Origin of the sequence: Actinomadura montaniterrae (assembly GCF_008923365.1) — a bacterium.
Classification (GTDB): Bacteria; Actinomycetota; Actinomycetes; order Streptosporangiales; family Streptosporangiaceae; genus Spirillospora; species Spirillospora montaniterrae.
Genome location: NZ_WBMR01000046.1, coordinates 1 through 53,903 on the forward strand (window position 1 = coordinate 1; position 53,903 = coordinate 53,903).

The 53,903-nt window shown below is 72.0% G+C and carries 38 protein-coding genes, 1 other RNA gene and 1 pseudogene; 12 read left to right on the top strand and 28 right to left on the bottom strand.

The window, feature by feature from the left end:
• Nucleotides 1-99 precede the first annotated feature (99 nt).
• From F9B16_RS18020 to F9B16_RS18050, 8 genes are all read right to left on the bottom strand, one after another.
• A complete protein-coding gene (locus F9B16_RS18020; protein WP_225991722.1) occupies nucleotides 100-1,407 on the bottom strand; it encodes a glycosyltransferase family 4 protein in 1,308 nt (435 codons plus the stop codon).
• Nucleotides 1,408-1,430: 23 nt separating this feature from the next.
• The gene (locus tag F9B16_RS18025) at nucleotides 1,431-2,255 is read right to left on the bottom strand and encodes a glycosyltransferase (protein ID WP_151541248.1); all 825 of its coding nucleotides are present in this window, start codon (nucleotides 2,253-2,255) and stop codon (nucleotides 1,431-1,433) included.
• A 13-nt stretch (nucleotides 2,256-2,268) separates the two neighbouring features.
• The gene (locus F9B16_RS53620) at nucleotides 2,269-2,400 is read right to left on the bottom strand and encodes a hypothetical protein (RefSeq protein ID WP_264159724.1); all 132 of its coding nucleotides are present in this window, start codon (nucleotides 2,398-2,400) and stop codon (nucleotides 2,269-2,271) included.
• Complete coding sequence (locus F9B16_RS18030; RefSeq protein ID WP_192808847.1) at nucleotides 2,400-4,103, bottom strand: hypothetical protein; 1,704 nt, start codon at nucleotides 4,101-4,103, stop codon at nucleotides 2,400-2,402. The genes F9B16_RS53620 and F9B16_RS18030 overlap by 1 nt, the downstream gene beginning before the upstream one ends.
• 81 nt (nucleotides 4,104-4,184) lie before the next feature.
• Entirely contained in the window at nucleotides 4,185-6,335 is a 2,151-nt protein-coding gene (locus F9B16_RS18035) for an acyl-CoA dehydrogenase (protein ID WP_151541249.1), read from the bottom strand.
• Nucleotides 6,336-6,400: 65 nt separating this feature from the next.
• The gene (locus F9B16_RS18040) at nucleotides 6,401-7,909 is read right to left on the bottom strand and encodes a hypothetical protein (RefSeq protein WP_151541250.1); all 1,509 of its coding nucleotides are present in this window, start codon (nucleotides 7,907-7,909) and stop codon (nucleotides 6,401-6,403) included.
• Between the two features lie 74 nt (nucleotides 7,910-7,983).
• Nucleotides 7,984-8,904, bottom strand: coding sequence for an EI24 domain-containing protein (locus F9B16_RS18045; RefSeq protein ID WP_318839246.1), 921 nt, complete (start codon nucleotides 8,902-8,904; stop codon nucleotides 7,984-7,986).
• Nucleotides 8,905-8,976: 72 nt separating this feature from the next.
• Nucleotides 8,977-9,846 (bottom strand): SDR family NAD(P)-dependent oxidoreductase, encoded by an 870-nt coding sequence (locus tag F9B16_RS18050; RefSeq protein WP_151541251.1) that lies wholly within the window; start codon nucleotides 9,844-9,846, stop codon nucleotides 8,977-8,979.
• Between the two features lie 148 nt (nucleotides 9,847-9,994).
• Between F9B16_RS18050 and F9B16_RS18055 the strand changes: the two genes are divergently transcribed.
• Together F9B16_RS18055 and F9B16_RS18060 are read left to right on the top strand one after the other, a co-directional pair.
• A complete protein-coding gene (locus F9B16_RS18055) occupies nucleotides 9,995-10,870 on the top strand; it encodes a TIGR03619 family F420-dependent LLM class oxidoreductase (RefSeq protein ID WP_151541252.1) in 876 nt (291 codons plus the stop codon).
• Between the two features lie 31 nt (nucleotides 10,871-10,901).
• Nucleotides 10,902-11,345 carry a nuclear transport factor 2 family protein gene (locus F9B16_RS18060; RefSeq protein WP_151541253.1) on the top strand — a complete coding sequence of 148 codons (444 nt, stop codon included), beginning with the start codon at nucleotides 10,902-10,904 and terminating at the stop codon, nucleotides 11,343-11,345.
• A 2-nt stretch (nucleotides 11,346-11,347) separates the two neighbouring features.
• Here F9B16_RS18060 and F9B16_RS18065 read toward each other — a convergent pair whose 3' ends face one another.
• Nucleotides 11,348-12,355, bottom strand: a complete 1,008-nt coding sequence (locus tag F9B16_RS18065) for an effector-associated domain 2-containing protein (protein WP_151541254.1) — start codon at nucleotides 12,353-12,355, stop codon at nucleotides 11,348-11,350.
• Between the two features lie 237 nt (nucleotides 12,356-12,592).
• Here F9B16_RS18065 and F9B16_RS18070 point away from each other — a divergent pair, with 237 nt between their 5' ends.
• Together F9B16_RS18070 and F9B16_RS18075 are read left to right on the top strand one after the other, a co-directional pair.
• Nucleotides 12,593-12,817 (top strand): hypothetical protein, encoded by a 225-nt coding sequence (locus F9B16_RS18070; RefSeq protein ID WP_151541255.1) that lies wholly within the window; start codon nucleotides 12,593-12,595, stop codon nucleotides 12,815-12,817.
• A gap of 149 nt (nucleotides 12,818-12,966) precedes the next feature.
• Nucleotides 12,967-14,193, top strand: a complete 1,227-nt coding sequence (locus tag F9B16_RS18075; RefSeq protein ID WP_151541256.1) for an FxsB family cyclophane-forming radical SAM/SPASM peptide maturase — start codon at nucleotides 12,967-12,969, stop codon at nucleotides 14,191-14,193.
• 33 nt (nucleotides 14,194-14,226) lie between these two features.
• On the opposite strand, the gene fxsT (F9B16_RS18080) is transcribed toward F9B16_RS18075, so the two are convergent.
• The 6 genes from fxsT (F9B16_RS18080) to F9B16_RS18105 form a co-directional block, all read right to left on the bottom strand.
• Complete coding sequence (gene fxsT / locus F9B16_RS18080) at nucleotides 14,227-18,375, bottom strand: FxSxx-COOH system tetratricopeptide repeat protein (RefSeq protein WP_151541257.1); 4,149 nt, start codon at nucleotides 18,373-18,375, stop codon at nucleotides 14,227-14,229.
• Nucleotides 18,372-19,391: an AAA family ATPase gene (locus tag F9B16_RS18085; protein ID WP_151541258.1), complete on the bottom strand. Its 1,020-nt coding sequence runs from the start codon at nucleotides 19,389-19,391 to the stop codon at nucleotides 18,372-18,374. The genes fxsT (F9B16_RS18080) and F9B16_RS18085 overlap by 4 nt, the downstream gene beginning before the upstream one ends.
• Nucleotides 19,392-19,406: 15 nt before the next feature.
• Nucleotides 19,407-20,879, bottom strand: coding sequence for a VMAP-C domain-containing protein (locus F9B16_RS18090; RefSeq protein WP_151541259.1), 1,473 nt, complete (start codon nucleotides 20,877-20,879; stop codon nucleotides 19,407-19,409).
• 179 nt (nucleotides 20,880-21,058) lie between these two features.
• Nucleotides 21,059-22,630, bottom strand: coding sequence for an MFS transporter (locus tag F9B16_RS18095; protein WP_151541260.1), 1,572 nt, complete (start codon nucleotides 22,628-22,630; stop codon nucleotides 21,059-21,061).
• Nucleotides 22,631-23,031: 401 nt separating this feature from the next.
• Nucleotides 23,032-24,687 (bottom strand): nSTAND1 domain-containing NTPase, encoded by a 1,656-nt coding sequence (locus F9B16_RS18100; RefSeq protein ID WP_151541261.1) that lies wholly within the window; start codon nucleotides 24,685-24,687, stop codon nucleotides 23,032-23,034.
• A gap of 175 nt (nucleotides 24,688-24,862) precedes the next feature.
• Nucleotides 24,863-25,117 carry a hypothetical protein gene (locus F9B16_RS18105; RefSeq protein ID WP_151541262.1) on the bottom strand — a complete coding sequence of 85 codons (255 nt, stop codon included), beginning with the start codon at nucleotides 25,115-25,117 and terminating at the stop codon, nucleotides 24,863-24,865.
• Between the two features lie 281 nt (nucleotides 25,118-25,398).
• Here F9B16_RS18105 and fxsT (F9B16_RS18110) point away from each other — a divergent pair, with 281 nt between their 5' ends.
• Nucleotides 25,399-27,948: an FxSxx-COOH system tetratricopeptide repeat protein gene (gene fxsT, locus F9B16_RS18110; protein WP_225991723.1), complete on the top strand. Its 2,550-nt coding sequence runs from the start codon at nucleotides 25,399-25,401 to the stop codon at nucleotides 27,946-27,948.
• Nucleotides 27,949-27,970: 22 nt separating this feature from the next.
• Here fxsT (F9B16_RS18110) and F9B16_RS18115 read toward each other — a convergent pair whose 3' ends face one another.
• The 3 genes from F9B16_RS18115 to F9B16_RS18125 all read right to left on the bottom strand — a co-directional run bounded on the left by F9B16_RS18115 (nucleotide 27,971) and on the right by F9B16_RS18125 (nucleotide 31,608).
• On the bottom strand, nucleotides 27,971-29,212 hold the full coding sequence (locus F9B16_RS18115; protein WP_225991724.1) for an FxsB family cyclophane-forming radical SAM/SPASM peptide maturase: 1,242 nt from the start codon (nucleotides 29,210-29,212) through the stop codon (nucleotides 27,971-27,973).
• 89 nt (nucleotides 29,213-29,301) lie between these two features.
• Nucleotides 29,302-29,826, bottom strand: coding sequence for a GNAT family N-acetyltransferase (locus tag F9B16_RS18120; protein WP_225991725.1), 525 nt, complete (start codon nucleotides 29,824-29,826; stop codon nucleotides 29,302-29,304).
• A 153-nt stretch (nucleotides 29,827-29,979) separates the two neighbouring features.
• Nucleotides 29,980-31,608, bottom strand: coding sequence for a flavin monoamine oxidase family protein (locus F9B16_RS18125; RefSeq protein ID WP_225991726.1), 1,629 nt, complete (start codon nucleotides 31,606-31,608; stop codon nucleotides 29,980-29,982).
• 160 nt (nucleotides 31,609-31,768) lie between these two features.
• On the opposite strand from F9B16_RS18125, the gene F9B16_RS18130 reads away from it, so the two are divergent.
• Genes F9B16_RS18130 through F9B16_RS18140 form a run of 3 tightly spaced genes read left to right on the top strand, consistent with a single transcriptional unit; the run spans nucleotide 31,769 to nucleotide 35,288 of the window.
• A complete protein-coding gene (locus F9B16_RS18130) occupies nucleotides 31,769-32,668 on the top strand; it encodes a DUF4231 domain-containing protein (RefSeq protein ID WP_151541263.1) in 900 nt (299 codons plus the stop codon).
• Between the two features lie 42 nt (nucleotides 32,669-32,710).
• The gene (locus F9B16_RS18135) at nucleotides 32,711-33,244 is read left to right on the top strand and encodes a hypothetical protein (RefSeq protein WP_151541264.1); all 534 of its coding nucleotides are present in this window, start codon (nucleotides 32,711-32,713) and stop codon (nucleotides 33,242-33,244) included.
• Between the two features lie 43 nt (nucleotides 33,245-33,287).
• Complete coding sequence (locus F9B16_RS18140) at nucleotides 33,288-35,288, top strand: class I SAM-dependent methyltransferase (RefSeq protein WP_151541265.1); 2,001 nt, start codon at nucleotides 33,288-33,290, stop codon at nucleotides 35,286-35,288.
• Here F9B16_RS18140 and F9B16_RS18145 read toward each other — a convergent pair.
• The 7 genes from F9B16_RS18145 to ftsE form a co-directional block, all read right to left on the bottom strand.
• A complete protein-coding gene (locus F9B16_RS18145; protein WP_151541266.1) occupies nucleotides 35,252-36,478 on the bottom strand; it encodes a M20 metallopeptidase family protein in 1,227 nt (408 codons plus the stop codon). The genes F9B16_RS18140 and F9B16_RS18145 overlap by 37 nt on opposite strands.
• Before the next feature lie 141 nt (nucleotides 36,479-36,619).
• Nucleotides 36,620-36,992: a transfer-messenger RNA gene (ssrA, locus tag F9B16_RS18150) on the bottom strand.
• Nucleotides 36,993-37,319: 327 nt separating this feature from the next.
• Nucleotides 37,320-39,254, bottom strand: a complete 1,935-nt coding sequence (locus tag F9B16_RS18155; protein ID WP_225991727.1) for a penicillin-binding transpeptidase domain-containing protein — start codon at nucleotides 39,252-39,254, stop codon at nucleotides 37,320-37,322.
• Nucleotides 39,255-39,322: 68 nt separating this feature from the next.
• Nucleotides 39,323-39,796: an SsrA-binding protein SmpB gene (smpB, locus tag F9B16_RS18160; RefSeq protein WP_151541267.1), complete on the bottom strand. Its 474-nt coding sequence runs from the start codon at nucleotides 39,794-39,796 to the stop codon at nucleotides 39,323-39,325.
• 5 nt (nucleotides 39,797-39,801) lie between these two features.
• Complete coding sequence (locus tag F9B16_RS18165) at nucleotides 39,802-40,971, bottom strand: S41 family peptidase (protein WP_151541268.1); 1,170 nt, start codon at nucleotides 40,969-40,971, stop codon at nucleotides 39,802-39,804.
• Between the two features lie 76 nt (nucleotides 40,972-41,047).
• On the bottom strand, nucleotides 41,048-41,953 hold the full coding sequence (ftsX, locus tag F9B16_RS18170) for a permease-like cell division protein FtsX (protein WP_151541269.1): 906 nt from the start codon (nucleotides 41,951-41,953) through the stop codon (nucleotides 41,048-41,050).
• Between the two features lie 202 nt (nucleotides 41,954-42,155).
• Nucleotides 42,156-42,845, bottom strand: a complete 690-nt coding sequence (gene ftsE / locus F9B16_RS18175) for a cell division ATP-binding protein FtsE (RefSeq protein ID WP_151541270.1) — start codon at nucleotides 42,843-42,845, stop codon at nucleotides 42,156-42,158.
• Between the two features lie 445 nt (nucleotides 42,846-43,290).
• Between ftsE and F9B16_RS18180 the strand changes: the two genes are divergently transcribed.
• The gene (locus F9B16_RS18180; RefSeq protein ID WP_151541271.1) at nucleotides 43,291-43,476 is read left to right on the top strand and encodes a hypothetical protein; all 186 of its coding nucleotides are present in this window, start codon (nucleotides 43,291-43,293) and stop codon (nucleotides 43,474-43,476) included.
• A gap of 79 nt (nucleotides 43,477-43,555) precedes the next feature.
• On the opposite strand, the gene F9B16_RS18185 is transcribed toward F9B16_RS18180, so the two are convergent.
• Nucleotides 43,556-44,596, bottom strand: a complete 1,041-nt coding sequence (locus F9B16_RS18185; RefSeq protein ID WP_225991728.1) for a hypothetical protein — start codon at nucleotides 44,594-44,596, stop codon at nucleotides 43,556-43,558.
• Between the two features lie 147 nt (nucleotides 44,597-44,743).
• Between F9B16_RS18185 and prfB the strand changes: the two genes are divergently transcribed.
• From prfB to F9B16_RS18200, 3 genes are all read left to right on the top strand, one after another.
• Nucleotides 44,744-45,856: a peptide chain release factor 2 gene (gene prfB, locus F9B16_RS18190; protein WP_151541273.1), complete on the top strand. Its 1,113-nt coding sequence runs from the start codon at nucleotides 44,744-44,746 to the stop codon at nucleotides 45,854-45,856.
• Nucleotides 45,857-46,075: 219 nt separating this feature from the next.
• On the top strand, nucleotides 46,076-47,053 hold the full coding sequence (locus tag F9B16_RS18195) for a hypothetical protein (RefSeq protein ID WP_151541274.1): 978 nt from the start codon (nucleotides 46,076-46,078) through the stop codon (nucleotides 47,051-47,053).
• Nucleotides 47,054-47,248: 195 nt separating this feature from the next.
• Nucleotides 47,249-48,139: a hypothetical protein gene (locus tag F9B16_RS18200; RefSeq protein WP_151541275.1), complete on the top strand. Its 891-nt coding sequence runs from the start codon at nucleotides 47,249-47,251 to the stop codon at nucleotides 48,137-48,139.
• Between the two features lie 59 nt (nucleotides 48,140-48,198).
• Here F9B16_RS18200 and F9B16_RS18205 read toward each other — a convergent pair whose 3' ends face one another.
• Together F9B16_RS18205 and F9B16_RS50925 are read right to left on the bottom strand one after the other, a co-directional pair.
• Nucleotides 48,199-53,079, bottom strand: coding sequence for an NAD-glutamate dehydrogenase (locus F9B16_RS18205; RefSeq protein WP_151541276.1), 4,881 nt, complete (start codon nucleotides 53,077-53,079; stop codon nucleotides 48,199-48,201).
• A 382-nt stretch (nucleotides 53,080-53,461) separates the two neighbouring features.
• A pseudogene (locus tag F9B16_RS50925) lies at nucleotides 53,462-53,903 on the bottom strand (hypothetical protein); the annotation flags it as partial.

Sequence of the window (53,903 nt, forward strand, 5' to 3'; positions counted from 1 at the left end):
CGGGCGGGCGCGGCGCGCCGGCGCGCGGCGGGCTCGCCTCTCCGACTGCCATGCTCGCCCCTTCTGCTGCCACCCCTCCGACGACGTTCCCGGCGCGGCCTACTCGAGGTCGCCGCGGGCGGCCTCGCCGGTGGAGCGGGGCCGGCCGAGCAGCCGCTCGACGGTGGTCGCCTCGCGGACCTCGCGGACCTCGCCGGGCCCGGCGAGCAGCTCGTCGCGCACCGGCCCCTCGACCACGCGCAGGTGGACGTCACCGTACCGGTGGACGACCTGTGCCCGGTCATCGGCGGTGGATGACGACCCGGCCCGCACGGCCGCCTCGACCAGATCCGCCATCCGGGCGGCGGTCCGCGCCCAGTCGAACTCGGCCGCCCACGCCCGGCAGCGCGCGGCGATCTCGTCGCGGCGGCCGGGCTCGGCCAGCTCCTTGAGCGCGCGTTCCACCACCTCGGCGGGCTCGTCGTCCGGGCCGACGAGCCAGCCGGTGACGCGGTCGCGGACGGCGTCGCGCAGCCCGTCCACGTCGAACGCGACGGACGGGACGCCGAGCGCGGCGGCCTCGATCACGCTGAGCCCCCAGCCCTCGCCCTGCGACGTGCTCACGTGCAGGTCCGACGCGGCGACTAGGGCGGCCTTGACGTGCTCGGTCACGTAGCCGTGCGCGACCGCGACACCGTGCAGGCCGCGCTCCTCGATCCCGGCGGCGAGCGCGTCCGCCTCCGGGCCCGACCCGATGATGTGGAGGCGGAGGCCCGGGTGCCGGTCGGCGAGGCCGCGGGCGAGGTCGAGGAGCAGGCCGAGCCGTTTGTGCGGGACGAGCCGGGTCACGCAGGCCAGCTGCGGGTGCCCGGTCGCGACGGCGCCGTGGACGTCCGGCGGTTCGTCGGAGCCGTTCGGCACGACGTACACCGGGCCCTTCCAGGCCAGGCGTTCCCGTACCGCGCGCAGCGTGGACGGCGACACGACCACGTACGCGTGCCGCCGGTACGTCCAGCGGCTCACGGGCCCTTCGAGCATCCGCCCGATCCACGCCATCCACGGCGGGAAGTGGACGCCGAACTGGGCGTCGTGCACGTGGTGGATCACGCAGAACACCGGGACGCGGCGCGGCAGCGCCCAAGGCGTGAAGAACGGGATGCCGTTCTGGCAGTCGATCACCGCGTCGAAGCGGCCGCCGCGCCGGAACCGCCGCCGCAGCAGCCACAGCAGGACGAGCGGGTACACGGTGAACCGCCCGCCGAGCCGGACGAAGTCGACGCCGTCGACCCGGTCGCGGCGGGGCTGCCCGGGCGCCCGGGACGTCACGTAGTACACGCGGACGCCGCGTTCCGCCGTCCGCCGGGCGATCTCCCACGCGTACCGCTCCGCGCCCCCGGCGGCCGGATGCCAGGGATCGCGCCAGTTCACGACCGCCAGCCTCAACGGTCCGCTCATCCTTGCCCGGCGCTCGACGCGGACGGCAGGCCCCGGTCCGGCAGGGCGGGCAGCGGGCCGAGGACGGGCTCGGACGCCGGCGCCGGGGCGGGGACCAGCGGGCCGGAGACGCGCGCGCGGATCCGGGCGAGGTCGATCAGGCACTGCAGCGAATGCCGGCGCACCGAGAACGTCGACCCGGGGCGGTCGCGCCACACGACCGGGATCGCGGTGACGGGCGCGCCGCGCCGCACGCAGTGCGCGAGCAGCTCGACGTCGAACGAGAACCCGGTGGTGCGCAGGTCGCGCGCGGCGGCGCGGCCGAGCGGCCCGGCGAAGAACTTGAACCCGCACTGGGTGTCCTGGATGCCGCCGACCAGGTCGCGGACGATCCGGTTGAACGTGATCGCGCCGAGCCGCCGGACCGGCAGCGCGTACCCCTCGACGACGGACGCCTCGTGCCGCCGCGACCCGACCACCACGGTCCGGCCCTCGCGGAGCAGGACGAGCGCGTCGTCCAGCGCGGCGAGGTCGGTGGCCATGTCGGCGTCCATGAACCCGATGTAGGGGGCGCGGGTGGCGAGCAGGCCGGTGCGGACGGCGGCGCCCTTGCCGGGCCGGTCGCAGGTCAGCAGCCGCACCGGGACGGGCCCGCGCCAGGAGCGGACGATCTCCGCCGTCGCGTCCGTGCTGGCGTTGTCGACCACGATCACCTCGGCGCGCGCCGGCAGCGCGGCGAGCCTGCCGCTCAGCAGGTCCAGCCCGGCGGGCAGCCGGCCGGCCTCGTTGCGGGCGGGCACGACGACCTCGAGCAGGGCGGGACCGGGACGCCGGTTCCCCATCAGGTCACGCGGGTCAGGGGGCGCCGTAGTTGTACATCGGCTTGATGACCGGGTCCTTCTGCGAGGAGTTCGCGAGCTGCACGACGCCGAACGAGGCTCCGGCGGCGAGGAGGACGCCGACGAGTGCGGCGATGGCGATGCGCATCAGGGGGCCCTTCGACTGTGGTGAGGGAGGCGGTCGGGGCTGCGGCTACGGATACTCCCGAGTAACGGAAGCCCCAGAGTAGTGCCTGAGGCCAGGAATGACCAGAAAACCACCACACTCGCCGCGATCCAGGCAACGATCACCGGCGCCGCCGGGACGCGGTCCTCGCGCGGCGCCGCGGCGCCGTCGATCCGGTAAACGGCCAGGTCAGCACCGGTGAGTACGGGTACCGCACCGCTGGGCCGGTATTTGCCGGTCTCCGAGTCGACGACGACGTACCGGACGCCCCGGTCACGGAGCGTGGCCGCGTCGGGGTGCGCGGCGGCCGGGGCGAGGGCGAGCGCCCGCGGGTCCTCGGCGGCGATGGTCGTCCGGCCGACGATCAGCGCGTCGTTCACCACGACCCGCCGGTTCAGGTAGCGGGGCAGCGGGTCGAGGACGCGCCGTCCGTGGTTCCAGGGGTAGCTGCGGTACAGCGCCCACGGCAGCACGAGCACGTCCCCGGGCGCCGAGTCCGCGGCGATGATCTTCCGCGCGCGCGCCCAGTCCGCCGGGTAGTGGACGGCGCGCAGGTCGCCCGCCGCGCCCCACGCCAGCGTCGGCAGCAGCAGGACGGGCGCCGCGACCGCGCCGACCGCGGCCATCGCGTACCGCGCGGTGATCGCCCGGTCGGCGGCGACGCCGAGGCCCACCGCGACCACGACGGCCAGCGGCGCGACGTACTGCTGGCCGTCCCGCAGCACGGCGAACCCGGACCACAGCCCGACCGCGCCCCGCAGCACCGGCGCGGCCACCGCCCCGAGCGCCGCCAGGACGAACCCGGCGGCCGCGGCGACGGCGGCGCCGCGGCGCCACTCCGGCTCCCGGCACCAGCGCCCGTACGCGAAGAGGGAGCCGAGCACCACGGCCAGCCAGAACGCGGCGAGAACCGGCGTCCCGTAGCCGCGCGGCACCGTCTCGCCGTTCCAGATGCCGCCGAGCGTCAGGAGGCTGCCGAGCACGCCGAACGGGGTGTCGGCCCGCGCCGCGAAGACGTCGACGGCCGTCCCGTTCCCCGGCACCCCCGCCGGGCGAAGCGCCCCCGGCACCAGCCACGGCAGGCTCAACGCCGCCACGACCCCGGCGACCCGCACCGCGCCGCGCAGCTGCGCCGACACCAGCGCGACGGCCAGCGCCGCCAGCCCCGACACGGTCAGCGCCGCGAACCCGCCGATCGCCGCGGGCACCAGCGCGCGGACGAGACGCCGCGTCCCGCCCTTCTCGGTCGTCCGGGCCGCCGACGCGACCACCCATGGCAGCGCCGCGTACCCGAGCAGCAGCGCCCACTGGCCGAGCAGCAGCCGCTCGGCGACGAACGGGTTCCAGGCGTAGCAGACCCCGGCGGCCAGCCGCGGCAGCAGCCGCGGCGTCGGCACCAGCGACGCCGCCGACATGCACGCCATCACGAAGATCGCGAGCAGGAGCAGCTTCTGCACCGCGTCGGCCGGGATCACCGTGGCGAGCGCCGTCACGAACGCGTCGCTCGGCACCTGCCGCGGGACCGTCCCGGTCAGCCCGAACGTCATCGGCGTGAACGCCGGATCGGGCGTGAACACCATGTCGTAGGACAGCACGAACCCGGGCGCGAGCCCCGGCCCGAGTGCCGCGAGCCCGAGCCCCAGCCCGGTCAAGGCGGCCACCACCTGCCGCGTCCGCTCCCCCATCGGCCTGGACGCTACCCGAACTCCGTTCACTCGCGGCGGGTCGTCGTCATGGACGCCGCCATGACGACGGCCCGCCGCGGCTCAGCGAGCGGAGGCGGTGGGGTCGGGGTCGCGGGGGAGGCCGAGGATGCGCTCGCCGATGACGTTGAGGTTGACCTCGGTGGTGCCGCCGCCGATCGACATCGCGCGGGACGCCAGCAGGTAGCGGGTCCAGCGCGGGCGCAGGCCGTCCTTCCAGCCGCCGGTCAGCGCGCCCTCCTCGCCGAGCAGCGTGAACCCGAACTCGGTCACCTGCTGCCCGTGCTCCATCGCGACCAGCTTCCGGACGTTCGCCGTCGCGCCCGGGTCCGTGCCCGACAGCTGCTTGAGCGTGGCCCGCAGGCCGAGCAGGTTGAACGCGTGCTCGTCGCAGGCGAGCCGGCCGATGCCGTCGCGGACGACCGGGTCGCCGTCCAGGCCCAGCTCGGCGGCGAGGCTCAGCAGCTTCGGCACGTCCCCGCCGAGCTGGAACGAGCTGGTCAGCCCGACGCGCTCGTTGGCGAGGGTGTTGCGGGCGACGCGCCAGCCCTCGTTGACCGGGCCGACGACCCGGTCGTCCGGGACGAACACGCCGTCCAGGAACACCTCGTTGAACACCGCGTCGCCGGTGCACTCGCGCAGCGGCCGGACGTCGATGCCGTCGGACGCCATGTCCACGATGAAGTAGGTGATGCCGTCGTGCTTGGGCCGGTCCGGGTCGGTACGGGCGACGCAGACGCCCCACTGCGCGTCGCGGGCCAGGGACGTCCAGATCTTCTGCCCGCTGATCCGCCAGCCGCCCTCGACCCGCTCCGCGCGGGTGCGCAGCCCGGCGAGGTCGGAGCCCGCGCCCGGCTCGGAGAACAGCTGGCACCAGATGATCTCGCCGCGCAGCGTCGGCGGCAGGAACCGCTCCTGCTGCTCCGGCGTGCCGTACTGGACCAGCGACGGGACGACCCACGCCGCGATCATCAGCGGCACCGGCCGGACCTTCGCGGCCTTCAGCTCCTGCTGGACGACGATCTGCTCCAGCGGCCCGGCGTCGCGGCCCCACGGCTTCGGCAGGTGCGGCGTCACCCAGCCGCCCTCAGCCATCGCGGCGCGCTGCGCGAGCGGGTCCATCGCGGCCATCTCGGCGACGCGGCCGCGGATCTCCTCGCGCAGCGGCGCGGCGTCCTCGCCGAGCTCGATGCTCATGGGGCGGCGGACGCCGCCGACCGCCAGCGCCGCCACGTCCGCGCGGTGCCCGCTCGCCCTTCCGAGGAGCGCGCGCAGGGTGAGGGCGCGCCGGTAGTAGAGGTGCGCGTCGTGCTCGTAGGTGTAGCCGATCCCGCCGTGGACCTGGATGTTGCCCTCGGCGCACAGGACGGCGGCGTCGGCGGCGAGCGCTCCCGCCACGCCGACCGCGTAGGCGCGCTGTTCGGGCTCGTCGCCGAACGACCGCGCCGCGTCCCAGACGGCCGCCCGCGCGCGCTCTAGCGCGATGAGCATCCGGGAGCACTTGTGCTTGATGCCCTGGAACTGGCCGATGGGGCGCCCGAACTGCTCGCGGAGCTTGGCGTAGGAGACGGCGTCGTCGAGCGCGCGGCCCGCGACGCCGCACGCCTCGGCCCCGAGTAGGACGACGGCGAGGGCGCGAGCGTCGGGCGCGTCGAGGAAACGGTCGTCCGGGACGTCCAGGCCGTCCACCGTCACCGAGCCGACCGGCCGGGTGATGTCGAGCGACTCCAGGTCCCCGACCGTGACCTCGTCCCGTGCGGCGATCACCCAGCGGTCGCCGACGGGCAGCAGGAACACGTCGGCGAGCGGCGCGCCCAGCACCGGCTGGACCGTCCCGGAGACCGTGTTCCCGTCGACGTCCAGGCCGCCGGAAAGACCGACCGCCGCCTTGCGCGAACCGTCCGCGAGACCGGCGAGCAGGTCGGCGCCGGCGCCCGCGGCGTGCAGGATCGCCGAGGCCAGGACGGTCGGGACGTACGCGCCGGGCGCGAGGGCCCGGCCGAGCTCCTCCAGCGCGACGGCCTGCTCCAGCAGCCCGTACCCCTGGCCGCCGGCCTCCTCGGGCAGGTGCAGCCCGAGCAGGCCCTGCGCCGCGAGCGCGGGCCAGAACCCGGTATCGGCCTTGCGCGCCGTCTCCGGCGGGACGTTCCGCTCGGCGAACCCGCGCACCGACGCCGCGAGCGCCTCGTGCTCCTCCGTCAGCCCGATCGCCATGACTGCACCTCTCCGTCGGGGATCGGAGCCAGCCTATTAGAACGGCATTCGGTACTTAAGGGGGGTCAGGCCGCGACCTTCAGCTGCGCGAGGAACTCGTTGAGGTCCGGCCACATCTTCCGGTGCGTGTTCGGCAGCGACGCGAACACCGCCGCCGGCGTCTTGCGCCCCGTGTCGATCACCGCGGTCGCGACGATCTCCCCGGTCGCCCGCACCCCGGCCCGCTTGTAGGTCAGGTACGAGGCGATCAGCCAGCCCTTGTGCCCGTCCACGTTTAGCGGCTGCGACGCCAGCGGCGCCGACTTGTGCGGGAACGCGTAGTACTGCGACTCGTAGCCCTGCTCCGCCAGCGCCGTCGTCTTCTTGACGCTCCCCGGCCCCTTGTAGGCGCCCAGCAGCGTCGGCGGCAGCACGCCCGTGAGCAGCTGGCCGTACCAGAGCTGCTGCCCGTGCCGCTCGGTGACCACGATCTGCTGCCCCGACCAGCCCGGCGTGCTCAGCTTGTTCTTCTTCGTCGGCAGCTGCCACGGCGGGGCGAGGCGCGGGTACGACAGCCCGGACGCCGCGTCCGTCAGCCGCCCGAGGACCTTGCTCGCCTTGCCCGGGAACCGCTTCAGCGCCTTGTCCGCGGGGACCGTCACCTGCGGCTCGTCCGGCTCCGCGGCGGCGCCCTTCGGGGCCGTCTTGACCGGCGTGTCCGCGGACGCGTCGTCGGTCCGGTGCGTCATGTAGTAGACGCCGCCGGCCGCGAGGAGCGCGACCACCAGCAGGCCCACGCCGCCGATCAGCACCAGCCGGGACCGGCCGCCGCCCTCGTCGAACGCGTCGCCGGACGACCCGGGCGAACCGCCGAGCTTGGCGTCCGCGGCGGCCTCGTCGGCCATCCAGTCCGGCATCTGCCAGTTGCCGCTGCTCGGCTTGCCGGCCTTCGCCGGGCCCGCGAGCCCGACCTGCACCGCGGGCGTCTCGTCCGCGGGGGCCCCGCCGGGACCGTCCTCGAACAGCGAGCCCTCCCAGCCGGGCGGCTCCTGCCCCTCCGCGGGGACGGGCGCGACCCGCACGTCGTCGGCGTCCGGCAGGGCGCCGGGCTCGCGCTCGGCGGCCGGCTCCTCCCAGGCGGCGGGCTGCTCCTCGGCCTCCGGCCGTCCCCACGGGCCGGGCCGCTCCTCGCGGGCCGGCTCCTCCCAGGTCGCGGGCCCCTGCCCGGCCGCGCCCTCCTGCTCGTACGCGGCCTCCCGCTCGTACGCGGCCTCCTGCGTGGAAGCGGCCTCGCGCGCGGACGCGGGCTCCTGCGTGGAAGCGGCCTCCCGCTCCTGCGCGGCTTCGCCCTCCGGCGCGCCCGCGCCGGGCCGGCCCTCGACCTTGCCCCAGATGTCGTGCGCCTGCTCGTCACCGCCATCGGAGAAATCCGTGCGGCCGTGCGGCGCGGGCATGAAGACCTCCGGCACCTTCGGCTCGGAGGAGACCACCTGCGGGCCGGTCGAGCGCCCCGCGTCGGGCGCCGGCGGCCGGCCGGCCTCGTCGCTCTCGCTCATGTCGGTCCAGCGCACACCGCGCTCCCCCTGATCGGACATGCGGAACACGGTACGCGAAGATCATTCATTTCGTTCCGCGGGTCATCACGCTGAGGACACATCTTCCTATCGCCTCAGTTCCGGCCCGCGACGCCGGGATCACCGCCGGTGACCGCCGGACCGTCCGCGAGCCGCTCCCTGGCCAGCAGGGTCGCGCCCGCCACGGCGCCCGGCATCGCGAACACCGCGCCGAGCGGGATGAGAAAGACCACAAAGGTCGCGGCGCCGAACCCGACGGCCAGCGCCCGGTTCGCCTTCAGCCGCGCGAACCGCTCCTTGCGCAGCAGCCCGCGGCGCTCCAGCGCGATCGACGTCAGCTCCCCCGCCAGGTAGTACCCGGACACCAGGGCCGCGATCACCGGCACCACCGTCTGCCCCACCACCGGCAGGAACCCGGCGGCGAAGAACACCACCGCGAACAGCAGCGCCACCAGCCCGAGGATCAGCGCGTCCTTCAGCGCCCGCCCGATCTGCACCAGCAGCGGGACGTCCGGCTCCGGCGGCGCGCCGCCCTGCGACTCCTCGACCCGCACCGCGATCGCCTCGTAGAAGGGGTCGCCGACCAGCAGCGTCACGGCCGTGAACGTCAGGACGGCGAGGAACACCGCCGCGCCGTAGATCGCGATGCCGGCGACGACGCGCGCCGTCGCCCGCGCCGCCTCGGACCAGCCGTCCGCGAACGGCGTCACCCAGCCCGCGAGGCCGTCCAGGTAGAAGGCCAGCGTCACCAGCCCCGCCGCGTAGGCGGCCAGCACGATCAGCGCCGGGATCAGGCCGAACAGCCACTGCGCGGGGTTGCGCGCCGTCCAGCCGATGCCGCGCAGCAGGTACCCGACCCCGTTGAACAGGTCCTTGAACGCCGACGGCTTGGCGGCGGCCGGGCCCGGCGCGGGCGCGGCGGGCGGCTGCGGCTGTCCGGGCGCGGGCGGGCCGGGCGGTCCGGGTGGGCCCGGCTGCGGCTTCCACGGCGCGGGCTGATTCGGGGGGTGGCTCACGCGCTCAGAGCCTAGAGCCTCGCCCCGGAGCGCCCAAGCGTCGCGGCGGAGCACGCCCTGCACAGCGCGGTCTCAGCGGACCGGCAGCCCGACGAGCCGGGCCGACTTGTCCCACACCGCGCGGCGGAGCACCTCGTCCTTCAGCGGGCCCGCCTCCGGGATCAGCCCCGCGCCCGGCGTCGAGCTGTAGAAGCCGCCGGTGCGCCCCTCGTACTCCTCGTCCAGCGCGAGCTTCAGCGCCATCCGCGCGCCCTGCGCCGGAGTCCGCATCACGGGCGTGTGCGACAGCAGCCCGCCGATCCGCGTGCTGCCCGGCAGGTCGCGGGCGAGGGACGTCGCGACGAACCCCGGGCACATCGCGTTCACCGTCACGCCGGTGCCGTCGAGCCGCCGCGCCAGCTCCTGCGCGAACAGGATGTTCATCAGCTTCGACCGCCCGTACACCCGCAGGGACCCGGCCGCCCGGTAGTTGCCCGGCTCCGCCATCCGGTCGACGTCCAGCCGGCCGGCGAACCGGTGCGCCTCGGACGCGACCACGACGATCCGCGACGGCGCGCCCTTCTTCAGCGGCCCGAGCAGCAGGTTCGTCAGCAGGAACGGGCCCAGGTGGTTCGTCGCGACCATCCGGTCGAACCCGTCGGCGCTCTCCTTCGCCCGCATCAGGTGCGCGCCCGCGTTGTTGACGAGCACGTCCAGCCGGTCGAACCGCTCCACGAGGGACGCCGCGACGCGCCGCACGTCCTGCTGCGCGGACAGGTCGGCGAAGAACGTCTCGATCCGGGCGCCCGGCACGGCCCGGGCCAGCTCGTCCACCGCCGCCTCCGCCCGCATCTCGCTGCGGGCCACGATCCCGACGAGGAACCCGGCGCGCGCCAGCCCGCGCGCGATCTCCTTACCGATCCCGGACGTCCCCCCGGTCACGATCGCGATCTCGTCCCTCATCCCCCCACCGAACCACCGCGCCGGACGCGCGAGCAAGGGGGGAATGTGATTTCTTGCACAAGCCGTGATGCGGGGCCGCCGCGCGGCCGGCCCGCCCACCGGGACGCCCCCTGGCCTCGAACTGAAACCGGTTCTACTATCGGTCGGCATGAGGTTCACCTACGCCGAGGCGATGACCGACCCGTCGTTCTACCTGCCGCTGGCCCGGGCCGCCGAGGCCGCCGGCTACACGAGCATGTCGGTCGCCGACTCGCTCGCCTACCCGCGCGAGTCCGACTCGACCTACCCCTACACCGCCGACGGGAACCGCGAGTTCCTCGAGGACAAGGCCTTCATCGAGACGTTCACGCTGATCGCGGCGATGGGCGCGGTGACGAGCACCCTGCGGTTCACCCCGTTCGTCCTGAAGCTGCCCGTCCGGCCGCCGGTGCTCGTCGCCAAGCAGGCCACCTCGATCGCCTGCCTCACCGGCGGGCGCCTCGGCCTCGGCGTCGGCGTCAGCCCGTGGCGCGAGGACTTCCAGGTCATGGGCGTGCCGTGGGAGCGGCGCGGCAAGCGCATGGACGAGGCCATCGACATCGTCCGCGGCCTCGCCGGCGGCGGCTACTTCGAGTTCCACGGCGAGTTCTTCGACATCCCGGCGATCAAGATGACGCCGGCGCCGGCCGAGCCGATCCCGATCCTGGTCGGCGGGCACAGCGAGCCCGCGCTGCGGCGCGCCGCCGTCCGCGGCGACGGCTGGATGCACGGCGGCGGACCCGACGACCTCGACGACCTCCTCGCCCGGCTGAACCGGATCCGCGAGGCCGAGGGCAAGGCCGGCGACCCGTTCGAGATCCACGTCATCTCCCCCGACGCCTACACCCCCGACGGCGTGAAGCGGCTGGAGGACAAGGGCGTCACCGACGTGATCGTCGGCTTCCGGATGCCCTACGCCAAGGGCCCCGACACCCAGCCGCTGGACAAGAAGATCGCGGCCCTCGAGCGGTTCGCCGAGACCGTCATCGCGAAGGCGAACGGCTGACCGCAAAACGAGAACACGTTACAGTTCGGTCATGGACGCCCTCATCTGGCACGCCCCCGACGCCGACCACCCCGCCCGCCGGGCCGCCCGCGCCTCCATGACCGCGGTCGGCGCCGGCCGCCGGGACGAGTGGCTGGCCCTGTTCGCCCCCGGCGCCCTCGTCGAGGACCCCGTCGGCCCGTCCTTCCTCGACCCCGCCGGCGAGGGCCACCGCGGCCCCGACGGCATCGCCGCCTTCTGGGACTCCTTCATCGCCACCATCAGCGGGTTCCGCTTCGAGATCAAGGACTCGTTCGCCAACGGCCCCTGCTGCGCCAACGTCGCCACCATCACCACCACCATGGGCGACGGCTCCACCATGACCATCGACTGCGTCCTCATCTACACCGTCGACGACGCGGGCCTCATCACCTCGCTGCGCGCCCACTGGGAACCCGACCGCGCCATGGCCACCGTCACCAGGCCCGGGACCTGACCTCAGTCCCCCGGCGGCAGCAGCAGCCGCGCGGTCGTCCGCTCCAGCCGCCGCACCGCCATCGACTCGCCCACGAACCCCCGGACGGCCTGCAGGAACTGCTGCAGGCCGCCCGGGTAGTCCAGGCACGTCTGCAGGATCGCGAACAGGTCCGCCTTCGCCTCCGGCGCCCGCGGGATGACGCCCGCGATGGCCGGCGACAGCGCCCCGACCAGCCGCTCGCGCCCCCGCTCGTTCCGCATCTGCGGGATGTCCATCAGGTCGTCCACCATCTGGAACAGCACCGGCACCGGAACCTCCGCGGGCGGCACGAACACCCGGTCGTCACCCGGGTCGTCCTCTTCCCTGTCGCTCAGGCCGTCCTCGCGCAGCGCGAGCGGCCCCGTGCTCGCCGCCGGGACGGGCCGCACCCCCGGCACCATGATCCAGGCCCCGCCCTCGGTCTCCTTCACCTCGACCTCGACCGGGTAGTAGTCCCCCGGATCGACGAGCCCCCGGCCATGCCGCACCACGTCCTCGTACACCCGCCGCGACACGATCACCGCGATCGCCGTCTCCGCGGCGGCCACCGCCTCCTTCAGCGGCGCGGCGTCCAGCAACCGGAACGCGTGCGTCAGCTCCGTGCCCACCACCCCGTGCCCGTCCGCCACGGCCTCCCCCACGTTGACGGCCACCCGCAACCGCATCTGCGCGGACTCGCTCGCCGCCCGGTTGTGGTGCCGCACCTCCGCGCGCAGCCGGTCGACCACCGTCGTCAGCAGCCGCTCCGTCCCGACCTCCGCCGGAAGGACGACCATCACCCCGTCGCCGCGGTCCTCGTGGTAGCAGTCGTCCAGCCGCACCCCGGCCCCGTCCGCCAGGCTCCGGTCGAGGCCCTCGTACATCGCCTTCCGCACCCGCACCCGCACCGGATCGTCCCGCTCCGCGGAGCTGAACCCGGCGATGTCGCACACCAGGAACGAGCACAACCCCCCGGGCCGCCATCCACCCGTCCGCGCCGCATCCCCCACGCGCCCTCCCTTCCACCCCCCTCAGCGTCCTCGACCACCGCCGCGAACGGCAAGAGCGCGGGCGAGGTTCCCGGCGCCATCCGTCCCGGTGCCCGTCCTCCCGGCGTGTCTTCCTCGGTACCGCCGTCAGGCACCGGGGCGAATCCCTATGATCGTCACGTCGCGGCTAGGCTGTTGCTCCTGAGACAAGGGAACCGCGACGCTTTCTGATTTCCGGGATAAGAGGGGGAGACGGCTGTGCCGAACACTCATGGCAGCGCATCAGCGTCCGTCGGGCGCACGGTCCCCTTCCTCTGGTCCAAGCCCAGCTTCACCGAGCTGGACCGGCTCGCGTCGAGCGCGAACGAGATCCTGCGCGCCAGCGCCGCGTACTCCAGCGCGCAGCGCCGCGCCCCCGGCCGCGTCGTTGCCCACTTCGACAACAACCTGACCGAGGACGACTTCCCCGGGACCAACGGGTAACACAGCCGAGGAACGGGCTGGAGTCCGCAGGCACGATCTGCGGTTCGGGCGGGGTCATCACGGACGCGCATTACCGTGCCCGCCACCGAACGGCACCGCATCCGGGCGGAAGGGCCGCTGCGTTTCTCGGCCGAGGGAGGAAGGCCGCCATGCCGGGCACCCCCGAAAGCGCGCACGAATGGCCGTCCGCCGGCCTCGATGTCGCGGGCCTGGTCGAGGACGGGTGGCGTCCCGTCCCCTTCTCCGAGGTCGTGCTCAAGCTCCACGGCCGCTGCAACCTGGCCTGCGACTACTGCTACGTCTACGAGAGCACGGACCAGACGTGGCGGACGCGCCCGCGCGCGATGCCCCCGGAAGTGGTCGCGGCCACCGCCGAGCGGCTGGGCGAGCATGTCCGCGCCCACGCACTGTCGAACGTGACGCTCGTCCTCCACGGAGGCGAGCCGCTGCTCGCGGGCCGGTCCGCGATCGCCGCAGCCGTCGACCGGTTCCGTGCCGCGCTGCCGGCGTCGTGCGACCTCGAAGTGACCATGCAGACGAACGGCGTGCTCCTCACCGAGGAGACGCTCACGATGCTCGACGGCAACGACGTCGGCGTGGCCGTCAGCCTCGACGGCGACCGCGAGGGGCACGACCGGCACCGGCGCCGCGCCGACGGGCGGGGAAGCCACGCCGACGTGATGCGCGGGCTGAACCGGCTCGCCGGCTCGTACCGGCGGCTCTACCGGGGGCTGCTCTGCACGGTCGACCTCGACAACGATCCGATCCGGACGTACGAAGCCCTCATCGAGACGCGTCCGCCGCGCATCGACTTCCTCCTTCCGCACGGAAACTGGAGCGCTCCGCCGCCGCGCCGTCCCGCCGGCGGCGAGGCCGCCCCCTACGCGGACTGGCTCATCGCGATCTTCGACCGCTGGTACCACGCGCCGCGCAAGGAGACGGGGGTCCGGCTGTTCGAGGAGATCCTCAACCTGCTGCTCGGCGCGCACAGCCGTAGCGAGAACATCGGCCTCTCCCCCGTCGCGATGCTCGTCGTCGACACGGACGGGACGCTCCAGCAGGTCGACACGTTGAAGACCTCGTACCCCGGGGCGCCGGAGACCGGCCTCACGGTCTTCGGCAGCGGCTTTGACGAGGCGCTGTCGCATCCGGGCGTGGTCGCCCGCCAGATCGGCATAGCGGCGCTGTCGCGGACGTGCAGGACGTGCGCGGTGCGGGACATCTGCGGCGGCGGCGCGTACGCGCACCGGTACCGGGAGGGCGACGGCTACCTCAACCCGTCGGTCTACTGCCCCGACCTGATGGCTCTGATCAGCCACATCGGCCGCACCGTCCAGCACGATCTGGCCCTCGCCACGGCCGCACCGGGCCGCTGACCGGCCGCTTCCAGGCGGGAGGGACGGGCGGGCTCACAGGGCGGTGGGTTCGATATCGCATTCGAGCGGCTCGTTCCGCTCGGCCGCGGACACCTCGGGGTGGTCCGCGCCCAGCGCCTGCCTGAGCGCGGACAGCGCCGGATCGGAGACCTCGTCGGCCTCGCCCATGGCGGCGCGGGCGCGCGCCAGGTTCAACTCGAGGGCGAGCGCGTGGGGATGCCGCTCGCCGAGGCAGGCGATCACCTTCTCCCGGACGCCCGACAGCAGCCGGGCCGCGGCCTCCAGCTCACCGAGCAGGTAGTAGTCGTTCGCCAGGCCGACCGTGGCGCAGAGCGCGTAGTAGTGGTCCGGGCCGAGGACCCCGGCTTCGAGGTCCGCCAGGGCCGCCCGGTCGGTCTCCTGGGCAGCGTAGACCTCCGCCAGCCGCCGGAGCACCACACCGCGGTCGATGGCGCAGACCTGGACGAAGGGATGCCCGTCCCCCATCACCCTGCGGTAGCCGTCCAGCGCCCGGTCGATCAGCGGCAGCGCCTCCTGCGGGCGTCCGATCGCACTGGTGGCGAGCGCCAGGCAGACCCGGCTCGCGAGCGTGTTCGGATGGTCCTCGCCGAACCGGCGGACATGGGCGGCGAACGTCTCGGTGGCCAGCCGGTGCGCCTCCTCGGTCCGGCCGAGCTTCCGCAGCGTCCCCGCATGGCTCATCTTCGCCTGCAGGACCAGCGCGTGGCCGGGCGCGAGGACGGGCCGCAGGTTGTCCAGGCTCTCCGCCTGGATCCGATGCGCCTCGGCGTACCTTCCGAGCGCGTGCAGGTCCCGCGCGAGGTTGTGGGTGGCGCGGAAGCGCTGCCGGTAGGCCTGGTCCTCGCCGGCCCAGACGTTCCGGTCGAGGTCGTACGCCTGCTGGAACTCGCCCAGGATCCGAAGGTCGATGGCGAGGTTGCTGGCCGCGCGCCGGGTGTCGGTGTCGGCGTCCCCGTGGATCCGGCGCAGGCGCCGCCACGCATCGAGGTCGATCTCGTGCGCCCTGCGGAACTCTCCGAGGAACCGCAGGTCCGCACCGAAGCCGTTCGCGGCGAACAGGGTCTGCAGATTGTCGGCGCCGAACTTGCGGCGCGTACGGGCGAGGTTGTCCTCGCTGAGGTCGGCGGCCGCCCGGTTGTCGCCGAGGCCGCGCAGGGCGTTCGCCAGGACGCGGGAGATGTCCAGGACGTCGTCGTCGTCGGGGCCGTACCGGTCCCGCCACCGGTCCAGCGCGATCTCCGCCAGCCGCCGGCTGCCCTCGTACTCACCGGACTGGTAGAGGAACTTGGCCTGGTCGATGCCCACGGCGCGGATCCGCTGGTCGTCCGCCTCGAACACCCCCGACGGGATGACGTGCGGGGTGATCTCGGAGCGGCGCTCCCAGGTCGACTCCACCTCGGGCTGCTCGGCCGGGGTCGCCTCCCTGAGGATCCCGTGGACGCGGGCCCGGACGCGGCGCCGGCCGTCGCCGCCGAGCCGGTCGTCGAGGATCGCCCGGACGAGCCGGTGGACCTGGAGGCTGCCCGGTTCCTCGTCGAAACGGGCGAGGGAGAACCGGGAGATGTCGCGCATCGCGCCGCGCAGCCGGGCTTCGTCGGCGAGCAGCGCGGCCAGGTCGGCGGGGAGGTCCGCGGAGCGTCCGGCGGTCAGCAGCCCGCAGGGCACCGGCTCCGGGTCGAAGACGGCCCACAGCTCCAGCAGCCCGCCCGCGACCGGGTTCTCCTCGCGCAGCAGGTCGAGGTTGAGGCTCACGCCCGCGGCCAGCGGACCGGGCAGCTCCTCGGCCCTGTCCCCCGCGGTGAACTCGGTGAGGCGGCGGTCGAAGAGCCGGAGGTACTCCTCGACGGTGCCGCCGGTGACGACCTGCCAGGCGGCCGCCTGGCCGACCGCCAGCGGGAGGTCCCCGACGCGTTCCGACAGCAGGTCGGCCTCGGCCTCCGACAGGCGCGGGACCCGGCGGCGGAGCAGGGCGATGCTCTCGCTCCGTTCGAAGACGCCGACGTCGACGACCGACGCGTGCCGTTCCCAGGCGCGGTCGCGGGACGTCACCAGGACGTGGCGCCCGGGCCCCAGGCCGGAGCCGCCGGCGTCGACGGAGAGCGGGGTCAGCGGGACGACCTGGTCCGGATCCTGCGCGTTGTCGTAGATGAGCAGCCAGCGGCCGTAGGGCCGGCCGTCGCGGAGCGCCCGCAGGACGCCGTCCACGGTGTCCTTGATGTCGTCGCTCATCGGCATGCCGAGCTGGCGCGCGAGCAGGGCGAGGGCGGCGCGGGCGGACGTCGTCTGCTCGGCCGGGACCCACCACACCAGGTCGTAGTCGCCGGCGTGGCGGTAGGCGTACTCGACCGCGAGGTTGGACTTGCCCTCCCCGCCCATGCCGAACTCCGACTCCGGCAGGAGCGCCGCCATCCCGTCGCGCAGCGCCGCCCGTACCGCGGTGAGGAGCCGGTCCCGTCCGGTGAAGTCGGGATTGCGGGCCGGGAGCCCGCTGCGGAGCACCGGCGCGGGCGCGTGGCCTTCCGGGCTCCCGGTGGCCCGGATCACGTCCACCAGGTCGTCGCCGGACGCACCGGACGCGTCGGGCGCGCTGGCCACCGAACCGGTCGCCAGCTGCCTCGCCACCTCGCGGTACTGCCCGCCGAGACCGGCCAGCGCCTGCGCCGCGACCTGCGCGAACGGCAGGTCGGGCGGGAGCCGCACATCGCCGCGGCCGACCGCCGCCAGCAGCGCCGGGAAGTCGAGCGACGAGCCGATCCGCTCCCGGACGACGTCCCACACGGCCCGCAGCACCTGCTGCACTTCGCGCCTGCGCATCCCCTGCAGCAGGATCTCCCGGACGCCGTCGTGGAACTCGTAGGCGATCTCCTCCTCGCCGCCGTCTGCAGGGCGGCCGACCATCCGCAGCAGCCCGCTGAGGAACACCTCGGCGAGCACGGAGGACGAGGACGACGGGAGCATCGCCTGCTGGACGAGGCGCATGACGGGCAGCCGCAGCGGCGCCGCCGCGAGGTAGGTGGCGAGCTTGAACGCCGCCGGTGACGACGACGCCCGGAACTGCTTGACGCGCATCTCCGCCGACATCGCCTCGTCGTCGGCGGGCGGCGCGTCGGCCACCGGACGGCCGGTGAACAGCGCCGCGCCCATGATGTCCCGGCCGCCGTGCGCGACCATGTTCGCCCACGACCGCAGCCACCGCTCGTTCAGCTCGACGACCGGGATCGGGACGCCGAGCGGGCGGCCGTCCGGCGGCTGGAGCGGTGCTCGGGTCACGGTGAGCCGCTCGTTCGGCAGCGCAGGTCCGGACGCCCCGAACCGCACCGGCTCGATGGCCGCAGGGGTCCGCCACCAGAGCCGCTGCGGCAGCGGCTGGGCGATCGCGACGGTCCCCGTCCGGCCCCAGCGGCCGAGCATCGCGGCGGCCCGGCCGTCCCGCCACGCGGCGCCGATGCAGTCGCTGACGACGAGGATGACGCGGCGGCGCGTCGGGTCGACCAGCTCGTCCGGGTTGCGGTCGGCGCCGACGCCGAACGCGGATCCGGTGCGCAGCGAGAGCCGCTCGCCGCCGGTGTCGAGGTACCAGGTCCGCAGGTCGCGGAACGCGCCGAGTTGCTGCAGCAGCGCGCGCAGTTCCTCGATGGTCTGCCGCCACACGACCATGGACGGCCCGACGTCCGCGACGAGGGCGAGGTCGTGCCGGCGGTCCCGGGCCGGGACCATGACGGGCTCGCACACGCCCGTCTCGGCGATCCGCTGCGCGGTCGCGGTCTCGTCGAGGATCTCGCGGGTCAGCGACGGGACCGTCGCGCGCAGCGGGCGCAGCGCCCGCGCCAGCGGCAATGTCCGGGAGATGGCGGGCATCGCGGGCATCCGGACGGGGAACGACGCGGCCGGCACCTCCTGCCCCGCCATGTACAGGCCCGCCTCCGCAGGGCGTGGCGGTGGAGGTTCCGGTCCGGGCGGCGCGGACGGCTCGGCCGGACGCGGCGACGGCGGCGGATCGGCGGGCCGGCCGTCCGGTCCGGTGGCACCGGCCGGGACGTGATGGGCGGCCGGGCCCTCGTGCGTCCTGAACCAGTCGGCGAGCCACAGCGCGTCCGCGATCTCCTCCGCCGTCGGCTGCGGGTCGAGCCCCTGCAGCGCCTCGACGAGCCGGCGGATCATCCCGCGCCGGGCATCTCGATCGGGCGGAGCACCGCGTCGAGGATCTCGTCCAGCTTGCCGTCCGGCGGCCTGCTGCCCGACGTCGCGAGGTAGACGGCGTTCAGGAGCTGGTCGGTGGCGAGGGCGCCGTCGGCGCGGCGGGCGAGGAACTTCTCGATGAGCTCCTCGCTGCCCGCCCGGGCCTCCGGGCCGAGATGCGCCTCGATGATCTCGGCGAGCCGGTCCCGGCCGGGCGGGTCGATCACCAGCCGGACGCACCGGCGCAGGAACGCGGGCGGGAACTCGCGCTCCCCGTTGCTCGTGATGATCACGATCGGGAAGCTGGTGCACCGCACCTCGCCGTGCTCGACCGGCACGCGCTGGCCGCCGTCCTCGGTCATCACGTGGATCCGCGCCTGCTCCTCGGGCAGCCGCTGCAGCTCCGGGATCGTGAACCTGCCCTCCTCGAACACGTTGAGCAGGTCGTTCGGCAGGTCGATGTTGCTCTTGTCGAGCTCGTCGATGAGCAGGACGCGGGGCCGGTCGCCGGGCAGCAGCGCCGTGCCGAGCGGGCCGAGCCGGATGTACCGGCCGATGTCGGGCGGCTCGGCGGTGTCCGCCCGCCCGCCCACGCCGCGCAGGCTCGTCTCGTGGAGGCGGCCGATCGCGTCATAGTGGTAGAGGCCGGTCTCCAACGTGGTGTTGCTGGTGATCGACCAGTACAGGACCGAGCCGAGACCGAGCTCATAAGCGACGTTGTAGGCGAGCGTCGACTTCCCCGACCCGGGCTTGCCCGTCACCAGCAGCGGCCGCCGCAGCAGGACCGCCGCGTTCACCTTGTCGACCACCGACTCGTCAGGCCGGTACGACACGGCCTGCTGCTCCCGCCGCCCGCGCCCCTGCACCGCCTCCTCCGGACTGAACCGGCGCCACGGCGGCGGCGGAGGCAGCCGCCGGACGCGCTCGTGCGGCAGGCCGTCACCGCGGTAGATGCGCCAGTCCCCGATCGGGTCGCTGGATTCCGGTTCTGTCGTCATGGCGGCCTTCCGGTGCTATGCGGGGGGTCGGAGCCGGACGTACGGCTCGGGAATGCGGTCGGCGTCGTCGAACACCAGCGTCAGGTGGAGCCCGAGGTGGTCCGTCCCGGCCTCCTCGGCGCCGGCGGACAGCGCCTGCCGGCGCAGGTCCATCGTCCGCCGGGGCAGCCTCATCAGATCGGCGGCGAGCAGGTCCTTGACCTCCCGCGCGAACCGGGCGGGGTCGCGGCCGTCCCGGCACCAGGCGATCACCGGGGTCCCGGACAGCAGCCCGACCCAGTGCTCGTCCGGCTCGTCGGCCGCCGCCCACGGCGGGAACGCCAGCGCGAGGACGGCCGGGGCCTCCGACAGCTTGGAGAACAGCTCCTCCTGGTCGTACTCGCCGCGCCGCGTGACCAGGCAGACGGGCGCGTCGGCGGGGCTGCCGCGCAGCACCGACCACTTGTGCCGCCAGTCGTGGTGGACGGCGGCCAGCCGCATCCGGTCGAGGCTGCGCACCACCACCGGGTACTTGATCCCGATGCGGTGCTCGAACCCCGCGATCTTGATCTTGGAGTCCTCGACGGGGTGGTCGAGCAGCCGGCGCGGCAGCACGAACTCGACGGTGAGGTCGGGGGTGGGCCGGTCGAGCACCGAGGTCTCCGCGGTGAGCAGCCGCTCCAGCAGCTCGGGGATCCGGCTGAGCGGCAGCGCCTCGTCGCTGCACTGCAGGGTGCTGCCGGGTTCGCGGTCGACCTGCAGCCACGCGGTGACCAGGTACCGGTCCGGCTCCAGCGCGTCGGGCGTGCACGCGATGATCAGGTACGTCTCGGACGGCTCGGGCCGCGCCCGCGCTTCGACCTCGGCGTTCTGCCGCTGGTAGAGCGCGTCGTCCACACCGTGGACCACCGCCTGCCGGCGCACCCAGTCCCGGATGGCGGGCGCCGCGGGCGGCGCGGCGGACCGGGCCAGGTCGTCGGCGAAGACCAGCAGCGGCGGCACCCCGTCGGGCCCGGCGGGGATCTCCTCGAGCAGCGCGACGACATCGTGGAGGTCGCGCATCTCCCGGTCCAGCAGCGGCCAGGCGGGCCCGACGGCCCGCCGGTACAGCACCGGGAAGCGGCCGAGATGGGTAAGCCCCGTGTCGAACCGCTCCAGGGAGGTCATCAGCTGGTGCAGCTCCCGCCGCGCCTCCTGCCCGAGCCACGGTTCGGGGATCAGCTCGCGGACGAGGTCGCGCAGCGCCGCGACCGAAAGGCTGTTCTTGTAGAACCGCTCCAGGTTCCGCACCAGCGCCTGCGCGGCCCCCGGATAGTTCAGCAGGACGTCGACCAGCGCCCACACGTCGAGCCGGTCCTGGTCGTGGTGCTCGAACGGGAGCCGGTGCCCGAGATCGCGCTCCAGGGCCGCCAGAAGCACCTCGCGCGCCCGCCTGGCCCTCATCCCGTCGATCCGCAGGATCGCCTCGACGAGCCGATGCTGATCATCGACGTGCAGCGACGTGATCAAAGCCCCGTGCCTCCGCCCCAGGCCCCGCACGCGGCGGATCACCCCGCCTGGCCGGCCATCCGTGTGCGCCCGAGAATCAACCGACACACTATGACGGAACCAGGCCACCGGAAACCGCGTCACCTGACACAGTCCGGCCAACAATCGTCAGGCGGCGAGACTCTGCGGTCACCGGCGGATCAACGGCCCCCGGCCCCTACCGCGCCGACGTCCTCGCGCTGGTGAATCTGCACCGAACTCCCATGCCAGGATTCCATCTCGGTGACGGGAGTGCGCTCCCGGCCGTCGGACCTCTCCGTGCCGATCCAGGTGACGGACGCTCTCCAAATCCGGGCCGTTCCCTTTCCGACCCGCCTGGCGGAGCCGGCGAAGGAGACGACCACGAGCCCGGCCCAGGCGGCGGTGAACCCGAGGACGCGCAGGAATTCCCCCAGGAGCACCACGAGCCCGTCGCAGACCTCCTTGAAATAGAGCACGATCAGTACGGCCGCGACGCCGGCGAACACCGTGCGGATCACGAATGCGGTTCCGTTGATTCCGACCGAGTCGATGATCCAGCCGCCGCTGAGCGCCCCCAGCGCCACCGCGCCCACGCTCAGGAAACGCGTGATGCCGGTGATGCGTCCCAGTTCTTTGGGAAAGGCCTTCGCCTGGTGCGCCCTGAGCGCGACATTGATGTACGCGCCGATCACGCTGCACACCCCCCATGCGCCCAGCCCGACGACGGGATTCCGGTGGGCGGTCGCCACCCACACCAGGGGCACCCAGAAAATCGCGCAGAGCACCACCGACGTGCCGGGACTGGTCAGGCGGAGAAGCCATGAGGAACCGATCGCGCCGAGAAGGCCTCCCAATCCCGAGCAGGAGAGCAGCACACCGACCACATAGGTCGGCAGGCCCTCCTGCTGGGCCAGCAGGATCTGCAACAGCACGATCACCTGGAAGGAGAAGTTCGCCAGGACGCAGACGCCGAGCACCGCACGCGAGAACGAGTCCCGCACGAGCAGGGCGAGCGCCGGGCGCAGCGCGCGATCGGTCCCCTCGGCGGCCACGGCATCGGGCGGCCCCGCCCGCTCGCCGGCCGGCGCGCCGTCCGGTTCCGCTCCGGCTCCCGTGCGGCTGAGGAGCCGCTTCCTGACCAGCAAGGTCATGAAAGGAAAGAAAGAGGTGCACGCGTCCACGACCCAGGGCATCACCGGGTTTATGGACAGGAGCATGCCGCCCAAAGGACGGCCGAGGAACATCGACGCGTTGAGTTTCGCTTCGTTGCTGCCGATCGCCGCATTCAACGAATTCTCGGCGACCAGATCCGGCACCGCGGCGATTTCCGCGATCTCGTAGAAGACGGCACATGAACCGTCGATGAACGCGGCCGCGATCAGAAAGTAAACAGGATCATCGGCGAACAGCAGGCAGAAACAGGTGGCCAAGGCCGAGAAGATGCGCACCAGCTGGCTCGCCAGCATCACTTTGCGGCGGTCGATCCGGTCGACCACCACTCCGGCGACCACATGGAACAGCAGCCCCGGGGCGACACTGGCCGCGGTGACGCATCCGGCGGCGATCGGTGACCTGGTCAAAAGGAGCGCGAGCAGCGGCCCCGCGGCGGCCACGCCCATCGAACCGAGCTGCGACACCGCCGACGCCGTGGACAGAATGGCGAAGTCGCCGAACCGGCGTCCGCCGCCGGAAGGGGTTCCGCGTTCCGGCGCGCCGGCTTCGGCCTCGGCACCGGATGGAACGGTGGTCACCGATTGCCCTCCCTGACCTCCACGGCAATCGGCATCCGACGGTGTACTAATAGACAACGAGTATCAACCCGGATAAAAAGCCGCAAACCAGACAGACGTGAGCATTAACTACCCGAAGGCTATCAAAGAAATTACATGAGCACTCCAAGGCCACTTAAAGTCCTGTCCACATCCACTACCACGACAAACAGGTATGTAGTGGCATTCAGGTAACGACAATGCCGCACTTTCATCGCGGCAAGTGATCACTTTGCTCCAGAACGCGATCACCCGCGCGAACGGAGCCTGACCACCGCGTCACCCGCCGGCCGGCGAGCCGGACCGCCACCCGCCTCATACCGCCCCGGTTCCTCGACGAAGGCCTCGTAAACCTCACACGGCACGGCCGTGCGGCGCGATGGTCATGCCGTCCCGGTCATGGCGCGCTTGGCGATGAGGGCCTCGCGATTGCGGCTGTCGTGGCCGAGGACGTCCTCGAACACCGCGCGGGCGGCACGCGTCCGCCCGGACCGCCAGAGGGCCTGCCCGAGCGCCGTCTGGATCGACAGTTCGTGCGGTAGTCGGCTCGCCGCGGCCTGGAGCTGCCGCACGGCCTCACCGGCGTCGCTCGCCAGAAGGATCCGGCCGACCGCGGCCAGGAGCCAGCCGACCGCGGCGTTGTCCGGAACGGCCTCGCAGATCGTGGCGGCCTCTTTGTAGCGCGCTATCGCCGTCGGAGGGTCCCCATGCTCGTAAGCGATGTCGCCGAGGAAGGTGGTCGCAGCGGCGAGGACCTTCATGTCGCCTTCGCCGCAGGCGCGGACGGCCGCCTCCGCGTGCCGCCGCGCGAGTTCCGGATCGCCGTCGAGAAGCGCCAGCCGCGCCTGGCGCAGCCGTATCGAGGGCCCGGGCCGCCTGATGGGGACCGCCCCGCCGTCGAGTTTCCCGATCGGCTCGATAAGCCGGGGATGCTGCAGTTCGAAGCACCGGTCCTTGTCACGGAGGCGCGCTCGGATGAGGTGACTGTCCTGCACCGCGTCGACGACCGCCTTGGGGACGTCCTCGTACAGCCGCGACTCGGAAACTCCCGCGCGCCCCCACGGCCCGACGAACACGCCGCGGAACCAGGACAGGACGTTCGCCGCCCGAAGACTCTGGTCAGCGGCGATCGTGACCAGGCTGTGCGCGCAGTACTCCCCGAGGACCCGGTTGACCTCGCCGCGCAGCCGCTCCGCTGAGATCTCGGTATCCGCGGGCAGGTCCTCCCAGAGGCGGGCGCAGACGAGCCGGAGCAGCGCGGGCTCGACCCGCGAGGTGGTCTGCACACCGCCCGCCATGCGGACCGTCCGCAACTCCCGTACCAGCGCATCGGCAAGATCTCCGCTACTCCGGCCGGCCGTGCGCAACAGCACGTCCGCCGCTTCGCGCGCCGCCTCGGGCGTCAGCGGCTCCAGGGAGCACGTCGCCGGCGACTCCTGCCCCAGCCGGCCGGCGAGTTCGAGCGCCTCGTCGACCGCGTCGTCGCGGACGACCAGGAGCAGGTGCAGGTCCGGCTCCTCCTTCATGGCCGCCGTCAGGTCGTCGAGGAGCTCGCGGCGGTCCCGCTCATGCCGGGGCGAGGGCCGCAGCAGCCCTTCCACCCCGTCGATGGCGGCGAGCGCGGGAAGCCGGCTGCCGAACCGGTCCACCCGGCGGTGCTTGCGGAGGAACGTCCCGATCGGCAGTTCAGAGATCTGCACCGGTGACGCCCGCTCGTACCACGACGCGAGTACGGCGAGCCGGAAATGGTTGTACTCCGGCAGCGCCGCCACCGGGAACGCCGGCCGGTACGCGATGTGCGCGACGGGCAGCACGTTCGCGCCCTGCTCCCGCAGCTCCGGCAGGACGCCCGCGCGCAACAGGGAGGTCTTGCCGACGCCGGCGGCGCCGTGGAGCACGGTGAGCCGGTTCTCCGCCCACTTCTCCCGGACCTCGCGCGCCTCCGGCTCCCTACCGCGGAAGACCTCCCGATCCCGCTCATCGAACGCGCGAGGGCCGGCATTGGCATGCGGTCCGTGCGGATGAGAAGGCGCGATCATCGTTCCGTCCCCAGGAGCGGATATCCGCTGGAGAGCTGCGGCGACATCGGATTCAAGATGCCCAGGTCTGCCGAGAATAACGCACCGCCGTTCCGCCCGGCGCCGAATGCGGTGAACGCCCTCTCCCCATCACCGTTCCGATCGGCCGGGACGGTCTTCGGCCGCGGTCACCGGCTCAAACGCCGCGCAGGGCGCTCCGCTCGACACTGAAGTCCGCCTCGCGGATGAACACCTTGTTGTCGAAGGTGAGCCCGTTGCCGTGGCCGCCTTCGGCGTTCGAGAGCCTCATGAGGAGCCTGTTGTCGAATCCGCGGCCGGCGGGGTTCGGCAGGGATGCCTCCGCCAGTGCCCGCTTGAGGCCGGGTGGGATGGAAACGGCCTGGTCGGCGGCCGGAAGCTCGTTCAGAGGGCGGAAGGGGGATTCCGTCATGTGTGTGTCTCCTTCAACGTCGACACCGCAGAGCCGCATCCACGCCGCCGCACGACGGCACGGCTATCCCGGCCATGGTCTCAGAAAGCCGCCCGCAAAGCCATAGGACGGAACGGCGCCGCCATCCGGACCGAACACAATCGAGATGAAGACGTCCGAAATCCGTTCCTGATCCGTGTGTCACCTGACACAGACTGGTACGAGCAGCTTCAATACACTATCTTCATTGACGGAATTACTTGACCACGACGTGATGCGGCGTGTCCGGTGGGGGCGCGGGCGTGGCGCAGGGGGATCGAGTGACCAACGTACAGCCGGATTCATCGTTCGCCACGGATCGCGTACCGCAGATCTGGGGCAAGGTCCCTCCGAGGAACAAGAACTTCACCGGCCGGACGGATCTGCTCGAGCGACTACGCGGAGGCCTGGCCAACCGGGTCACGGCGGTCGTTCCGCACGCGCTGCACGGTCTCGGCGGTGTCGGCAAGACCCAGATGGCGGTCGAATACGCCTACCGGTACAGATCCGAATACGACCTCGTGTGGTGGATCCCCGCCGACCAGCCCGTCCTGGTGCGCTCCTCGCTCGCCAGCCTCGCGCAGCCCCTCGGCCTCCCCTCGGCCTCCGTGAGCGGTGTCGAGGACGCGGCCAACGCCGTCCTGGACGCGCTGCGCCGCGGCGAGCCCTATACCAACTGGCTGCTGATCTTCGACAACGCCGACGAGCCCGAGGAACTGACCGAGACGCTCCCGCAGGGTCCCGGCCACGTCCTGATCACCTCGCGGAACCACCGCTGGGCGGGCGTCGTCGACGCGGTCCCGATCGACGTCTTCACCCGTGAGGAGAGCATCGAGTTCCTCACGCGCCGGGTCCCCCGCGGCATCAGCGCGGAGAACGCCGACAGGCTCGCGGAGGAACTGGGCGACCTTCCGCTCGCTTTGGAGCAGGCGGGTGCGCTTCACGCGGAGACCGGTATCGCGGTATCGGACTACCTGCAGCTTCTGGGCGAGCGCACGAGCCAGCTGCTCTCCCAGGGAAAGCCGACCGAATACCCGGTGTCGATGACGGCCGCATGGGCCCTTTCGGTCGCCAGTCTCGAAGAGAAGATGCCTGAGGCCCTGGAACTCCTGCGCTATTGCGCTTTCTTCGGTCCCGAGCCGATCCCGCGGGACGCCGTCAGCAAAGCGGTGCCCGGCCTCAGTCCGGGGCTTTCGGCCCTGATCGGCGACCCCATCCGGCTGAGCCGGGCCATCGGCGAACTGGGCCGCTTCGCTCTGGCGCGGCTCGACCTCCCCGCCCGGACCATTCAGGTCCACCGGCTGATCCAGGCGCTGGTCCGCGACGAATTGTCGGAGTCGGAGCAGGAGCGCCTCCGGCACGAGGTCCACCTCCTCCTGGCCGAATACACCAGGTCGGACCCGAACGACGCGGCGAACTGGCCGAAGTACCTGAACGCCCTCGGCCACTTCGAGCCGGCCGGAGTCGCGCAATGCCAGGACCCGGTGGTGCGCAATCTCTCCCTCGACCTCATCACCTACCTCTACACGTCCGGCGACTACGGCTCCGCGCGCAATTTCGTGCAGTCCTTCCTGGAGGAATGGACCGTCTCGTCCGGCGCTGACCACGAGAACGTCCTCAGGCTCCACGTGGAAATGGGCAACCTCCTCCGCGAACTCGGCCAGTACCCGGACGCCACCGAGCGCGGCCTGCAGACGCTGGACGTGGCCGAGAAGACGCTCGGCCCCGACCATGACACGACGCTGCGCGCCCTGCGCGGGCGAGCCACCGACCTGCGGTCGAGCGGTGACTTCCAGCAGGCCTTCGAAAGCGACCAGGAGGCGCTGCGCCGGATCGAGGCCAAGTCGAACGAAAAGAGCTTTCCCCTGTGGCGCGCCATCAACAGCGTCGCGCTCGACTATGGACTTCAGAGCGACTACGCGAGCGCCCGGACCCTTCTCGAGAACGTCTTCCGAGAAGTGCTCATGGTCGGCGGCCAGGCCACGGACCCGAGCGCCTATGTCAACATCTACACAGGGCTGGCGCGGGCGGTGCGGCTGAGCGGGGACTTCTCGGAGGCCTGCGACCTCGGCGAGGACGCTTATGCGTTCAGCATCGAGAGCCTGGGGCCCGACCATTCTTGGACGCTGCGCACCGGCAAGGACCTGTCCATCGCGTGGCGCCGGGCAGGTGACTACGACCGGGCTCTGGAAGTCGGGGAGGACGTCCATCAGCGCTACGTCCGGGCCTTCGGCATCGGCCACCCGGACACCCTGGCGGCCGCGACCTGCCTGGCGAACATCCGCCGCACGATGGGCGAGTTCCAGGAGGCGCTGACCCTCGCCGAGGACACCGTCCGCCGCTATCCGCGCGTTTACCCGCCCGAGCACCCGTACTACCACGCCTGCTCGGGGAACCTGGCGATCCTGCAGCGGGTCACCGGCGACGTGGCCCAGGCTCGCAAGACGAACGAGAAGGCGCTGGCGGGCCTGGAGTTCAAGCTGACGCGCGATCACCACTACTCCCTCACCGTGGCGCTCAACCTGTCCAGCGACCTCGCGGAACTGGGTGAGATGGAGTCGGCGCACAAGCTCTGCTCCGGCACGATGCGTCGGCTGCGCGCTCTGCTGGGCGACGAGCACCCGCTGACGCTGTCGGCCGCCGCGAACACCGTGGCCAACCTGCGCGCCCTCGGCCAGGACGAGGAGGCCGACGAGCTGTTCGCCGAGACCGAGCAGGGCTACCGCCACACCCTCACGCTGGAGCACCCGGACGCCCAGGTCTTCCTGGAGGGACGCAGGCTCGACGCGGACTTCGACCCGCCGCCGATCTAGCAGGCGGCCGCCGGGCCGGCGGTCACCCGACGGTGACCGCCGGCTCCGCTCTCAGCGCCGCCAGGTCGCGGCTGAGGACGTCGCGGATGTGGGTGATGAGTTTCAGCAGGTCACGGCAGTACACCGACGGGTTCCGGAATCCGGTGCCCGACTTGTAGCGGTGCGGGTAGAGGCCCGCGCCGCACACCTCGTGCGCGTCGCAGGCCAGGCACTGCGCCGACAGCGCCTGGCGGCCGATCTGCCGGGCGGCGACGGACGGCAGCGACAGCACGGTGTCGAACGGGTCGCGGGACACGTGCAGCCGGGTGCCCGCGGCTCCGTCGTAGACGGACTTCAGCGAGTCGACCTGTTCGATCTCGCCGTTGGTCTCCACCACGGCGACGGCCACCGGGGACAGTCCCACCGCCTCGCTGGCGGACATGCGTCCGAACAGCAGCCGGATGATCTCGCTGAACAGCCGGATCCGCACCTGGTCGGCCTCGTGTTCGTACCAGCGGTCGAAGATGGCGATGAGCCAGTCCCCGTACGGCGTCGACTCGTCCGGGTGGCGGCCCGGAGGCGGGGTGTCCCAGTTCCCGTGCGGGAGCAGGAAGTCCATCTCCGGGGGCCCGAACTCCAGCAGCGCCTCGTAGGTGGCGATCGGGTCGTTGCGCAGCTCGATCGTGCTGAGCAGGCCGCCGAACAGATGCCGGTACCGGGGTTCGGTCAGCCGCTCCAGGCCCGTCCGGACGTCCTGGTAGCTGCCTCGCCCGTTCGCGCGCCGCCGGTGCCGGTCGTGGCCCTCCTCGTCGCCGTCCATGCTCACGCCCACGCTGACGCCGTGCTCGGCGAACAGGTCGAGGAACATCTCGTCGAGCAGGACGCCGTTGGTCTGGACGCTGAAGCCGGCGCGCACGTCGGGGTCGCAGGCGGCGCGGATCGTCTCGACGGCGTGCCGCAGGTGCTCGACGCCCGCGAGGAGCGGTTCGCCGCCGTGCAGGACGACCTCGACCTCGGGGAGCAGGTTCATCCGGGCGTGCTCGGCGATGCGCTCCGCCGCCCACCCGACGACCTGCCGCGACATCCGCCGGGGCTGCCGCCGCCAGCCCTGGTCGGCCATCTCGTACATGTAGCAGTAGTCGCAGGCGAGGTTGCACCTGCTGTGCACCTTGAGGATGAAGTCGCGGATCGGGGTCGGCCGCCAGCCGCGTTCCAGGAGCGCGCGCACGTCCAGAGCCCCCGGCCACTCGATCTCCCGGCCGGGTTCGTCCCTGCGGACGCCCACGCTTGCCGACCTCCTAGGTGAGACCAAGACGCGGCGCTGCGCTTGTATTTTGTACTGGTATATCGGGCTTACATGATCAATAAACGCGATCAACTGTCGTTCGTCAAGGCCCACCGCTCATGGTCCCGCCACGCACCGCCGATCTTGATGTACGCGGGCGAGAACCCCTCCCGGCGGAAGCCGAGCCGCTCCACCAGCCGCAGGGACCCGGCGTTCCCCGGCTGGATGTCGGCCTCCACCCGGTGCAGTCCCAGCCGTTCGAAGGCGTACCAGACGGCCAGCGCGACGCCCTCGGTCATGTAGCCCCGTCCGGCGTGCGGCAGGAACGCCGCATAGCCCAGCACACCCCGCTGGTACGACCCGCGGACGATCTCGTTGATGTTGACCATGCCCGCGAGGTCCCCGCCGTCGCGCAGGCAGACGACCATTCCCACCGCGGTCGCCTCGTCGAACCGCGCGAGGTACGCCGCGAACTCCTCCGCGGACCGCGGCAGCGAGACCCACGGCCCGTGCAGCGCCGTGCTCGCCTTCACCAGTTCGAGGAACCGGGACTCGTCCTCCGCCCGCACCCGCCGCAACAGGACGCGAGTGCCCACCGTCAGCTCCGCGCTCACCCGCGAAATCTACGCCACCCCGGGCACTTCGCCCTCGCCCTCCCCCGGAACCCGGGGCGGGGCGGGGCGGCCGGGACCGGCGCAAGCCCGGCCGGGAGGCATCCGGGCCGGGCCCGGCCAACGCTCTGCGATTCCGAGTTCCGAGAGAGATGGTCAGTGTGCCAACGCGCGGGTGTGGAGGGCGGTGACGGCCTGGCGGGCGGAGAGGATGGCGCCGTGCTGCCAGGCGTCCATGTAGGAGAGCCAGTCGCCGGCGTAGAGGACGCGGCCGGTGGGCGCGGTCAGCGGCTTGAGGACGGGGGCGTCGGGGGTCCAGCCGGGGAGGTTGTGCCAGGCGCCTTCGATGTGCGGGATGTAGCGCCATGACTGGGAGAAGGAGGAGGCGAGTTCCGTCCGGTACTTGGCGCCGTAGATGCGTTCGCCGAGGGCGACGGCACGGTCCTGGCGCTGTCGCGGGGTCATCTTGCCGTACTTGTCGGCGGTCTCGTCGTAGTTGTAGTAGCCGACGATGACGCCCCGCCTCTCGTGGAAGCCGTGGGAGGGGTGCCAGACATGCGTGAGGTCGAGGTCGGTCTCGGTGATGCCGCCGTAGATGCGGTGGTCGGTCTCCCACCACCGGCTGCGGTACTCCAGTCCGATCTTGCTGGCGGAGGCGGGGGTGATGGCCCGCAGGGCCGTCTGGACGTCGTCGCCGAGGTTGTGCGGGAGCCCGGCCAGCAGGTGCGGGGGCATCGCGGCGATGCAGTAGTCGGCGTCCAGGGTCTTCTGGCGGCCCGCGGCGTCGGTGTAGTGGACGGTCACGCCGTCCGGCCGCTGCACGAGGCGGGAGGCGGCGCAGCCCAGCTTGACCTTGCCGGCGCCGATGGCGCGCGTCAGCGCCCTGGGGATCTGGTCCATGCCGCCGACCGGCTGGAACATCAGCATCGCCTGGTCGTACTCGAACTCGAAGGAGAAGTAGCGGCCGACGGCGGACGCGAACACGTCGGAGACGTCGGGAACCGAGCCCAGCGGCGTGCCGGGCTGGCCGGCCGCGCCGGGGTAGGCGGAGAAGCCGCGGTTGGTGCCGCCCTTGTAGGCATAGCCGTCGGACTTGCCGCCGATCTGGCCCCAGTCCTCCAGGAACGACAGCAGCGCGGCGCGGTCGTCGCCGGTCAGCTCGGCGTCCAGGGCGCCGCTGCCGGTGGCCTTGGCGAGCAGCTCGCTCACGTACCCGTAGACGTCCGCCTTGGCCGTCCGGTAGCGCATGGGGTGCCCGGGCTTCATGCCGGAGGACTCGTTGTAGATGTAGGCGTCGGCATTGACGTTGGTGAACACCTCGATCGGGACGCCGAGTTCCCTGCAGTAGTCGAGCGTGACCATCCACTGGGCGAGCCTCGCGGGACCCGCGTTGAGGTACTGCCCTTCGCTGAAACGGGCGACCTGCTTGTTGCCGAACAGGTCGGTCTGCGCGGTGCCGCCGCGCACCGTGAAGTTGCGGCCGCCCGTCCGGTCGCGGGGTTCCAGGATCGTGCAGCGGTATCCGGCCTTGCCGAGTTCGTAGGCGGAGACGAGGCCGGCGATGCCGCCGCCGAGGATGACGACGCTGGCGGCGCTGCGCCCGGTGAGGTGGAAGTCGGCGGGGCTGAGGGGCCGGAAGGGCGGCGTGGCCGCGGTGGCCTCGGCCGGTGCGAGGCCGAGCGCCCCCATGGCCGCGAACATCGTGCCGGCACCGCCCGTCACGCCCACCGCGCGCAGGAAGCTCCTGCGCGTCTGCCCGTGCCGCGTCCGCTGGATCTGTGCCAAGGCGCATCTCCCCACATGAAGATCGTTCCGTCGATGCGCCGACGATCTTCATTTTGGAACGTTTCGGACAGAGTGCTCCCCTGTGAACTTCATGTGTCCTGGCGCCCCACGCGTCACTTCTGCGGTAAACGTCAGGTTTTCCGTAGACAGATGACCGTCGTTGGCTTCCTATCGGTATGTGGATCCGATTTCTGAGACGGAGTTCCCGGCGTCGTTCCTGGCCGCCGATCGCCATGCGCAGGTGGGGCAGCAGAGACTTCTCACGGCGACCGGGGTCAGGCTGGTCGCGCTCGTCTCGGCGGCGGTCTTCGGCGCCCTGAGCCTCAAGAGCGGCCACGTGGACCTCGCCGCCTTCGGCGCCGCCACCGCGCTGATCGTGGCACTGGTGACGGAGGTCTATCTGCTGACCGTCCGGCCTGACCGGCACTGGTACGCGGCCCGCGCCATGGCGGAGTCCGTCAAGTCGCTGGCCTGGCGCTACCTGGTGGGCGGGCGCCCCTTCACGCGGGGAAGCGAAGACGGGCATCACGCCGACGAACTGCTCTTGCGCCGGTTCGGCAGCATCACCGACGCTCTCCGGGGCGTCGTCGTGGCGCCGCCACCGGAAGGCGGCCTGCAGATCACCGGCGCGATGCGGCAGGTGAGGGCGATGTCGCTGGACGAGAGGCGGCACGCCTACACGATGGGCCGGATCAACGACCAGCGGTCCTGGTACGCCTCCCGAGCGCTGCTGAATGAGCGGAGGGCCGCCCGGTGGTCGGTCGTGCTGGCCGTCGTGGAGGCCATCGGGCTCGTCTGCGCGGTGCTGAAGGCGGCGCAGGTGATCAACATCGACCTGGCGGGGGTGGCCGGCGGGCTCGCCGCCGCCGGCGTGGCCTGGCTGCAGACCCGGCAGCATCATCAGCTGGCCAGCGCCTATGCGGTCGCCGCCCAGGAACTGGCCGACATCGCCTCGCGCGTGGACTGGCCCGAGACCGAAGCGGAGTGGGCGCACTTCGTCGACGAGGCGGAGGAGGCGATCTCCCGTGAGCACACTCTCTGGTGGGCATCGCACAGTTGAGGCCGGCCGGGCGGGACGCGACGGCGGAAGGACGGTGACGGCATGCGCATCGCCGTGACCGGCCACCGGGACCTGACCGCACGGTCCGCTCTCGCGGTGGAGGCGTGGATCCGGGATCTGCTCGGTTCGCACGCCCCAGGGCTGGTGGGGGTCTCCTGCCTCGCGGAGGGCGCCGACCAGATCTTCGCGCGCGTCGTCCTCGAACTCGGCGGCACGCTGGAGGCCGTGGTCTGCGCCGCGGACCGCCGCCGTGCCCTCCCGGCGACGGCGAGGGAGCTCTACGACCGGCTGCTCGGCGCGGCCGCCCGAACACGCCGGCTCCCCTTCGCCGAATCCACGTCTCACGCCCATGAGGCGGCGAACCTCGTCATGCTGGAGGCGGTGGACGAACTCATCGCGGTCTGGGACGGCCGGCCTGCGCGGGGACGGGGCGGTACGGCGGAGGTGGTCGACGAGGCCCGGCGGCGAGGCATCCCCGTCAGGCTGGTCTGGCCACCGGGCTCGGCGCGTTCTTCGGCGTACGGCCGGGCGGCATTCGACCGGTTCGTGATCAATTCGTACGCTGCCGGGAAATGAGATATCGCGGTACGCTGGTAACGCCGAACGGACATGGCATATCGTGTCGCACGCCCCGGCGCCGAACCGAAAGGCAGGAAGAGCCTTGGATCGCACCAGAGTCTTTCTCGCCTGGTCCCAGCAGGTCTCCGAGGAGAGCGCACTGAACAAGGCGCTCGATATGGTGCGAAAGCAGCTCGGCGAGCGCGAATACGTTGTCTACGACTGGAGTCAGCAGCAACATATCCGCAATATCGGCGCGGAAATAGAGAACCAGCTGCACCAGTGCGACCTGGTGATCCTGGAGGGCTCGTCCGGTCGCCCCAATCTGGCGTTCGAGGTCGGTTTCGCGCGGCGTGCCGACATCCCGGTCATCATCCTGAAGCAGGAGGGCACCGACGCGCTTCCCGAGGACTTCGGGGCGCCCAAGTACCTGCAGTACCCGAAGGACGCGAGCTGGGAAGCGAACTTCAAGCGGTTCGAAGCGGATCTGCGCAGGCTGCTGGACACGCTGGAGAGCGGCGTGCTCAGCCCGGGACACCGGGACCTGCGCCGGGCAAGGGCCGAGTTCCACCACTGCGTGCAGCAGATACTGGACACCTATCCCGGCGATCACGCCCACCTGCACCTGATGGACGGGCTGCTCAAGGCGATGGCGGGCGGGATCCGCGAGGGCGGGCAGTCGATCATCACCGCGCATCCCGACTACTACGTGCGGATGTTCAACGCCCTGCAGAAGCGGGCCGGCGTCCGCGTCAAGGCGATCGCCGACCTCACCGACGACATCGAGCCGTTCTGGAGGTCCAGCAAGCCGGACCTGACCACCCCGGTGGGCGAGCGGGTCTTCCTCGTCGACTGGCGGCTGTTCTTCGAGCGCGAGGCGGAGCTGTCCCGGTACATCGACACCTGGCGCAAGGAGCTCCTGCGGCACAAGGACTACAAGATCTTCGTCGCCACCAAGGACGACATCGACCCGCGTGCCCGGCATCCGTTCAGCACCGAGACGGTCGGCCTGAACCTGCTGCTCATCGAGGACGACGCCACCTTCGGCGGCTACCGCCGGAGCCGGGATTCGGGCGAGCAGGAGGTGTTCATCGTGGAACACGACGAGCACCGCTGCGAGAACGCGCGGGTGTTCTACAACGCGGTGGTGGAGGGCGCGGTCCGGTTCGAGTCGGCCGACGACTTCGTGACCCTGAAGCGCAAATGGCTCGGCAAGCACCGGATCGGCCAATGGGACCTGGCCTGGAACCAGCAGACCGAGCGGCGGCCACCGGCCTATTTCGACCGGTACGACCAGCACGTTCGCTGCTGGATACCGCTCTACAACGAGCTCATCTCCGAATGCGCTGCGGCGGTGGCCCGCGAGATCCTGCATATCCGGCAGGGCACCGGAAAGCCCGTGGACCTGCTGGAGATCGGCCACGGAACCGGCAGCCTCACCGCGTTGATCCTGCCTTGGATCAAGCATCTCAGCGAGCCCTCCGAAGCCCTCGGCGACCTTCCGCCGGTCGGCCACTACTACGCGGTGGACCGTGCCGAGCAGATGCACAACATCGCCCGGGAGTACTTGGGCGACGACGTGAACGCGCGGGTTCACCTGCTCAAGCAGATCGCCTGGCAGGGTGTGCGCGATGATCTGCGCCACGATGTCATCTTCGGCTCCCTGGTGACGCATTTCATGCTCGATCGCGATGCCGGGCGGGCGAGCGCGGACACCTTCTTCAAGGAATGCCTGCGCAGGCTGAGGCCAGGCGGGAGCCTGGTCTTCTCCGACTCCTTCGGCATCGACGAGAGCTCGGGGATGACGTCGGAGGACGCCGCCAGGCAATGGCGCGACGCCATGATCGCGCATGGCCTGACGGACGACTACGCCAACGGGTTCATCAGCGGGAATCCCGACATGATCGGCGCTTTCTCGTGTGAGGAGCTCAGGGAGGTCGCCGCCGAGAACGGCCTGGTCCCGGTGGGCGAGCGGTCGATCGGCTCCATGCCGTTCTTCAAGGTCATGGCCTTCCGGTGCCCCGCTCAGGGCACCGGGGCGGCCGCCGTCCCGGCGACGTAGCCGAGGGCCAGTGCCCGGGCCGTGGCGGCCACGGCCTCGTCGGGCGGCAGGAAGTCGGGCTGGTGCAGCGGGACCGGCTCGAATCCCGGCGCGCCGCGGAGCCCCACGAAGATCATGAGTGCCGGGCAGACGGTCCGGTAGTGCGCGAAGTCATCGCCACCGCAGGAGCGCCACGGAGGGGCGAGCCGGAAACCGGTGCCGGCGGCCAGGGACCGAGCGGCCCGCGCCAGGCCCTCGTCGTTGACGAGCGCGGGTTCGGTCTTGGGGAACGTCATCGCGGCCGTGCAGCCGTGCGCGCCGGCGATGTGGGACGTCATCCGCGTCACCGCGTCCCGCAGCCTGTCCTGGTCGCGCTCGTCGAGCGCGCGGAAGGTGAGCCTGGCCTCCGCATGGTCGGGGATGATGTTCTCCGCCGAGCCCGCCCGGATGCTCCCGACCGTCAGCGTCGCCGCCCTGGTCGGGTCCACCCGCCGTCCGACCAGCCCGTTCAGCCCGACCACGAGGTGCGCCAGCGCCAGCACCGGATCGGCGGCCTGGTGGGGGTAGGCGGCATGGCCGCCCGCGCCCTCGATCACGATGTGCACGGCGTCGGCGGCGGCGTTGACGGCTCCCGGCTCGATCCCGACGCCTCCCCAGGGCAGCTCCGGATGAACGTGCGCCGCGATCGCGGCTCGTACGCCGGCCGTCAGTTCCGGCTCCTGGACGAGCGCGAGCGCCCCGGAGGGATGGCGCTCCTCGCTGGGCTGGAAGACCGCGGTGAGCCTGGCCGGCAGAGCGTCGCGCATCCGGTGGGCGGCGCGCACCAGAGCGACCAGCGCCGCGAGATGGACGTCGTGGCCGCAGGCGTGCATGGTCTCGCCGGTGGCGGCGTACGGGACCCCGGTGCGTTCCCTGATCTCCAAGCCGTCGAGTTCGGCCCGCACCCAGACCGCGTCGAGAGCCGGGTCGCCGACCGACACCAGCCGTCCCGTTCCGGCGAAGCCCCGTCCCGGGACGGGAAGAGCGGCGTCAACGAGCGCGGCCGTGGCGTGCTCCCGCAATCCGAGTTCCGGGACGCCGTGGAGCCTGTGACGCAGTTCGACGGCACCGGGAAGCTCCCCGTCCAGAAGTCTCAGCAGTTCCCGGAGCGTGTCGGCACCGGGCAGAGGCAGACCAGAAGAACCGTCGGCGGCCATGTCACGTCGCCCCATCGCTTGGCTCTGGAAGCCCAGGATGACAGGCACCCTGAAACCTGCCAAGTGCCCGTCGGTGAAGGGCTACCTGACATGCACGGCCCTGGACGGACGCGAACGGCCCGACCGGAACAGAAGGTTCCGATCGGGCCGTGAGCATGGTGGAGGTGGCGGGAATCGAACCCGCGTCCTTCGGTGAAGAGCTAGGGCTTCTCCGGGCGCAGCCTGCTTATCGCTTTCTCAGTCCCGGCGCTCACGCAGGCGTGTCGCCGACGGACTCAGTCGCTGTTGGTTTTCCCTACCGGCCCCGCGACCGGACTGGTAGGTGGAGTCTCCTTACGATGCCAGACCCCGGTTCGGAGACGCTACCGGGCTGACAGAGTTCGCTCCTCGCTCAGGCGGCGAGGGCGAACTCGGACTGCTTCTTGTTGGCAGTTATTGGTTTGCTGTCACAGGATTAACGAGGTCACGACAGCAACCCTCGACCCGCTTCCCCTGGCTCGAACGACCGAAGTCGAAGCCGGTCACCCCCATGTTGAGTTGTCAAAGCGGCCGCCGCAGGACGTCCGCACGATGACGTTACAAGGATAACGCCCGCCGGAGCAACGTCATTCCCGGGCAGGGCCCGGACATGCAGGAACCCCGGTGGCGCGACCGAGTCGCGCCACCGGGGTCGACCGGCAGGGTCAGGCCGGTCCGGACGGCAGAGCCTCCCCCGAGACGAGGCTCTGGTCTCATCACTGCGACCGAGTCCCGCAACCCCCCAAGCGGTTCCTCGGTCACCAGGGAAGACGCCGTCCAGCACCCGGTTGGTTGCGCCTTCCGCGTAAAGGGTTCACAAAGCCGTGGCGGCGGGCCGTCAGCCTGCGGTACGGCCGGTCGTCTTGGTGGTCTTGGCGGGCGCCCCGCGCAGGAACTCGGCGGCGACCGCGGACGCGGACGCCGACCCTTCGATCGCGATGGCGAACGCGAGGTCGTTGCCCCCGCCGACGAACCAGGACACCGTCCTGCTCCGGCCGTTGACGGTGTCCTGCGCGAGGGCCGCGGTGCCGAGGACCGAACCGCCGACGTCCGCGGCGTGGGCGACGCCGGCGGAGCCGGAGACGCTGCGGCCGAGCACGCTCTGCAGCCCGGAGAGGGGCTCCGCCGGCAGGACCTGGGACGGGACGTCCGCGGCTTTGGCCGGGTTGCTGAGGACGTACGGGGACCGCCAGACGCCCGTCCGGGCGGCGCCGGCCACCAGCGCCAGGGCGAGGGGGCTCGCCTGGACGCCTTCGCCGACCATCGCGGCGGCCTTGGCGCCGTCGCCGTTCATCGCGGGCAGCGAGCCGGTGAACGCGGGGACGGACGCGGTCCATCCCCGGCCGATCCCGAGCTGCGCCGCCTCGGCCTGCAGGCCGCGCGCGTCCAGCTTGGTGCTGAGCTGCGCAAGGGTGGTCCTGCAGCCGAGCGCGAACTGGGTGGAGAACGGCGCGTCGGGGTGCGCCTTGTTCGTGAACGTCTTGCCGCCGACGGTCACGCTCGCCGGGCAGCTCGTCTTGGTCTTCGGGTCCATCCCGGCGCGCGCGAAGAGGGCCTCGGCGGACACGACCCCGAACGCCATGCCGGCCGGGTAGTGCGCGTCGAAGGCGCGGTTCTCGCCGCCGGTCCCGTGGTTGGCGACCGCGACGACCTGGCCGGTGCTCGGCTGCACCGCGACCAGGGACGCCGGGTAGGGCAGGTCCTTGAGGGCGGCGTCGGCGCGGCGCTGGGTGCGGGGGACGAGGGTGGTGGAGATCTCCTGCGGCGGCAGCCCGTCCCACTTCTTCAGCACCTGGGTGGTACGGCCGGCGGGGTCCTGCGCGACGACGCTGACGGTGGGCGTCCCGGCGAGCCGGCGCTGCTGGAGCAGCTGGATGCCGCTGACGCCGATGGTGTCGCCCGGCTGGTAGGGGGCGCCGACCTGCTGGAGCAGGTCCGCGGTGGCCGGGCCGAGGTTGCCGACCAGTTCCGGCGCGTAGTCGGGCGCGCTCGCGGTCTCGATCGGCTCGTTCCGCACGCCGGGGATCTGGATGAGCCGGTTGGCGAGCGGCCTCTGCTCGGGGTACCGCAGGGTCAGCAGCGACAGGAACTTCTGCGGCGGGGCGGAGCGGACCCGGCCGAGCAGCCGCTCGGAGTCCAGCCGCCGGCCGCCGTCGAACTTGGCGGCCTTGGTGATCTGCTCGACGGTGCGCTGCGGGTCGGCGAGGTGCCCGGGGACGACGCCGATGTTGTAGGTGGGCACCTTGTGCAGCACGGTGCGGCCGGTGGAGTCCTTGATCGGGGCGCGGGCCGGGACGTCCGACACGACGGCGAGGCGCTGCCCCGGGCCGAGCTGCGGGTTGATGATCGAGGGGTTCCAGACGACCTTCCACTTGCCGCCGATGCGGCGCAGGTGCATGTGGCCGAGGTACTCCCAGGGCTGCCCGTTCTCGCCGAGGTCGACCTTCACCGAGAACCGCGCGTCGGCGTCGTCGCCGTTCTTGGCGATCGCCTTGACCTTGGCGTCGTCGACGCGGCCCTGGTCGCCGGACACACCGAGCGACAGCCGCAGCGACGCCGCGTCGAGCTGGGCGCGGACGGCGCCGAGCGCGGACGCGACCGCCTTGCGGTCGGTGCCGATGGTCTTCTTCGCGGCGGCCGGGTAGTTGCCGACCTGCCAGGCGATCAGGAAGTCGCGGACGGCGGGCATCGCGGACGGCTCCGCCCAGCAGCCCGTCGTCATCGTCGCGACGAGGGCCCCGCAGGCCGCCAGCGAGACGGCGCGGCGGCGCACGGTCCGGCTCCCGCGCGGAAGCCGCCTCGACGCGCGGGCGGCTCGGCCTCGGTTGGTCATCGACACCCTTACCGTCTCCTGAACCGGGCGGCCGCCGCCTTCTGCATCTCCCGGTCGGCTTCCCGCTTGGCGATGGCCTGGCGTTTGTCGTAGGCCTTCTTACCACGGGCCAGGCCGATCTCGACCTTGGCCTTACCGTCCTTGAAGTACAGCGCCAGCGGGATCAGTGTCCAGCCCGGCTCGGACGACTTGGCGATGATCTTGCCGATCTCGCGCCGGTGCAGCAGCAGCTTGCGGCGGCGGCGCGGGGCGTGGTTGGTCCAGGTGCCCTGCGTGTACTCGGGGATGTGCACGTTCTCCAGCCACACCTCGCCGTCCATCACGTGGGCGTAGCCGTCGGCGAGCGAGGCGCGGCCGGCGCGCAGCGCCTTGACCTCGGTGCCCATCAGCACCATGCCCGCCTCCCACGTGTCGTCGATGTGGTAGTCGTAGCGGGCACGCTTGTTCTGGGCGATGAGCTTGCGCCCTGTGTCGCGTGGCACTGTGATCAGTCCTTGTCCGGCGTCGTCGCGAGCAGGCCGCGCAGCACGCTCCGGCCGCGCTGCTCGGCCACTGAGGGAGGGCGGTCGGCGGAGACCGCCACGTCGGGTTCGATCCCGACCCCGTCGAGGTTACGGCCGCCCGGGGTGCGGTAGCGACCCACGGTCAGCTCGATCGCCGATCCGTCGGCCAGCCGGACCGACTCCTGCACCGAGCCCTTCCCGTACGTACGCGATCCTATGATCACCGCGCGGTCCCGGTCGCGCAGGGATCCGGCGACCACCTCGGCGGCGCTGGCGGTCCCGGCGTCGACCAGCACGACCAGCGGGGTCCGCGCGTCGCCCGGCGCGGTGACCGTGCGCCGCTGGACGGGCCCGCCGCGCGGCTCGTAGGTCACGACGAGGCCGCCGGGCAGGAACGCCGACGCCGTCTCGACCGCCTCGTCCAGCAGGCCGCCGGGGTCGCCGCGCAGGTCGAGCATGATCCCGCCGGTCGGGGCGCCCCGCGGCGACCGCCCGGTCACCGCGTCGCGGACCTGCCGTCCGGTGCCGCGGGTGAAGGCGCCGACCCGGATCAGCCGGACGTGCCCTGGCAGGTCGGTCACGGTGACGTCGCCTCCGGAGACGGGCGTGCGGACGAGGTGGAACTCCTCTGTCCGACGCCCGCGCAGCACGGTGAGTTCGACGGCGGCGCCGGGACGTCCGCGCAGCGCCGTGCCGACGCGCGTCACGTCCCAGCCGGCGACCGGGGTGCCGCCGACCGCGGTCACGACGTCGCCGGCGAGGACGCCGGCGCGGGCGGCGGCGGTGCCGGGCTGGACGCTCGCGACCCGCACCCGCGGGTCGCCGTCGGCGCTGCCGAGCCAGATCCCCACGCCGCTGTAGCGGCCGTTCAGGCGGCCCTCCATGTCGTCGTACCGGGCGGCCGGGTAGTAGCGGGCCCACCTGTCGCCGAGGCCGCGGAGCATGCCCTCGATGGCGGCCCGGTCGAGCTCGCCGCGGCCGACCGGGTGCGCGGCCCGGCTGCCGATCTTCGCGGCGGCCTCGTCCAGCACCGACCCGCCCGCGGCCGCGCGGCGGTCCGGACGTCCCTCGCCGCTCAGCACGCCGAGACCGTAGGCGCACAGGATCGCGGTGGCGACGGCGGCGCCGCGCAGCAGGCGGCCGGGGGCGGACATGACGGCAAGTGTAAAACCGCGGCCGCGCCGCCCTCCGCCGCTCCGCCGGACGCGTTCGGCCGGATCGTGCGTACGGCTAGATCTTCAGGTATCTGCGCAGGGTCAGGAACGACGACGCGGCACACAGCAGCACGCCGAAGCAGATCGACACGATGATCACCATGATCACCTGGAACCAGCCGAGCTGGCTGACCAGTTGCACCGTCCCGGCCAGCCGGTCGATCAGCAGCTTCTTGCTGATCACCAGCAGCACCGAGGCGAACACCCCGCCGATCAGGCCCGCGATCGCGCCCTCCAGGATGAAGGGCAGCTGGATATAGGTGTTCGACGCGCCGACCAGCCGCATGATGCCGGTCTCCCGGCGCCGGTTGAACGCCGACAGCCGGACCGTGTTGCCGACCAGCAGCACCGACGCGATCACCTGGATCAGCGCGATGCCGAGCGCCGCCGCCTGCAGCCCGTTCAGGATCTTGAAGAACTTCTTCAGGATCTGCTGCTCGTTGATCACCGTGTCGACGCCGGGATGCCCCAGCATCGCCTGCGCCACCGGTTTGTACTCCTCCGGGTTCTTCAGCTTCACCCGGAACGAGTCGGGGATGTCGCCCTCACGGGTGCTCTGCACGAACCCCGGCGACCCGGCGAAGCGGTCCTTGAACCGCGCGAACGCCTCCTGCTTGTTCTCGTACTGGACGTTGGAGACCTGCGGCATCTTCTGCAGCTGCGCCTTGATCTCGGACCGCTGCTGGTCGGTGACGTCCTGCTTCTGGCAGTTGGCGTTGGAACTGGTCTTCGCGCACAGGAAGATCGAGACCTCGATCTTGTCGTACCAGTAGTCCTTGGACGCGGCCACCTGCTGGCGCAGCAGCAGTCCGGTGCCGAAGAGCGCCATGGCGATGGCGACGGTGATGACCAGGGAGATCGTCATCGTCAGGTTCCGGCGGAGACCGATCCAGATCTCCTGCATAACGAACTGTACGCGCATGCCTCGCTGTCCTTGATCGCCTGTGTCCGCCGCCGGCACGGGTCCGCCGCTGGCGGGCCCGGAACGGGCGTCCCCTCTGCCTGAGTCGTACGCCCGGTGGGAACCGTCGGTTCAGATGGAGCCGCCGCTGGAGGGGTCCGCGGCGGTGGCCCGTCGGGCCGTGGTCGATGGGGCTCGTGCCGGCCGGTGCGCCGGGCCCGGGTCAGTACGCCTGGCCGTACACGCCGCGGGACTGGTCGCGGACGACCCGCCCGTCCTCCAGCTCGACGACGCGCTTGCGGAACGCGTCGACGATGGCGGCGTCGTGGGTGGCCATGACGACGGTGGTGCCGGTCCGGTTGATCCGGTCCAGCACCTTCATGATGCCGATCGAGGTGGCGGGGTCGATGTTCCCCGTCGGCTCGTCCGCCAGCAGGATCATCGGCCGGTTGACGAACGCCCGCGCGATCGCGACGCGCTGCTGCTCGCCGCCGGACAGCTCGTCCGGCATCCGGTGGGCCTTGCCCTCCAGGCCGACGAGGTCGATGACCTCGGGGACGACCTTGCCGATGAACCGCCGCGGCTTGCCGATCACCTCGAGGGCGAACGCGACGTTCTCGAAGACGTTCTTGTTGGGGAGCAGCCGGAAGTCCTGGAAGACGCAGCCGATCCTGCGGCGCAGGTGCGGCACCTTCCAGTTGCTCAGACGGCTCAGGTCCTTGCCCGCCACGTGCACGTGACCCTGGGACGGGCGCTCCTCCTTGAGGATGAGGCGCAGGAAGGTCGACTTCCCGGACCCCGACGGGCCCACCAGGAACAGGAACTCGCCCTTCTCGATGCCGACGTTCACATGCTGGAGGGCGGGGCGGTTCTGGCTCGGGTAGACCTTGGTGACGTTGTCGAAATTGATCACGGCTGCATCACGGCGGTTCAGTCTAGGGGTTGGGGAGCGGCCCGGCCGCCTGCCGCGGACTGGCCGTCCGCGTGCCGCGACCTGCGCCGCCCGGCTCCGCGACCAGGGGGGCCGTGGAACCTTCGAGCAGTGTAGAGGGGACAGTCAACTACCTCGTCCCGCTCCGTGGGGTGGGAACGCCCGGGGCCCGCCGCGTTCAACGGCGTGTCGCGCGCGGACGGGACGACGGCGCGGGCGGCGCCCCGCGGGGCCCCGACCTGTCCGTGCTGTGTCATGTACCGTCTCCCGACGTCCGGCCGTTTCATGCCGTCAAGCTCCCGGACTTGCCGGAACGACCATACAGTCCGGCTACGCTGGATGATGGCGAAAGATACCTAATCGGTCGACGATCGACCTTATCCCCGCACGGAGCCACGTACCGTTCACGGAGAATGGGGCCCACGACATGAGCTGCGAACATCTGATCTGCGCTCGGTGCTCGAATCCGGTGGTCGAGGGACGCTGCCCCACCTGCCGCGCCGCGCGCGCGGAGCTGCACCACCACGGACCTTCCGTCCCTCCGGCCGTGGTCCTGGCCGTCCTGGTGGGCCTGCTGTTCGCCGCCCTCGTCCTCCAGCGCGTCTACGGCTGACGCCATGTCCCGTTAGGGCGCGCCTCAAAGCTTCATAAGGCGCTCAGAGCTTCGTAAGGCGCTGAGAGCTTCCTGCGCCTCAGGGCTTCTTGATGGGCGGGGTGGCGGCCTTGGAGATCGCCCCGTCGTCGGCCACCAGCTCGGCCTTGGGCTGCGGCTTGCCGTTCTTGGCACGGGGCGGGTCGTAGGCGGCGAACTGGAACGTCGCCGTGGTGTCGATCTCGTCGCCCTCGACGGTGCCGTCCAGCAGGTGCTCGGCCTCCTTGGGGATCTCCGGCTTCGCCCCGGCCGTCCCCGGCCCGACGAGCGCGTTGTTGCGGAACAGCGAGTACAGGATCAGCCCCCCGCCGCTCTTCGTCCGCAGCCCGAAGTAGGGATAAGGCGTGGCCGTGTAGACGACGGTGAGGGTGAGGTCCTGATCCTTGGCCTTCTTCTTGGCGCGCTTGGTCTGCTGGTAGTAGCCGGACGTCAGCGGACCGGTCTTCATGACCTTGGCGGCGACGCTCGCGGCGCCCTCGGCGGCCATGGTCGCCTGGATCCCGCCGACGTCGCGGGGGCGGATCAGGACCTTGGAGTCGTCCGCGCTCAGCGCCTCGGCGTAGCCGTCCGGATCGAGCTGGATCTTCGGCAGCTCGGCCTTGGGCGCGAGCAGCGTCGCCAGCGTGAGGTGCCAGTCGTCGGACGGGCCGCGCAGGATGAACCCCATCAGCGCGGTCTCCTTGCTCTTCTTCTCCCCCGGGACGGACCGGTCCACGGACGCGACGAACCACTGCGGGTAAGCGTCGGCCTTCAGCTTCGGCACGTACAGCGTCGGCTTGCCATAGGAGAAGCGGCGCACCGGGTCGCCGTCGAAGGCCGCCTTGCGGAACTCGGCGGCGGTGAGCAGGGACTGCCCGTCGGACGTCCAGGTCAGCGCCAGCCGCTCGTCGGCGGCGGCGCGGGCCACGTCCTCGTCGGTGATATAGGTCTGGAACGCCTTGCTCGCGACGTCCGGGGTCAGCGGGACCGGCTGCGGCGGGGTGGTCGACGGCATGACCGGGGTGGGGCGCGCGCGCGGCTTGTCGCCGCCGCCGCAGCCCGCGGCCATGAGGGGCGTCACCAGCAGCACGGCGGCCGCCACCGCCCGCGCGATCCTACGCAACTACCGCCCCCCGGCACCGACGCGTCGCCGGGCCGTCCCCGGCCCGGCCCTCCGGCCCGTGATTCTGCCATCCGCAGCGTATCCGCGGGCGTCCGGGCACTGCCCGCACGGCGATAAGCTCGAACCGTGGCAGGCATCGAACCGGAAGAGCAGCTCAAGGAGCTCGGCTCGACCCTCGCGGGCATCGAGCAGGTGCTGGACCTCGACGGCATGCGGCGTGACATCGCCGAGCTGCGCGAGCAGTCGGCCGACCCCGATCTGTGGAACGACCAGGAGCGCGCCCAGTCGGTGACGCGCCGGCTGTCGTACCTGGAGAGCGAGCTGGGCCGGGTCGAGGGGCTGCGGCAGCGGCTCGACGACGCCGCCACCCTGTACGAGATGGCGCAGGAGATGGACGACGCCGACACGCGCGCGGAGGCCGACGAGGAGCTGGCCGCGCTGCACAAGGCGATCCAGCAGCTCGAGGTCCGCACGCTGATGTCGGGCGAGTACGACGCCCGGGAGGCGCTCGTCACCATCAACGCGCAGGCCGGCGGCGTGGACGCGGCCGACTGGGCGCAGCAGCTGCAGCGGATGTACCTGCGCTGGGCCGAGCGGCACGGCTACCCCACGGAGATCTACGAGACGTCCTTCGCCGAAGAGGCGGGGATCAAGTCGACGACGTTCACCGTGAAGGCCCCCTACGCGTACGGGACGCTGCGCGGGGAGCACGGCACGCACCGGCTGGTGCGGATCTCCCCGTTCGACAACGCGGCCCGGCGGCAGACCTCGTTCGCGGGCCTGGACGTCGTCCCGGTGGTGGAGCAGAGCGACCACGTCGACATCGACGAGAGCGACCTGCGGGTGGACGTGTACCGGTCGTCCGGGCCGGGCGGCCAGGGCGTCAACACCACCGACTCGGCGGTCCGGATCACCCACATCCCGACCGGCATCGTGGTGTCCTGCCAGAACGAGCGCAGCCAGCTGCAGAACAAGGCCACGGCGATGAACGTGCTGCAGGCCAAGCTGCTGGAGCGCAAGCGGCAGGAGGAGGCGGAGAAGATGTCCGCGCTGCGCGGTGAGGGCACCAGCAGCTGGGGCACGCAGATCCGCAACTACGTGCTGCACCCGTACCAGATCGTCAAGGACCTGCGGACCGGCGTCGAGGTCGGCAACCCGACCGCGGTGCTGGACGGCGACATCGACGAGTTCATCGAGGCCGAGATCCGCTGGATGCGCCAGCAGGAGACCTCCGCCTGACCCTCGCGGAACCGGAACCGGAACCGGAACCGGCCTGAGGCGGCCCTTTCCGGGACCTGCCGCGCGGCCGGCGCCCGCGCGCCCGCCTCCCGCCTCCCGTCTCCGGGTGTCTCCGGGGTGAGGTCCGCGTGCGACTTTCCGGATTCGGTGAGTGACCGTGCAGTCACTCTGCGATTATCTTCCGTGGACCGGATCACCGACTCCACCACGGGGGGCTGCATGCCCGCACGCATCGTCACGTCCACGGTTCTGCCGGCCGTCCTGCTGGCCGGCGCCGCGCTGGCCGCAGCCGGGTGCGACGACAACACGTCCTCGGCCGGAGTGGGCCCGCCCGCGCTGACCAAACAGCAGGCCGGGCAGGTGCTGGCCGCCTACACCACCGCGGTGAACCGGGCGGGCAAGCGGCTGGACGGCAGGGAACTGCCCGGCATCGAGGCCGATCCGCAGCTGTCCATGGACGAGGCCGCGCTGAAGCTGCGGCGGACGATCCGGCAGCGGCCGCCGGCGCTGAAGTTCACGCATCCGGTGTTCTACATCCCGCGGCTGCGCGGGTACCCGCACTGGTTCGCCGCCGACGCGATCACCGGCAAGGGCAAGCAGACCCTCCGGCACGCGATGCTGTTCACGCAGGCCAAGGCGGGGGCGCCGTGGCTGCTCGCGGCCGACCCCTACCCGGCGGACGCGGCGCTGAGCAAGGTGGCGCTCGACCCGGACGGGTACGCCACCCCGGTCGACGCCGGCGACAAGGGGCTGCCGATCGCGCCCGCCCGGCTGCCCGCCGCGCACGCGGCGGTGCTGAGCGGCGGCACGTCGGCGCCGGGGGCGTCGGCGCTGGCGAAGGGCCCGAAGACCAGCGAGACCTACAACGCCCTGAAGCAGGGCGAGCAGGCGCTGGCGAACCGCGGCGTCACGCTGTCCTCGAAGTTCTCGGCGGCGCCGTACGCGGTGTACGCGCTGCGCACGAAGGATCGCGGCGCGCTGGTCTGGTACGTCGTGAAGCAGAACGAGGCGTATTCCGCCGCGAAACGGGGCAGGCTGGCGGTGAGCGGTGATCTCACCGGGCTGGCCCCGGCGGCGTCCGCCAGGACGCGGATGGACACGACCGTCCTGGTGCAGTACCTGGCCACCGTTCCGCCCAAGGGCCGCGCCACGGTCACCGGCATGTACCGCAAGGCGATCGCGGCCCACGGTTCCTGATCTCCGTCGGGTGCCGGGCCGTCCCGCTCTTCTCGACCGCTGCAGTGGGACGGTCCCGGCATCCGACGGGCCGCCACCGGACGTTCCCGCCCGGCGCGCGGCACCCGGCGGGGCACCGCGTTCTTCTACACTGGCGCGACATACTCGACATTCCGTCCGCCGAGGTGGGAAGTGCGCCGAGCGCCCCGGAGGGCCGTGGCCCTGGTCATGGCCGGTTCCGCCGTCCTCACCGGGGCCTGCTCCGGCGGCGGCTCGGCCGGCGGGACGGCCGCTGCCGCGCCCGCGGGGTCCCCGGCGGTCGGCGCGGACGAGTCCCTGAAGGTGCTGCGCGACTGGACGGACCGGCACAACAAGGCCATCACGTCCGGCGACGAGAAGCTCTGGCGCGACACCGTGACGGGCGCCCTCGCCGCCCCGGTCACCGCTCGCGTCCGCACCTACGGCAAGCTGCCAGAGACGGCGACGATCTCCCTGGCGAACCCGGTGCTGTACGTGCCGCGCCGCTCCGCGTACCCGAAATGGTTCGGGATCGCCGCGCTGGAACGCTCGGACGGCAAGGACCAGCAGGTCCTCGGCGTGTTCGTGAAGACGGGCGCCAAGGACGGCTGGCGCGCCGCGCACTGGCTCACCTTCCAGGGCGGTGCCCCCGACCTCGCCTATGACGCCGAGGGCTACGCGATCCCCGCGCCCGACCGGGGCCTGCCCGCCGCGCACGCGAACTACCTGGCCAAGGGCGACGCCACCGGGCTGATGCCGGACGCGTTCTCCGCGAACGCCCGCAAGGCCGAGCAGGGCGACTGGACGGTGACGCCGGGCCGGTTCGCGCCCGGCCCGGGCCCGTCGTACGCGCTGCGGACCGGCGACGGCGGCTCCCTCGTCTGGTACGGGCTGACGCAGGACGCGACGCTCACCGGCGGCACCGAGTCCGGCCTGCCCGCCGACGTCCGCGACCACCTCGCCAAGGACGGCCGGAAGCCGGGCGGGACCGTCCGCGCGTCCTGGCAGTGGCTCGTGATCGGCTACGCCCCGCCGTCCGGCAAGGGCCGCGTCCTCGGCGAGTCCGTCTCCCTCACCACCGCCCGCTGACCGCCGAACCGCGGCGTGCCGCCCTCATCGCGGCCGATGAGGGCGGCGCCGCCGCGGGGTCAGGCTTCGGTGGACGGGAGGGAGCTGGCCGTCACCAGGGTGCGGATCGAGCCGAGCGCGACCGACAGCGTCGCCAGGTCGAAACTGTCGCTCTCCCAGATCTCGCTGAGCGTCTGCTGGGCGCGCTGCACCGCGGTCTTGTTCTTCTCCGCCCAGTGCGCCATCCGCACCTCGGGCTCCCCGCCCGGCTCGCTCGTCACCAGCACGTCGCGGGTGAGCGCGGCGTGCGCGGCGTACAGGTCGTCGCGGAGCGCGGAACGGGCCATGGACCGCCACCGGTCGTCGCGCGGCAGCGCCACGACCCGGTCGCGCAGTCGGGCCAGCTGCAGCCGGTCCGCCAGGTCGAAGTAGACCTCGGCGACCTCCTCCACCGGACGGCCCGACTCGTGCGCGATGCCGACCAGGTCGAACGTCGAGTACGCGGTGACCAGCATCGCGCACTGCTCGGCCAGCTCGTCCGGCACGCCCCGCTCGGCGAAGCCGTCCCGGCGCTGCTCGAACGCCTGCAGGTCCAGGCCGACGAGCAGCTTCGGCAGCTGCGAGGTGAGCGTGGTCGCGCCGGCGCCGAAGAAGTCGATCGTCTCCCGGATGTCGAACGGGGGACGCCGGTTGTGCAGCAGCCAGCGGGCGCCGCGCTCGGTGAGCTTGCGCGCCTCCAGCAGCATCGCGATCTGCGTCGACTCGGCGACCTGGTGCGACAGCCGCTCCACCGACCGCCAGAACCGCGGCATCTGGAACACCTCGCGGGCCACCAGGTAGGCGCGGGCGATGTCCGACGACGACGCCCCCGTCTCCTCGTTCATCCGGAACACGAACGTGGTGCCGCTGTTGTTGACCAGGTCGTTCACCACCGCCGTGGTGATGATCTCGCGGCGCAGCGGGTGCCGGTCCATGTACGGCTGGAACCGCTCGCGCAGCGGCGTCGGGAAGTAGTCGACCAGCCACGACTCCAGGTACGGGTCGTCGGGCAGGTCGGAGGCGATGATCTCGTGGTCGAGGGTCAGCTTGGAGTAGGCGAGCAGCACCGAGAACTCCGGGCTGGTCAGCCCGAGCCCGGACTGCCGCCGCTCCGCGATCGCCTTGTCCTCCGGCAGGAACTCCAGCCGCCGCTTCAGCCGCCCGTCCCGCTCCAGCTTGCGCATGTACCGGGCGTGGACGTGCAGCATCGAGGGCGCCTGCGCGCGGGACGCGGCGAGCACCACGTTCTGCGCGTAGTTGTCGGGCAGCACCAGCCGCGCGACCTCGTCGGTCATCTCGTAGAGCAGCGTGTCGCGCTGCTTGCGGGTCAGCTCCCCGTCCCGCACGACCTGGTCGAGCAGGATCTTGATGTTGACCTCGTGGTCGGAGGTGTCGACGCCGGCGGAGTTGTCGATGAAGTCGGTGTTCACCAGCCCGCCGTTGCGGGCGAACTCGATCCGGCCGAGCTGGGTCATGCCGAGGTTGCCGCCCTCGCCGATGACCTTGCAGCGCAGCTCGTCGCCGTTCACCCGCAGCAGGTCGTTGGCCTTGTCGCCGACGTCGGCGTTGTTCTCCACCGACGCCTTGACGTAGGTGCCGATGCCGCCGTTCCACAGCAGGTCGACCGGCGCCTTCAGCGCGGCGCTGATCAGCTCGTATGGCGCCATGGCCTTCACCGAGTCGTCGATGCCGAGCGCCGCCCGCACCTGCGGGGTGATCCGGATCGACTTGGCGGCGCGGGGGTGTATGCCGCCGCCCTTGGAGATCAGCGAGGTGTCGTAGTCGGCCCAGGTGCTGCGCGGCAGCTCGAACATCCGGCGCCGCTCGGCGAACGAGACCGCCGGGTCCGGGTCGGGGTCGAGGAAGATGTGCCGGTGGTCGAACGCGCAGACCAGCTTGATGTGCTCCGACAGCAGCATCCCGTTGCCGAACACGTCGCCGGACATGTCGCCGATGCCGACGACGGTGAAGTCCTCCCGCTGGACGTCCTTGCCGAGCGACCGGAAGTGGTACTTCACCGACTCCCACGCGCCGCGCGCGGTGATGCCCATCGCCTTGTGGTCGTAGCCGACGGACCCGCCGGACGCGAACGCGTCGCCGAGCCAGAACCCGTACTCGGCGGCGACGCCGTTGGCGATGTCGGAGAACGTCGCGGTGCCCTTGTCGGCCGCGACCACCAGGTAGGTGTCGTCGCCGTCGTGGCGGACGACGTTCGGCGGCGGGACGACCTTGCCGTCCACCAGGTTGTCGGTGACGTCGAGGAGCCCGGAGATGAAGTCCTTGTAGCAGGCGATGCCGGCCTGCTGCCACGCCTCCCGGTCGACGGACGGGTCGGGCAGCTGCTTGCCGACGAACCCGCCCTTCGCGCCCGCCGGGACGATGACGGTGTTCTTCACCGCCTGCGCCTTGACCAGGCCGAGGATCTCGGTGCGGAAGTCCTCGCGGCGGTCCGACCAGCGCAGCCCGCCGCGCGCGACGGACCCGAACCGCAGGTGCACGCCCTCCACCTTCGGCGAGTACACGAAGATCTCGTAGGTGGGGCGCGGCTGCGGCAGATCCGGGATGCCCTCCGGGTCGAACTTCATCGACAGGTAGGGCTTGTGCTGGTAGTGGTTCGTCCGCAGCGTCGCCTGGACGAGCGCGAGGTAGGCGCGCAGGATGCGGTCCTCGTCGAGGCTCGCGACCTCGTCGAGCATCCCGTTCAGCTCCTCGATGATGGCGAGGCTGCGCTCCTCCTCGCCGCCGGCCAGCCCCGGGTCGAGGCGGCTCTCCCACAGCCGCACCAGCAGCCGGGTGATCGCGGCGTTCCGCAGCAGCACCTGCTCGATGTACCGCTTGGAGAACGTCGTCCCGGTCTGCCGCAGGTACAGGGCGTAGGCGCGCAGGATCATCGCCTGCCACCAGTTCAGCCCGACGTGCAGGACGAGCGCGTTGAACCCGTCGTTCTCGATGCGGCCCTGCCACAGCGCGGTGAACGCGTCCTGGAACAGGCCCTTGATGGCCTCCTCCGGGACGTCCCCTGGCGGCGCGTACCGCAGCCCCAGGTCGTAGACCCAGTACCGCTGCCCGTCGGAGGTGTTGACCTCGTACGGGCGCTCGTCGACGACCTCCACGCCCATGTTCTGCAGCAGCGGCAGCACCCGCGACAGCGAGATCGGCTCGCCCCGCCGGTAGATCTTCAGCCGCCGCTCGCCGGGCTCGGCGCTGAACGGCTCGTACAGGTTGATGGAGGTGTCGTCCTCGTCGGTGAGGTCGTCGAGGAAGCGCAGGTCGGCGACCGCGGTGCGGGCCGGGAAGTCGGCCTTGTACCCGTCGGGGAACGCGTCGCCGTAGCGGCGCGCGAGCGTCCCGGACCGCTCCTCGCCGCACTGCTCCACGATCGCGTCGGCGAGGTCGTCCTCCCACGAGCGGGTCGCGGCGGCGAGCCGGTCCTCCAGCCCGTCGACGTCCACGTCCGGCAGCGGGCGGCCCCGCTCGCCGCGCACCACCACGTGCAGGCGGGCCAGCAGCGACTCGGTCACGTTCGCGCTGTAGTCGACGCTGACGCCCTCGAACGCGCGGCGCAGGATCTCCTGGATGCGCAGCCGGATCTTGGTGGTGTAGCGGTCCCGCGGCAGGTACACCATGCACGACATGAACCGGCCGTACAGGTCCTTGCGCAGGAACAGCTTCAGCTGGCGGCGCTCGCGCAGCCGCAGCACGCCGAGCGAGATCCCGAGCAGGTCGTCGACGGAGATCTGGAACAGCTCGTCGCGGGGGTAGCTCTCCAGGATCTCGATGAGGTCCTGGCCGTCGTAGCTGTCGGGGGTGAACCCGGCGCGCTCCAGCACCTCGTCGAGCTTGCGCTTCAGGACGGGGACGTGCGCGATCGACTCGCTGTAGGCGACGTGCGTGAACAGCCCGAGGAACCGGCGCTCGCCGATGACCTCGCCGTCCTCGTCGAACTTCTTGACGCCGATGTAGTCCAGGTACAGGCCGCGGTGGACGGTGGAGCGCGAGTTCGCCTTCGTCAGGATCAGCAGCCGCTTCTCGGTGGCCTTCTCGCGGACCTCCGGCGGCAGCGCCGCGAAGCTGTCGGACTCCCGCTTGTCGTTGCGCAGGATGCCGAGGCCGGTGCCGGGCTCGGGGCGCAGGCCGAGCTTGGCGTGGTCCTCGACGGCGGCGGCCGAGGTCTGCCCGTCGTCGACGAGCGTGTAGTCGCGGTAGCCGAGGAAGGTGAAGTGCCCGTCGGCGAGCCATTCCAGCAGCTCGACGCCCTCGGCGAGCTCCTTGTCCGGCAGCGGCGGCGCGGCGTCGCGGATCGACGCGGCGATCTCGACCGCGCGGGCCCGCATCTTCGGCTCGTCCTCGACCGCGACCCGCACGTCCTGCAATACGCGGACCAGGTCCTTCTCCAACCGGTCCAGCAGCGCGCGGTCGCTGGTGCGGTCCACCTCGATGTGGATCCAGGACTCGTCGATGTCGGACGGGCTGTCATGCTTGCCGCGGAACGCCCGCAGATGTCCCGCGACGTCGCGGTCGACCCCGAGCAGCGGGTGCACGATCAGGTGGGTGGCGAGCTGGTGCCGGGTCAGCTCCATCGTGACGGAGTCGACCAGGAACGGCATGTCGTCGGTGACGACCTGGACGACGGTGTGGCCGGGGTCCCAGCCGTACTCCTCGACCGTCGGGGTGAACACGCGCACCTTCGCGCGGCCCTGCGGCCGTTCCTCGCCGAGCGCCCGGTGCGCCATCGCGGGCCCGCAGATGTCGGCGGGGTCGCGGGCGAGGAGGTCTTCCGAGGCCACGTGACGGTAGTAGAGCCGGAGGTAGGCGGCGGACTCCTCGACGTCCCCCGCCGAACGCGCCCCCGGCCGCTGGGCGCACGTCTCCGCCGCCCTCCGGAGCAGATCGTCCTTCGCCTGATCGAGCCTGCCGCCCATCACCAACAACACTCCCTAGAGAAACTTCGCCACCTCGTTGTGGCGCCGCTCACTTGCGCCAGTAAATCAGGGAAATCCCCCAAAGCCGACCTGCCAGTCCGCGAGGTCAGCGTGGCTTTGCCCACCCTGCCAGGCGGCGCGGGGCGCCCGCCCGAAGATCGCCGAAGTCCGTGCGGGGCGCCGGTCCGCGGGCGCGCGCCGGTGGCGGGGACGCCGTCCGGACGCCGGTTGCGGCGGTGGGCCGGGGCGCCCGGCGCCGATTCCGGCGCAAGCCCCGACCGGCTCGGGGCCACGCTCGGGCGCCCTGGCGGCGGGCATGGGGGCGGGCTCGGGCGGCTTGGGGGGCGGGCTCGGGCGGAGGCCTTGGGGGCGGGCTCGGGTGTCAGCCGGTGCCGGTGCCGCTGCCCGTGCCGGTGCCGGCGGGCGGGCTGCCCGGGTCGTCCGTGGGCGTGCCGGGGTCGGTCGGCCCCGTGGTCGGGCTCGAGGTGGGGTCGGGGCTGTGGGTGGTGTGCGTGGGCGACGGGTCGCCCGGGGACGTCGGCGTCGACGTGGGCGAGTCCGACGGGTAGGGGCTCTCGGGCGCCGACCCGGTCGTCGTCGGGGACGGGCTGTAGGACGTGTCGGGGGCCTGCCGGGTCGGCGCGTGCCGCGACGGCACCGACATGCTGGGCACGTCGCCGGACTGCTGCGGCTGGTGGCTCGGGTCGCCGACCTTCTCCCCCGCCTTGCCCTTGTCGCCGGAGCCGAGCGCGAGCACCGCGGACACCACGACGATAGCGACGAACAGCGCGGCGGCGCCCGCGAGCACGGCCGAGCGGCTCGAC

Coding starts and splice junctions, on each gene's coding strand:
- fxsT (WP_151541257.1), bottom strand. CDS start 18,375: ATGATCCGCCGGCTCGTCGAGGCGCTGCAGGGGCTCGACCCGCAGCCG.
- F9B16_RS18205 (WP_151541276.1), bottom strand. CDS start 53,079: ATGGGCGGCAGGCTCGATCAGGCGAAGGACGATCTGCTCCGGAGGGCG.
- F9B16_RS18055 (WP_151541252.1), top strand. CDS start 9,995: ATGAGGTTCACCTACGCCGAGGCGATGACCGACCCGTCGTTCTACCTG.
- F9B16_RS18035 (WP_151541249.1), bottom strand. CDS start 6,335: ATGGCGATCGGGCTGACGGAGGAGCACGAGGCGCTCGCGGCGTCGGTG.
- F9B16_RS18085 (WP_151541258.1), bottom strand. CDS start 19,391: ATGACGACAGAACCGGAATCCAGCGACCCGATCGGGGACTGGCGCATC.
- F9B16_RS18040 (WP_151541250.1), bottom strand. CDS start 7,909: ATGTCCGATCAGGGGGAGCGCGGTGTGCGCTGGACCGACATGAGCGAG.
- F9B16_RS18195 (WP_151541274.1), top strand. CDS start 46,076: ATGCCCGCACGCATCGTCACGTCCACGGTTCTGCCGGCCGTCCTGCTG.
- F9B16_RS18145 (WP_151541266.1), bottom strand. CDS start 36,478: ATGGGGCGACGTGACATGGCCGCCGACGGTTCTTCTGGTCTGCCTCTG.
- F9B16_RS18060 (WP_151541253.1), top strand. CDS start 10,902: ATGGACGCCCTCATCTGGCACGCCCCCGACGCCGACCACCCCGCCCGC.
- ftsX (WP_151541269.1), bottom strand. CDS start 41,953: ATGCGCGTACAGTTCGTTATGCAGGAGATCTGGATCGGTCTCCGCCGG.
- F9B16_RS18050 (WP_151541251.1), bottom strand. CDS start 9,846: ATGAGGGACGAGATCGCGATCGTGACCGGGGGGACGTCCGGGATCGGT.
- F9B16_RS53620 (WP_264159724.1), bottom strand. CDS start 2,400: ATGCGCATCGCCATCGCCGCACTCGTCGGCGTCCTCCTCGCCGCCGGA.
- F9B16_RS18075 (WP_151541256.1), top strand. CDS start 12,967: ATGCCGGGCACCCCCGAAAGCGCGCACGAATGGCCGTCCGCCGGCCTC.
- F9B16_RS18180 (WP_151541271.1), top strand. CDS start 43,291: ATGAGCTGCGAACATCTGATCTGCGCTCGGTGCTCGAATCCGGTGGTC.
- F9B16_RS18165 (WP_151541268.1), bottom strand. CDS start 40,971: ATGTCCGCCCCCGGCCGCCTGCTGCGCGGCGCCGCCGTCGCCACCGCG.
- F9B16_RS18025 (WP_151541248.1), bottom strand. CDS start 2,255: ATGGGGAACCGGCGTCCCGGTCCCGCCCTGCTCGAGGTCGTCGTGCCC.
- F9B16_RS18030 (WP_192808847.1), bottom strand. CDS start 4,103: ATGGGGGAGCGGACGCGGCAGGTGGTGGCCGCCTTGACCGGGCTGGGG.
- F9B16_RS18135 (WP_151541264.1), top strand. CDS start 32,711: ATGCGCATCGCCGTGACCGGCCACCGGGACCTGACCGCACGGTCCGCT.
- F9B16_RS18100 (WP_151541261.1), bottom strand. CDS start 24,687: ATGATCGCGCCTTCTCATCCGCACGGACCGCATGCCAATGCCGGCCCT.
- F9B16_RS18105 (WP_151541262.1), bottom strand. CDS start 25,117: ATGACGGAATCCCCCTTCCGCCCTCTGAACGAGCTTCCGGCCGCCGAC.